Consider the following 56477-nt stretch of genomic DNA (forward strand, 5'->3'; position numbering starts at 1 on the left):
CCCACGTAGCGTCATCAACTATCTGACGTTGTAAGTGGGCACGTCCTTGTGCTCCCAGTCCCTGGTTAGGGAAGCGACAGTACTCATTTTTGACCCACCTGCCCATGCGCAAAATCATGTTGATTTTTAATCTTGCAGAAGCTGCAAGATTCACGATGTCCGTTGGCGCGTAATCGCGTAATTACAACTCTATCCTGCTATTAATCGCTGATATTTTTTCCCTGAGGCAATTTTGTGCTTACAATCGGATCGAGATTATTCTCATCGGGTTGCACGGATTGTGTCCTGCTTCCGGTATTCCTGGTTCTACTTCCCCGACCAACGGGGCAGACTCCTGACACACTTCTTACAGCGCACAACCATGAATATTTCAAATTTTAAAATTGGTACCCGACTGGCCGCCGGCTTCGGCATCGTACTAGTCCTGCTGTTGGTAGTGGCGGCGGTTACGGTCATTCGGATCCAGAACATCAACATCGCTACCAGCAAAATGCTCGACGACCGCTACGTCAAGGTGATGCTGGCCAAGTCGATACAGGATGAGGTCAACGTCCAGGCGCGGTTCATTCGCAACGCCACCATCGGCGCCAATGATGCGGCAGAGCTCAACGCGTCGCTGGGCAAGGTCGATGCGTCAGTTCAAAAGAACACTGAGATGATGGAACGATTGAAGGGTCTGATCAATACCGAAGAAGGCACGCGCATGTTTGCTGCCATGACCGAGGCGCGCAGCGGCTATGGTCAAGCGCGGGACGCCGCCATTAAGCTGTTGCGCGATGGTCAGGCCGAAGCGGCTGGCCAATACGTACTGAAAGACCTGCGCCCGCCGCAAACCAGATTCTTCGATTCTCTGAAAGCGATGGTTGCACTGCAGGAGCGGTTGATGCAGGAATCGGGCGAAGAAGTACGCGCCAACACGAGCGCCGCTTTCATGTCGACGGTCGTGTTATCAAGCATCGCTACGCTGACCGCCATCATCATCGCGGTGGTCATCACGCGCTCGATTACCATCCCCGTCAACCGTGCCGTGGAAGTGGCACGCACGGTGGCAGCGGGGGACTTGACCAGTCGCATCGTGGTCACCACCAAGGACGAAATCGGCATGCTGCTCGCGTCGCTGGGCGAGATGAACGACAACCTCAAGAAAATCGTTGGTGAAGTGCGTAACGGCACCGAGGAAATCGCATCCGCTACAACTGAAGTCGCGACCGGCAACATGGACCTTTCTTCACGTACCGAACAGCAGGCCAGTGCGCTGGAAGAAACCGCATCATCAATGGAAGAATTGACGTCGACCGTCAGGCAAAACAGTGAGAATGCCCGCGTTGCCAACCAGCTGGCGCAATCGGCCACAGCCGTAGCCGTACGGGGCGGTGATGTCGTGTCTCAGGTCGTCTCGACGATGGAATCGATCAATACGTCCGCCAGCAAGATTGTGGACATCATTGCGGTGATTGATGGTATCGCTTTTCAGACAAACATCTTGGCGCTGAATGCTGCAGTAGAAGCGGCGCGCGCCGGTGAGCAGGGCCGGGGCTTTGCAGTGGTGGCATCGGAAGTGCGCAACCTGGCGCAACGGTCAGCCAGTGCTGCAAAGGAGATCAAAGTACTGATTGGTGCCTCGGTCGACCGAGTCCAGGACGGAAACAAGCTGGTAAGCACCGCCGGCGAGACCATGAGCGAAGTAGTGGAGAGCGTGCGGAAGCTGACTGCCATTGTTGGCGAAATTACGACTGCCGGCCGCGAGCAGGAAACGGGCATCGAGCAAATCAACGAAGCGATCACATCGATGGACTCGGTAACCCAGCAAAACGCGGCACTGGTGGAAGAGGCCGCGGCCGCCACATCTGCCCTGCAGCAGCAGGCGAGCAAACTCGCACAGGCTGTGAGCATATTCAAGCTGGATGAGCCGGTTTCAGCCATGGCCGCACCGGTACGCAAAATCACGCGGCAGGTAGCGACAGCAAAACCGGCAGACAAGTCGCTGGTACTGGCGGCCAGCGCGCCCAAAGCCGCACCGGCTGCCAGGGCGACTGGTACGACCCCTGCAACCAGCGTTACCAAGGCGCACAAGGACCTTGAGTGGGAAGAGTTCTGATGAAACTTGCTGGGATTCTCATCCCGGCAAGAATGCCGCGCGCCAGACACTGTCGCAGCAATTCTCTCTCCAGGAGCGTGTCGGCGTAGCTGGTTTCCGGAACTGGCAGGGTGACAAACTAGCAGGGTCAAACAAAAGTCAAACTAGCAGGGTCACAAACTAGCAGGGTCACAAACTAGCAGGGTCAGGTCTGACATTCAGACACAAGCTTAACAAGAAGTCTGTTTATGAACGCCCTGTGAATGGGTTAAGGAAGAGTCCGTGTCCAAATGTCAGACCTGACCCCGGCTTTAGACAAACTAGCAGGGTCAGGTCTGACATTCAGACACAGGCTCAACAAGACAAACTAGCAGGGTCAGGTCTGACATTCAGACACAGGCTCAACAAGAAGTCTGTTTATGAACGCCCCGTGAATGGGTTAAGGAAGAGTTCGTGTCCAAATGTCAGACCTGACCCCGGCTTTCGGTTTTTGACATGAAAAAAGCGGGCCGGGCCTTGGGCCTGGCCCGCTTTCGCGGGTCCATCGACAACAGCAGGCTTACTTTTGCTGCTGCAGCAGCACCAGCCAGTACTTGGCCAGGTCGCCGGCACCGCCGCCGCCCTTGACGGTCTGGAAGGTCGAGATCGCGTCGGCTTTCTTGCCAGCGCGAACTTGTGCCATGCCGAGGCGCAGCTTGGCTTCTTCAGCGTTCTTCAGGCCGCCCTTGGCGATACCTTGCTGGATGAAGCCGACGCCCTTGTCGCCCTGGTCCATGGTCGCGTACGCCCAACCCAGGTTGACCAGGCCGGCGCCGGTCTTGGCCTTGGCCGCGCCCGCTTCGCCGGCAGCGATGTTCTTGGCATCGTCCGCCGCACCCTTGTTGGCCTTGTCGCGCAGCGCGTTGTGGTTCTTGGCATTGCTGCCTTTGCCCAGCACGCCTGCGGCGAAACCGGCGTCCATGGTCTTCTTCGCTTCGGTCGGGAAACCGTCACGCAGCGACAGTTCGGCCAGATCGACGTATTCCTCTGGCGCCATCTGCTTGACGGCAGCAGCTTCCAGGCGATACACGTTGATCATGTTGGTCTGCGCATCGAAGCCTGACTTGCGTGCGACGCCGCGGTTGAGCAGGTCGGTCCAGAAGTCGTCGCTCGGGTAGTGGGCGACCAGCTTTTCCAGTGCGACCAGGTAACCGGCATCGTCCTTGACCTTGTTGGCCGACGAGGCCAGGAGGCGCAGGTCTTCTTCGCTTGGCTTCTGGCCGGCTTTTTCGGTTGCCTCGATGGCTGGCAGCAGCGCTGCCCTGGCGCTGGCGTAATCGCCGCCCAGGTAATAAGCGCGGGTCAGTGGCGCGGCGACTTTTTCAGGCGTCGGGCTTTCTTTCTGGTAGCGCTTGAACCACTCGATCGCCTTCGGATAATCCTTGGCGTTGTAGTGCATGTTCGCCAGGGCCTGGATAAAGTCGGCCTGCTCGTTTGCCGACAGGCGGCCCGATGCGATGACGGCTTCGAGGGCCGGGATCGAAATGGCGTTGTCGTTCGTTGCCGAACCCAGCGACAGCTTCATGCGGTTGACGACGTAGTCTTCATACGGCGTGCGGTTCGGGAACGCTTCGGCCTGCGTCACGCGGCTCTGGATTTCGGCGTAATTCTTTGCATCCATCAGCGGCTTGATCTGCGCCGGGTCGAGCAGCTTGAACAGCTCTGGGCGGACGGTGTCCTTCGGCGCTGCAGCGGCGGCAGCAGCAGGCTTGTCCTGTGCATGGACGGCAGGAATCACGGCAGCGGAGCTCAGGCCGACGGCGGCCAGCATCAGGCAGAGGCGGGCGAGACGGAATTGGGACATTGGTTATCCTTCTATCTAGACAAAAAATATACGAAATGTGCGTTTTGCAATATAGCAAAAATGCCAAGCTCGGACAAAAAAGTATTGTCCCATATATCCAGCTTTTTCTGGATTGGCAATTGTGCCGCAGCATGCGCCGCGGTGCCCGTGTCGTTACATCGCGTTACTTTGCCGCTGTCACGGCCCGTCAAAACCCGGTACCGGGCAGACCCCTGGCGCGTCGATCTCGCCGGCCAGCCAGGCCACGGCGGCGGCCAGCGCGGGCGGCGCGAAGCCATAGGTGAGCAGTGCAGGACCGGGAAAGTCGAGCGCCTGGTACGGATTCCACAAGGCCAGATGCAGGTCGGGCCGCCAGGTCGCGCAAGCGTGCGGTCCGTAGCGGCGGCGTGCGGTCGAGGCCAGGATCGTGAAGCGGCCGTCGGCCGGCAGCGCGGTCCAGTCGAAGGTCTCGCTGTCGGCGAAGGTCACCAGATCGACGTCATACAGCTGCGACAGTGCGGCCGCGATGCGGGCGGCCGGCACGCCGGCTTCGGACACGCCATCGCTGATCACGTCGGCGCGCGCAATCAGGCGCACAGGTGCGCCACGCGGCGGGCGCTGGGGCGAGCGCAATGCCGTCAGACCCGCGCGCCACGCACGTTCCATCAGTACGCGGTCATCCGGTTCGGCCGCATAAGCGAGCGCGCCGGCCGGGTGCGCATCGGCCAGTTTGCCAAGGCGCGCCAGGCGTGCCTGCACGGCGGCCAGCGGCAGCACGTCGTCGCGGATCGCGGCGGCGATCGCGTGCACGGTTTCGATCTGCGTATCGCGCGTGCCGATGGCCATGACCATGTCGGCGCCAGCGACCAGCGCATTGACGGCCGCCTGGCCGACACCATAGCGGTGCGCGATCGCATGCATGTCCATGCCGTCGGTGATGATCACGCCTTCGTAGCCGAATTGCTCGCGCAGCACGCCGGTGAGGATCGCATGCGACATGGTGGCCGGGTTGACGGGGTCCAGTGCCGGGTAGACGATGTGGGCCGTCATCATGGCCGGTGCGTGGGGCGCAGCGATGCGAAATGGCGCGAACTCGAAGCGTTCGAGGTCGGCGCGCGATTTGTCGACGTACGGCAGGTCGCGGTGCGAATCGACGTGCGTGTCGCCGTGGCCAGGGAAGTGCTTGACGCAGCAGGCCACGCCTTCGCGTTCGCTGCCTTCCATCCACGCCAGCGCAATGCGCGTCGCCTGCCCGGGATCGGCGCCGAACGAACGCTCGGCAATCACCGGATTGTGCGGGTTGTTGTTGAGGTCCAGGACCGGCGCGAAGTTCCAGTTGAAGCCCAGCGCACGCACCGCGCGCGCCACGGCTGCGCCGACCTCGCGCGCCAGGTCCGGATCGCCCGCCGCGCCGAGCGCCATCGCGCTTGGCGGCGCCGGCACCCAGGTCGAGCGCACGACGGCGCCGCCTTCCTGGTCGAGGGCGATCAGGGCTTGCGGGCCGATCGCGTCACGCAGCGCGCCCGTGAAGCGGGTCAGCTGCGCCGCGTCGACCATATTCTGGCGGAACAGGCAGGCGCCGCGAATGCGGTAGGTGCGCAGGAAGGCGTCGGTGTCGGCATCGAGTTCGGTGCCGAACAGGCGCACCATCACCAGTTGGCCGGCCAGGTCGAGGTAGTCGTTCATGGGGGAGAGTCGGGCGGGGTTCGGTCGGGATTCGGTCGGTTAGTTCGTCTTGGTGACTTTGCTCAGGTGGCGTGGCTGGTCGGCATTCATGCCGCGCGCCGCCGACAGCCGGGCCGCCATTGTATAAAACGCCTGCGCCGCGACGATCGGATCGAGGTCGGGGATGGCGGCGGTGGGCAGCGTCAGGTCGCGGCTGGCGATGTCGGCCGGCGCCGCGAGCAGGACGCGCGCGCCCCGTGCGCGCATGTCGTCGGCCAGCGCCACCAGGCTGGCCTGGGTCGGGCCGCGCGTCGCGAAGATCAGCAGCGGATAGCCGTCCTCGATCAGCGCCATCGGGCCATGCTTGATCTCGGCGCCCGAAAACGCTTCGGCCTGCAGCGCCGAGGTTTCCTTGAATTTAAGGGCCGCTTCGAGCGCCAGCGGGAAGCTGATACCGCGGCCCACCACCATGATGTTGCGCGCCGGCGCCAGCACGTCGATGGCGGCCGACCAGTCGCCGTCCTGGCCGAAACTGCGGGCCGCGCGCAGCGCGTCGGGCAGGGCGGCGATGCCGTCCTTCAGTTCGGGGTCGTTCTGCCAGTCGGCGACCAGGCGCGCGCCGGCCACCAGGCTGGCGATGAAGCTCTTGGTCGCGGCCACGCTCTGCTCTTTGCCGGCATGCAGTGGCATCGTCCACTCGGCGGCATCGGCCAGCGGCGAAGCGGCGTCGTTCACCAGCGCCACCGTAACAGCGCCGCCGGCGCGGAAATACCGCATCGGCTCGACCACGTCGGGACTCTGGCCCGACTGCGAAATGGCGATGGCCAGCGTGTCGCGCGCAATGATCGGCGACTTGTACAACGTAATGAGCGACATTGGCAGCGACGTGACCAGGCGGCCCATGCGCGACATGATCAGGTAGGCCAGGTAGCCCGATGCATGATCGGAGCTGCCGCGCGCCACCGTCACGGCGCTGTGCAGCTGGGTCGCGCGCAGCTGTTCGCCCAGCGCGGCGTAGCGGTCGGCGTCCTGCGTCAGGGCGTGGGCGATGCAGTCGCCCGACGACAGCGCCTCTTGCAGCATCAGCGATTCGGTACCGTCAGTGGTGGCGGGGGTGGCATTCACAGGCATTCTCCTTCGATATGGACAGCTTTGATGTTCAGGGCGCGGTCCAGGACCACGAAGTCGGCGTGACAGCCAGGCGCCAGGCGGCCGCGCCGGGTTTCGCCCAGATAGTCGGCGGCGTGGGTCGAGACGCGCTTGCTGGCGTCTTCGATCGACAGCCCCATGCCCACCAGATTGCGCAGTGCCTGGTCCATCGTCAGTGTGCTGCCGGCCAGCGTGCCATCGGCCAGGCGTACGCCGCCCATGCATTTGTGGACCACCTGGCGGCCCAGCATGTACTCGCCATCGGGCATGCCGGCTGCCGCCGTCGAATCGGTCACGCAGAACAATTTGGGGATGCAGCGCAGGGCAGTGCGGATCGCGCCCGGGTGCACGTGCAGCAGGTCGGGAATGATCTCGGCGTATTCGGCGTGCGCGAGCGCGGCGCCGACCATGCCGGGATCGCGGTGGTGCAGGCCGGGCATGGCGTTGAACAGGTGCGTGAAGCCGGCCGCGCCGTGTTCCAGAGCTGTCACGCCGACGTCGTAATCGCCGTTGGTGTGGCCGATCTGGACCCGGATGCCGGCCTTCGTCAACTGCCGCACGAGGGCCATGTGGCCGTCGATTTCGGGCGCCACGGTGATGAGCTTCATCGGCGCCATGGCTTGAAAGCGCCGTACTTCGTCGAGGTGTGCCTCGCGCGCGAACGGCGGCTGGGCGCCGAGTTTGCCGGCGTTGATGTACGGGCCTTCCAGGTGCACGCCAAGAATGCGCGCCTCGCCCTTGCCGCGCGCCGCGCAGGCCGCGCCGATGGCGCTCAAAGCCCGGTCGATGTCTTCCACCGGCGCGGTCATCGTCGTGGCGAGCAGGCTGGTGGTGCCGTGCTTCGCATGCAGTGCAGCGATCACGTGCGGGGCGTCGCCGCCTTCCATCATGTCGCGGCCCGCGCCGCCGTGCACGTGCACGTCGATAAAGCCCGGCACGATATACACGTCGTCATTGTTGGCCGGGTCGACCCGACGGCCGTCGATGCCAACGATGCGCGCACCGAAGCGCAGTGCGCCGTGCACCCAGCCGGCCGGGGTGAGGATGTTGCCTTTGACGATATGGCGCGGTTCGTCGGTTGTATGTTCGTCTGTCGTGCGGTCGTCTGTCATGCGTTGTCCTTCAGATGCAGTTCGATCATGAGCAGTGCGCCGGTGGCGGAGTCGCCATGCGGCGCCGTGCAGCGCGCCAGCGTTTCGGCCGGCAGGTAAGCGCGCAGCGTGTCACCCAGGCCGCCGCACAGCGACAGCGGCAGGCTGCCCGACGGGTCGAGTGCGCGCGCGATGCGGGCTGCTTCCGTGCCGGCCTGTGTCAGGATTCCGGTGGCCACGGGGTCGCTGTCACCGTGCGCCACGACGAAGCGCGCCAGGCCCGCGTAGTCGGTCTGCGTGGCGTGGCCGAGCCAGACCTGGATCGGATCGCGCGCGCCGCCACAGGCAGCAATCACGGCGTCGGCGAAAGCGCCGCCTTCAGTGCGACCGTCCAGCACCTGCTGGACGTGGCCGATCGCGCGCAGGCCCATCCAGGCGCCGCCCGCTTCGTCGCCGGCGGGAAAGCCCCAGCCCCCCACTTCGACACGCGTGCCATCCTGCCGCAGGGCTTCGCCGACGCTGCCGGTGCCAATGGCAACGATCGCGCCGGGCCGCCCGCCATGGGCGCCCATCAGCGTTGTGAAGCCGTCGGTGTCGAGCACGAGGGCGCCGAAGCCCGGATCGGCGGCGCGCAAGGCCGCTGCCCACTCTTTATTGTGGACGCCGGCCATGCCCAGGCCGATCGCGCAGGCCTTCAGGGGAATGGTCTCGATGCCGATCGCGGCGAAGGCCTGGCCGGAGGCGGCAAGCACTGCGCGCCAGGCTTTATCGATGCCGTGGCGCAGGCCGGATGCGCCGCTGCTGCCGGTGGCCAGTGCGGCGCCGTCGCGGCTGGCCAGGCGCACGCGGGTGTTGGTGCCGCCGCCGTCAACGCCGATGAGATAGTCGATCATGGTGTGCAATCCATACCGGAAAAAGGGTCACCGCACTATAGGCAGGGCACTCTTTGCTGTCAACAGGTATTTAACTGGTATGGTTTGGGCGGTACGATGGCGGGACCCCAATTCTGGATAAATTACCCTGACGAGCACACATTTCTCTGAAATTGGTATGTGAATTGGTATCGCACCTGGCGGCAAAGGGCGGGCCAGTTCGCGCGCGGCAGACGTCGACCGTCATCAGCTCGAGCCCGCGTGCGGGACGACGTCGGCGCGATGCTGGGCGCAGCCGTCGTGACGGCAACAGCGGCCGTGCGTGCAGCGGCATCGACCGGCACTTGGCTGCCGGGACGCCGCGCAGTGTCATAATGGGCGCCGCTGAAGGAGAGTATCGCCATGATCCGCCCGGTTGTTGCCCGCCGTACCACCACGCTGCTGCCGCGCGGCCGGTCGCTGCTCGCGGGTCTCGTGCTGGCCTGCACCGCCACGGGGCTGGGGGCGGCGCCATCGACCTTCGGGCCGGTGATCGGCAGCGCGCTGCTGTGCCGCAGCCAGCTCGATAACGCCTACTTCCACGCGTATCTCACCGAATTCTTCGGCCCGGCCTACAAGCGCGAGGGCGGGGCGTACTGGTTCCGCACCGAGGCGTCGCTGTGGGGCGCGAAGGTGCAAGAAGTCATGGTCAGCGACGACACGAGCGCCGTCGTGTTCGTGGCCGCCATCCTCGAGGCCAAGCCCGACGAACTGGAAAAGTCGGTGCGCGCCGCAGCGGGTACGCCGTTTCGGGCGGTCGACGGCTCGCGCTACCCGTTGCGCAAGTCGATCCCCGGCAGCACGATCGCTTACGCGAACGACAAAAGCAAAATATACTGCGCCAAGTTCAAGCCGCAGAGCAGCCCGCAGGGCATTCGTTAGTCATTCATGTATAACCACTATTTCCAGCTCTCGCATTCGCCATTTTCGATCGCCCCCGATCCGCGCTACCTGTTCATGAGTGAACGGCACCGCGAAGCGCTGGCGCACCTGTTGTACGGGATCGGCAGCGGCGGCGGCTTCGTGCTGCTCACCGGCGAGATCGGCGCCGGCAAGACCACCGTCTGTCGCTGCTTCATCGAGCAGGTGCCCGCGAACTGCCGCCTGGCGTATATCTTCAATCCGCGCCTGACCGCGCAGGAGCTGCTGCAGACCGTGTGCGACGAGCTGCATATCGAGGTAGCGCCGGCGGCGGCTGGCGCGGGCGTGAAGGGCTATGTCGATGCGATCAACCGCTATCTGCTGGCCTCGCACGCGCAGGGCCTGAACAACGTGCTGGTGATCGACGAGGCGCAGAACCTGTCGAGCGACGTGCTCGAGCAACTGCGCCTGCTGACCAATCTCGAGACCAGCGAGCGCAAGCTCCTGCAGATCATCCTGATCGGCCAACCCGAACTGCGCACGATGCTCGCGCGTCCCGAACTCGAACAACTGGCCCAGCGCGTGATCGCGCGCTACCACCTGGGGCCACTGGGCGAAGCCGAGACGGGCGCGTATATCGCGCACCGGCTGGCCGTGGCCGGCGCGGTCGGTACGCCGTTCCCGCCCGCGCTGACGCCGCTGGTGCATCGTTTGGCGCATGGCGTGCCGCGCCGGATCAACCTGCTGTGCGATCGCGCGCTGCTGGGCGCCTATGTGGAAAACAGTCCGCAGGTCACGCGCGCCATTTTGCGCCGGGCGGCCGCCGAAGTCTTTGCCGACGATCCGGCCGCGCGCCGCGCGCCGCGCCGCTGGCCGCTGCTGGCCGGCGGCGCGCTGGCCTGCGTGGCGCTGGGCGCGGCGGCGTGGCAGATGCTGCCGCAGCATGTGGCGCCGACGGTGGTCGCCCGCGCCGCAGCAGTCAAGCCGGCGTCGGCCCCGTCGACCGTGCCAAAGCCTGCCGCCATCCAGGTCGCTGAACCCGTAGCCGCAACCGCAACCGCAGCTGCAGCTGCAGCGGACACGCCGCTGCCGACGCTCGAGAGCGAGACCGCGGCGCTGGGCGCTCTGGCGGCGCTGTGGGGACCGTCGTTCGCCAACCTGGCGGGCACCGATCCGAAGGCCACGTGCGAGGCCGCGCTGCGCGCCAATCTGCGTTGCCATGCGGGGCGGGGCGGCCTGTACGAACTGCGCCTGCTCGACCGGCCTGCCGTGGTCACGCTGCACGACGGCCCGCGCACCGGCCACGCAGTGCTGGTCGCGATGGACGATCGCAGCGTCACGCTGGCCCACGGCGAGCGGCGCGAGCAGGTTGATATCGCTGCCTTCGTCGCGCGTTTCGGCGGCGAATTCACCACCTTCTGGCGCATGCCGGCGGCGTTTCGCGATGTTGTCGCCCAGGGTGATCGCGGGCCGGACGTCGACTGGATCGCGCAACGACTTGCAGGCCTGCACAGCGCCACGGCGCCGGCGCTCGACGCACCGCTCGACGCGCGCACCAAGGAATGGCTGCGCGCGTTCCAGGCCGCGCAAGACCTGAAGGCCGATGGCGTGGCCGGGCCGCGCACGTATATGCGTCTGAACCAGTTGTCGAACGTGGTCGAACCCCGTTTGCTGACCGCCGGCGGGACGGGAACCTGATATGTCGTACATCCTCGAAGCACTCAAGAAGGCGCAAGCCGAACGCCAGCTGGGCAACGCCCCGACCATCCACGCACCGGCGCCGTCGTATGCAGCGCCACGGGCAGGGCAGGGCGTGCAGCGGCGCTACCTGGCGCTTGGCGCTGGTCTCGTCGTGGTCGCGGCGGTCGTGGCGCTGCTGTGGCCACGCCTTGCGGGCGAACCGCCCGTGCGGCTGGCTGCCGCGACGTCGCCCGTGATTGCGCCCGAGATTCCGCCCGTAATTGCGCCCGAGATCGCGCCCGTGATTGCGCCGGTGACAGCCCCGGCCACTGCAGCGGCAGCTGCCCCGGTCACTGCACCCGTCACCGCGCCGGTGACGGCGCCGGCAACCGCGCCAGTGGCTGTCCCTGCGCCCACGCCGGCGGTCCAGCCGGTGCCCGCGCCGGTTGTCCAAGCTGCACCTGCGCCGATAGCCGACCCCCGCCCGGTGCGCGCGAAGCCTGCGCCGGCGCCGGTCGTGCCGACAGCGCCCGTGTCCACACCGCCGCGCGAGGCCACGCCAGCGACCGCCATCGTGACCGCGCAGCCAGGCGGCGACGAACCGCTGCGCACCTTGCAGCAATTGCCGGATGCGCTCCAGCGTGAAATCCCGAAGCTGGCGTTTGGGGGCTACATCTATTCGCCGACACCCGGCGAGAGCCTGCTGCTGGTCGACAAGATGCTGCGCCGCGAAGGCGAGGAAGTCGCGCCTGGCCTTGTGCTCGAACGCCTGACGCCCAAGGCCGCCGTGATGAACTACCGTGGAACCCGCTACCGTGCGCCGTACTGAGTTGCCTGACCATCGCGCGACAGGGCCGGTCCTGGCGGTGGTCGGCTGGTCCGGCAGCGGCAAGACGACGCTGCTCGAACAGCTCGTTTCCGGCCTGTCCAGTGCCGGCCTGCGCATCAATATCGTCAAGCACAGCCACCACGATATCGAGCTCGAGCCGCCGCGCAAGGACAGTGCGCGCCTGCGCCTTGCCGGCGCGGCCGAGGTGATGATTGCGTCGCCGTACCGCATCGCGATCATGCATGAACTGCGCGCCGCGCCCGAGCCGCCGCTGGCCGAGCTGCTGGCGCGCCTATCGCCGGCCGACCTGACGCTGGTGGAAGGCTACAAGTGGGAGACCCTGCCAAAGCTGGAAGTGCATCGTCCGGCGCTGGGCAAACCGGCCTTGTACCTCGATGACGCGGCGATCGTGGCGGTGGTCTCGGACGTGGTGCGCCCGGCCGGAGTGCGCCCAGGCGTGGACTGGCTCGACCTGAACGACATTGCTGCGGTGCTGGACTGGGTCGGTAAATGGTCGGGCGCCGACCCTCAAGTTCCGGCTGGCGGCGTCGTTAAAGACTGACGAGTCTTTTTCTGGGAGAAGTATATGGACGTCACGAGTATTGCCAAGCTGTCGACCAGCATGGCTGAAACCGGTATCCGTCAGGAAGTGGGCATGACGATGCTCAAGCGCGCCATGGACATCGAAGCCTCGTCGGCCGCCCAGATGATTGCATCGCTTCCGCAGGCGCAAAACCTGCCGGCACACCTGGGCAATTCGATCAACACGAAAGCATGAATCACCCGGCGCGATGCCGGGTTACGGACGTTGCGGCTTAGTGAAACGCGCGCAGGATGCGCGATTCGCCCGAGCGGTCAGCAAATTGTTCGTTGGCCATGCGGGTCGCGGCCATCATGCGTTCGAGCTGGGCGTCTTCGAAACGGGACAGTTCTTCATTGGCCGCTTCGAGGGCCAGTGACAGCTTCGTGCGCGCATCCTGATACAGCGCGCTCGAGTATTGATCCGTATTCTTGAGCAGTTCTTCTGCGTTCTCAATCACGAGGCGCAAATCACCGATCAGTTGCTCCTGCGACTGTGCGCGGGTTTCAGGGGTTTCCATCGCTTTCACCTATAAGCCGTTGATTAACGTCTTAAAATATAAACAATGAAGACCACTTCTGTTTGTTAAGCCGCAAACATAAGAAGCTGTCTTTCTGTCTATTTTTAGCGAACCGTGATTTCGACGTCGCCCAATGTCACGATCTGGCCGGTGCGGATCTTGGCGGTTTTGCGCAGCTCCTGCTTGCCATCGACCTTCACCACACCGCTGGCGACCAGGTTCTTGCCGGCGCCGCCGCTGTCGACCAGGCCGGCCAGCTTGAGCAACTGGTTGACTTCGACAAATTCCGCTGTCAACTCAAATTCGATTTTTTGCATTCTTTCCTCGGGGATGAAAAGGCGGCCTGATGATCACGAGGCCGCCCGGGTACTGGGTGTTTACTCGACCGGATCGGGCCGCGTCATATCGATCGGCACGATCCACTGGTCAAACTGCTGATCGTCGACAAAACCGCTTTGCAGGGCAGCCTGGCGCAGGGTCAGGCCTTCCTTCGATGCGGTCTTGGCAATCTGCGCGGCGCGATCATACCCGATGTGCGGCGCCAGTGCGGTCACCAGCATCAGCGATTTTTCCATCAGCTCGCCAATCCGGACCAGGTTCGGCTCGATCCCCTGGGCGCAATGCGTATCGAACGAGCGCATGCCGTCGGCCAGCAGGCGCGCGCTTTGCAGGAAGTTATGGGCGATCATCGGCTTGAACACATTGAGCTCGAAATTGCCCTGCGAGCCGCCAATCGTGATCGCGACATCGTTGCCGAACACCTGGCAGCAGAGCATTGTCAAGGCTTCGCACTGGGTCGGATTGACCTTGCCCGGCATGATCGAGCTGCCCGGTTCGTTTTCGGGGATCGTGATTTCGCCCAGGCCCGAGCGCGGGCCGGACGCCATCCAGCGGATGTCGTTGGCGATTTTCATCAGTGCCGTGGCCAGCAGCTTGAACGCGCCATGGGCCGAGACCATCGCGTCATGTCCGGCCAGCGCCATGAATTTGTTGGGCGCCGATTTGAATGACAGGCCGGTACGCGAACCCAGTTCGGCCGCGATGCGCGGTGCGAAATCGGGATGGGCATTCAGGCCCGTGCCCACGGCGGTGCCGCCGGCCGCCAGTTGCAGCAGGCCCGACAAGGTGGACTTGAGCGCGCTTTCGGCAAATTCGAGCTGGGCCACGTAGCCGGAGAATTCCTGGCCGAGCGTCAGCGGCGTCGCATCCTGCAGGTGGGTGCGGCCGATTTTGACGATCGGCTCGAAATCGCGCGATTTGCGCACCAGTGTGCCGCGCAATTGCGCCAGTGCAGGCAGGACTTCCTTGGCCAGTGCCCAGGCAGCAGCCACGTGCATTGCGGTGGGGAAGATGTCGTTGGACGACTGGCCCATATTGACGTGGTCGTTCGGATGCAGCAGGCGCGCTTCGCCACGCTCGCCGCCGAGGAGCTCGGAGCCGCGGTTGGCCAGCACCTCGTTCATGTTCATATTGCTTTGCGTGCCTGAACCGGTCTGCCACACGGCCAGCGGGAATTCGCCCGGATGGCGCCCGTCGAGCACTTCGTCGGCCGCGCGGATGATGGCGTCGGCCTTGTCGGCTGGCAGCTTGCCCAGCGAGCGGTTGACGGCGGCCGCGGCGCGCTTGACCTGGGCAAGGGCGGCGACCAGTTCGGGCGCCATGCGTTCGGTCGAGATGTGGAAGTGGTGAAGCGAGCGCTGCGTCTGCGCGCCCCACAAATTGTTTTGTGGCACTTCGATGGGACCAAAGCTGTCTTTCTCAATCCTGTTTTCCATGGACATGTCCTGATATGCAAGAGGCTGGGATTAAAGAGTTTATCCCAATGTCCGTTAATGACGCTTGGGCTTCACTCTTTCTTGTTAGTTGCTATGGCCAGCCGCCTCCCTGTATTCATCACGTGTGCTTTGCTCTCCTGCGGCGTCGGCGCGGCCGAGCTTGGCGAGCCGCGCATCAGTTCGTATATCGGCCAGCCGCTGGCGCTGGAACTCGAGCTGACTGCGCTGGCAGCGCCCGCGACCCCGGTCGGGGCACGCCTGGCGCGCCCCGACGTGTACCGGGGCGCGAATATCGGCATGCCACCGGTGCTGTCGACGCTGGCCATGCGTGTGATCCAGCGCGATGGCCGACAGTTCCTGCGCGTGACGTCGTCGGCGCCGGTTGAATCAAGCCGCCTGCATCTGTATCTGGAACTGGCCGATGGCAGCGAACACGACGTGCGTCTCGTGACGCTGTTCATTGCGCCGAATCCGAATCCGCCGGCGCCTGCGGTGCCATTACCGGTTCCGGCGCCGGCGCCGATGCCTGTTCCCGTACCCGCGAAGGCGCCGGCGCCGGTCGTGGCGGACCTTTCTGCTGCGCTTGCGGCGCCCAAGCCGATGGCGGGCAAGCCAAGGCCATTGAAGCCGCCGAAGGTGCCGAAGCCGCCACATCCAGTCACATCGGCAACGCCGGTCGTCGCCGAGAAAGTGGTGCCGCCGCCAGAACCGGCCGCGACCACGCCGACGTCGACGCCAGTACCCAAGCCGCTGCCTGTGCCTATTGCTTTGCCTGCATCTGCATCTGCCGCGACCTGCGCGCCGTCTTCCTCCGACAGTGCGCCCGTGTGCGCCGCGCTCGATGTCAAGAATGCCCAGTTGCGTGAGCAGATCGGCACGCTGGAAGACAAGGTACGGGTGCTGCAGGTGGCGCTGGGGGCCAATCCGTCCGCCGTTGTCCAGGACAAGGTTGCGAAGCCGGCGACGCCACGGCCATCCCGCAAGCGGCCTGCGCCGGAGCCCGAAGCTTCTACGCCCTGGGGCTGGATCAGCGGCGCGGTGGTCGCCATACTGGTACTCGTGGGTGGCGTGCTGGTCATTCTGCGCCGCCGCAAGCGGGCAGGGCCGATGATCCAGCCCATGCCGCGCACGTCGCTGATGGTGCGCCTGCGTCAGCGTTTCGCCCGCAAGAAGAAGGTGCCCGCACCGGTCGAACCACAGCTGGACGAGCCGCACAATGAAATGTCTACACAACTTTGATTCTGCGCTATAATGGCCTTGTGATCGACAAGATCACAGACAGCACAGGGTCTGGCGCAGTCACCAACGATAGGTGGCGCGGCAAGCAGACGACCGTTGAGGAAACGCCTGTGTCTGGAAGCAGTCTGCTTGCCTACAGTGGCAACGGACGCCGGCAGCAACCGGCACGAGGCGACGCCAGCAGATAGCTGGGGTTCGTCCTCTCACAGAATTCGCCATCCAGCGCCGAGCTTGATGGCCAGCAAAGCGCCCGATGGGCGCTTTTTTGTTGCCCTGGCATTTGCACGGTGGCGTGTCAGGGCGTAAAAAAAGCACCCTCAGGTGCTTTGGTCAACGATTTGATGGCAGATCAGTGTGCCTGCAGAGCGCGATCGACCTGGTCGTCCCATGGCTCGGTCACGTCGCGGATGGCGCGATCGTTGGCCATCAACTGCTTCAACAGATCAATCTTCGTCAGGCGCTTGGCGCCGGTCAGTGCCGGCAAGCCGGCGGCTGCCGGGGCTGCCTGAGCCCGGACTTCCATATTCAATTGTGCAAACTCGTGCCAGTCCCCTGCCTTGGCGGCATGCGTCATCTGACCGGTCAGGTCAGCGAGGTTTTCGTATATCGCAAGGACATCGTTTGCGTTCATATGGGCACCAAAACGGGGTTTGTCAGGCCGGATTCCCGGTTGTCTGAATCGTTTACGGCTGAGCTTTCGGAAACTTTAGGGCCATCGATAAAATATTTTCTGATTATTTTGCGCAGGCGCGCGTCCCGCAACGGGCGGCCCCGCTGGCATACTATGCGCATGAACCATGACGACATCACCCGCAGTACGCTGCAACACTACAACGAGCATGCCGAGGATTTCTTTAACGGCACGATCGACCATGACGTAAGTCAAAACATTGATGCGTTGCTGGGCGCGATCGCAACGCCAGCGCCGCACACGATCCTTGACCTGGGTTGCGGGCCCGGGCGCGACCTCAAGACCTTCAGCGGTCTGGGCCATCGCGCGATCGGCGTGGATGGCAGCGAACGGTTTGTCGCGATGGCGCGGCAGTACAGTGGTTGCGACGTGTGGCAGCAGGATTTCCTGCACCTCGATTTGCCACCGGCGCTGTTCGATGGCGTGTTTGCCAACGCGGTGCTGTTCCATGTCCCCAGTGCGGCCTTGCCACACACGCTAGATCAATTGTTCGGCACGCTCAAGCCGGGCGGGGTGCTGTTCACGTCGAATCCGCGTGGCCAGAATCAGGAAGGCTGGAACGGCGACCGCTATGGCAGCTACCATGATTACGAGAGTTGGGAGCGTTTCTTGCTGGCAGCTGGCTTTGTCGCGCTGCACCACTATTACCGGCCGCCCGGTTTGCCACGTGACCAGCAACCGTGGCTGGCGAGCGTGTGGCGCAAGCCTGTTTGTTAAACGCCGTACAGAACTGGCCCGAACATGCTCCTACTGTGAAGGCTCATCCACGTCACAGGCAAGGAGATTGCAATGAACAAGGATCAAGTCAAGGGCAAGACCAAGGAAGTTGCTGGCAAGGTGCAGGAGAAAGTCGGCGAAGCCGTCGGCAGCCGCCAGCAGCAGAGCGAGGGCCTGTCAAACCAGGCTGAAGGCAAAGCTCAGAAGAAAGTTGGCGACGTCAAGGAAATTGCAAAAGGCAATCGCTGATGCACGTTTGCTGATTCACTTCAGCAGCATGATCGACAAAGCCGCGCATTGCGCGGCTTTGTTGTTATCAGGACGCTTTCATGGGACGGTCCGCGGGTCTGTTTTCGGGTCTGTTTTCGGGCCTATCTCCCAGTATGTCTTCGATATACAGCATCTTGACCAGCACCGACAGCACGGCCGCCAGGGGCGTGGCCAGCGCCACGCCGGCAAAGCCGAACAGCGTGCCGAAGATCAGTTGCATTACGATCACGAGGGCCGGCGGCAATTCGATGGCTTTGGCCTCGATCATAGGCTGCAACACATAACCTTCGAGCATATTGATCGCTGCAAACAGCAGCAGCGCATACAGCGCCAGGTCAGGGCTGATCGACAGCGCCAGCAAGACCGCCGGAATGCCCGCCATGATCGGGCCCAGGTACGGAATGAAGTCGAGCAGGCCCGCAATCACGCCCAGAATCAACGCGAGCGGCACGCCGAGCAGGCTGAGGCCAATGGCCGTCGTGACACCGACGATCAGCATCGACACGGCCTTGCCCAGCAGCCAGCTCGACAGGTTGTCGCCCATCTCCTGCATGACCTCCCGTGCGCGGCCACGTTTCTGTTGCGGCACGAGGCGGATGAAGCCACCGGTGTACACGCCCGGCGACGCAGCAAAATAAATGCCCACGAAAATGATGATGACGATATTGCCCAGCGCGCCAATAATGCCACTGAAGAACAGGCCGGCATTCGGCACCAGCGAACCCATCTGCTTGACGATGTCTTCCGGCGGCGGCAGCTCGGCCACCACACGCTTGAGCAGAGGATGTTGCGCAACTTCCGCTTGCAGGCGCTCGACTGCGGCAGGGATCTCCTTGGCCAGCTGACCTGACTGCTCGGAAATCTGCGGCGCCATCGCCCAGCCACCCAGCCCGAAGATGGCGGTGAGCAGCAGCACGACGATGACGAGGGCAATATTGCGCTTGATGCCGGTGCGCTGATGCAGCAGCGCGCTCAGTTTATAGAGCAGGATCGAAAACAGGATGCAGGCAAAGATCAGCAGCAGGGCGTCGGCGGCGAGTACGACGGCTGCCAAGCCAAGGATGAACAGGACGCCGATACCGTTGACAAGCGTGACGCGGCGCGCGAGTTTGCGCTGGGTGAGGGGTGTCTCTGGCACTTGGGCGTCAGAGGAAGGCGGCGTATGGGGATTCATGGTGATGTCTTGATCGTACGTTAAAGGTGTTGTTAAAACAATAGCATTCCCAATGGCAAGACGGCGCGCAATTCGACATGCCGGTTATGTGCGTGTGCTAACAGAAGAGCTGGAAACATTTCGTTAATCTGTATTCATCGCATCGCCAACCGGCCATGCCAACCAAAGGAGATCACCATGAATAAAGACCAAGTCGAAGGCAAACTGAAAGAAGTTGGCGGCAAAATCCAAGAAGGCGCCGGCAAACTGGTGGACAGCAAGGAACAGCAGGCCAAAGGTCTGGCAAACCAGGTTGAAGGCAAAGTCCAGAACGCAGCTGGCGACGTTCGCGAAGCAGCCGAAGACGCAGCTGACCGCGCAAACCGTCCACGTCCATAATACGGACTCCCTCACCAGCCGCAGATTGCGGCAGGTGAATGGACGAAGAAAAAGCCGCATCGTTTCCGATGCGGCTTTTTTACGTCTGGCGCAGCGGGCTTAGTTTGCCGGCTTCTCGGCCAGATGGCGCTTGAAGTACGCTTCGATCAGGCCATACACGTGGCGCTGGCTGGTGCGGCCCGAGATGCCATGCTTGGCGCCCGGGTACGTCATCAGGTCAAACTGCACGTTGCGCTTGACCAGCTCGTCGATCAGCAGCGTCGTGTTCGAGAACAGTACATTGTCGTCGGCCATGCCGTGCACCAGCAGCAGTGGCGACTTCATGCCATCCAGGTGGGCGAACACACCGCTGCGCTTGTACGCTTCCGGATCGCCCTTCGGCGTCGCGCCCACGAACTGTTCGGTGTAATGGGTGTCATACAGCGACCAGTCGGTTACCGGCGCCACCGACACGCCCATCGCGATCTTGTCCGATGCGGCCGACAGCAGGCGCAGCGTCATGAAACCGCCATAGCTCCAGCCGAACACGCCAATGCGCTTCGGATCGACAAAGCTCTGCTTGGCCAGCCAGTCGATGCCGGTCACCTGGTCTTCGACTTCGTGCTTGCCCAGATTGTTGTACAGCACGTCGGTGAAGGCGCGCTCGCGGCGACCCGAGCCGCGGTTATCGAGGCGGAACACCACGAAACCCTGCTGCGCCATGTACTGGTCAAAGTAATTGCCCCAGGCGCGGGTTACGCGCTGCGAGTGCGGGCCGCCATAGGTGAACAGGAACACCGGATAGCGCTTGGTCGCATCGAAATTGGCCGGCTTGATGATCGAATAGTGCAGCGTCTGGCCATCGTTGGCCTTCATCGTGCCGTATTCGGTCGCCAGGTGATCGGCCAGGTGGCGCGTGTACGGGTGGTTGGCATTGAGCTCGTTCTTTTCGATCCACTCGACCATCGCACCATCGGCGCGGCGGATCGACACCTGCGGCGGCGTGCGCGGATTCGAATAGGTATCGACGAACAATTTGCCATTGCCGGCAAAGGCCGCGTCGTGCCAGCCGTCGCCCTGCGTGATGCGGGCCGGCTTGTCGGCGCTGCTGCCGTCCAGCGCCAGTGCATAGGTCTGCTTGTCGATCACGGCGTCGCGGTTCGACGACACATACACCTTGCCGGCGCCTTCATCGACCGCCAGCACATCGTCCACACCCCACGCACCGCGCGAAATCGGGTGCAGCAGCTTGCCGTCCAGATCGTACAGATACAGGTGGTTGTAGCCGCTGCGCTCCGAGGCCCAGATGAAGGCCTTGCGATTTTTCAGGAAGCGCAGGTCGTTGTGGATGCTGACCCAGGTCTTGGAGTTTTCCGAGAACAATGGTCGCTGCGCCAGTGAGCCGACATCGACGGCCACCAGGTCCAGGCGCTTCTGGTCGCGCGTCTGACGCTGGTACACGAGCGTTTTCGCATCGGCGCTGAAATCGGCGCGCACCAGATAGATGTCCTTGTCCGCACCCAGGTCGACCTTGCGCTGCACGCCCGTGGCCGGGTCGACCAGCATCAGGTCGATCAGCACGTTCGGATCGCCTGCGGCCGGGTAGTGCTGGTCGATCACCTCGGTGCGATCGGCAAAGATTTCGAAGCGGCGCACGACCGGCACCGGCGCTTCATCGTAGCGGCGGTAGGCAATGGCCGAATCGTCCGGCGCCCAGTAGTAGCCGGTGGTCTGGCTCATTTCTTCCTGCGCGATGAACTCGGCCGCGCCATTGTGCACGGTGCCCTTGCCATCGGTGGTCAGCTGGCGCTCGGCGCCGCTTTTCAGGTCGATCACGACCAGATTCTGGTTGCGCACGAACGAGACATAGCGGCCGCGCGGCGAGATCTTCGGATCGGTCACGCTGCCCGAGGCGACCTTGCGGGCGTTCTCTGGCTTGGCGGCATCGACGAGGTACAGGTCACCACCGACTGGCACCAGCAACTGCTTGCCGTCCGGCGACCAGAAATAATTCAGGATGCCGGACAGGCCGGCAGTGCGGGCGCGCTCGCGGCGTGCTTTTTCTTCGAGCGACAAGGTCTCGGTCGGCACCAGTTGCTTCGAATCCACCAGGCGCTGCGTGGCCTTGCTCTTGGTGTTGTATTCCCACAGGTCGAGACGGTACTGGTCGTCGGCGCGCGGGCGCAGGAAGGTCACGCGTTCACCGTCGGGCGAGACGCGCAGGTTGCGCACGCTGGCGCCGGCCAGCGAGGCATCGCCATAAATACGATCGAGGGTCAGACGTTCAGCCATGGCAGGAACGGCCGTGAGAGCAGCCAGAAGGACGAGGAGAGGGCGCATAGTTTCTCTGGTGGATGTTTAATTGACAGCAACCGCGAGACGATACCAGAGTCAGACAGCCAGCGCTGTAATGACATGTCATAAAAACTAGGACACCAACGCTTTCGCCACACCCTCACGGATACGCTGGCGCGCCAGCTTCTCGAATTGCCAGGTCAGCAGCACCGCCGCAACCGTCAACGCAAACACGAGGCCGATCCAGAAACCGGTGGCCTCCATCGGCGCGGCGGGCGTCCACGGGAACCATTGCGGCGCCAGGCCCAGCACGCAACCGAGTGGCAGCGACAAGCCCCAGAACGAGACCAGCTGGATCACCATCGGCGGGCGCGTCACCTGGTAGCCGCGGATGGCTGACGCGGTGGCCACCTGGGTCGCATCCGACAACTGGAACAGCGCCGCGAACAGCAGCAAATGCGCGGTCACCTGTTGCACGGCCGGATCCGACGTATAAGCTGCCGCGATTTCCCAGCGGAAGATGGCGATGAACAGCGCTGCCAGCGCGCCGAACGTCAGCGACACGCCCACGCCGACCCAGCCGACGAAGCGGGCCCGCACCGGGTCGCCTTCGCCCATCGCCTGGCCGACGCGGGTGAGCATGCCGATCGCAAAACTGAGCGGCAGCATGAACACGAGCGACGCAAAATTGAGCGCAATCTGGTGCGCCGAGACTTGCACGACGCCATAACGGGCCACCAGCAGGCTGATCAGGCCAAAAGCGCTGACCTCGGCAAAATAGGTCACGCCGATCGGCAGGCCCAGGCGCAGCATGCTGCCGATGGCCTTTGCATCCGGGCCTTCGAAGCGGTCAAACGGGTAGGTCATGCGATAGGCGGGCGAGCGCCGCACCCACCACAGCATCACGCCCAGCATCAGCCACATGCCGCTGGCAGTGGCAATCGCGCAGCCGACCGCGCCCAGGCGCGGAAAGCCCAGCTCGCCAAACACGAGCAACCAGCTCACCAGGGTGTTGTATAGCAGGCCCGCGATCGCGATCCACATGATCGGCTTGGTCTGGTTGATGCTGGTCGTGTATCCGTACAGCGCGCGGTAGACGCCAAACGCGGGCAAGCCGACGCTGATCACGTGCACGACCAGCGACGCGCGTTCAGCCACGTGCGCATCGAGCCCGACATGGTCGAACAGCAGCGTGCACAGGTTGGCAAACAGCATTGCGATGGTGCCGACCAACAGGCCTTTCCACATGGCCTGGCGTACCGAGTGGGGCACCTGGTCGTGCCGCGCGGCGCCTATTTCGTGCGCGACGACGGTATTAATCGCCATCATCGTGCCCATCACGGTCACCAGCACGATCGACCACACGGCCGTGCCGAGCGATACCGCCGCCAGCTCTTCGGCGCTGACGTGCCCGGTCATGGCGACATCGACCACGCCCATGCCGACGGTGGCCAACTGGCCCACCAGCACCGGCCACGACAGGCGCCACAGGGTAAGAATTTCGGTACGGATCGGTGTGGCGGAGGTGGTCATGATGCGGGCTCGGCTTGGGGAACCCATGATTTTACTGACTTATTGTCAAGACCGGGGAACGCGGCACTGCCCACGCACCACCGCCTGTCGTTAATCGGTGCGTAGTTACTGCGCCTGCGCAACGACCGGGTGCGCGATCTGATCGACCGTAGCGTGTCAGTCTGAGGAGAGCGCGATGAAAGAGCTGCTGCCGTATTACGAACGTGAGCTGGTGTACCTGAACACGGTCGGCCGCGAGTTCGCCCACCAGTATCCGCGCCTGGCCGCCGAGCTTGGCCTGGGGCCGGAAGGCAGCGAGGATCCGCACATCCGGCGCCTGATCCAGGCATCTGCGCTGCTCAATGCGCGCACCGCGAAAAAGCTCGACGACGATTATCCGGAGCTGACCGGAGCGCTGCTGGCCAGTCTGTATCCGCACTTCCTGCACGGCATCCCGAGCTGTTCGATCGTACATGTCGATGACCGTGACCGCCACGCGCACCCGGCTGCGCTCGGCCATGTGCACGTGGTGCCGCGCGGCACCGAGATGACATCGCTGGCTGCGCACGGCGCGCCGTGCCGGTTCCGCACCACGGCCAGCCTGGCGTTGGCGCCCGTGACGGTGGCCCGTGCCTGGTTCTTGCCGGTGGCGCATGTGCCGCCACGGCTCCGGCTGCCGGCCGGCGCCGGCGCGCGCATCAGCATCACGTTCGATAGCGCGATGCCGTGCCGGCGCTTGCCCGGTCTGGGCCTGACGCGCCTGCGGCTGCACGTCGCTGGCGATGCGCTGCTGACATCCGCCCTCATCGACAGCCTGTGCATGCACACGCTCGAGACCTGGGTCGAGACGGAAGGGCAGGACCGCTGGCGCCGCCTGGACCGCCCCGCCTTGTCGCTCGGCGGCCTCGAGGCTGACGAAGCCCTGGTGCCGGAGCCGGCGCATGCCCATCCCGCCTACCGTTTGCTGACCGAATACTTTGCTTTCCCCGACAAATTCCACTTCCTGGATGTCGACCTGGCCGCGCTGACGCCGATGTTTCCCGCCGGCGCGCGCCGCTTCACGCTGCACATGCTGCTGGCCGGCGTGCACGTCGATTCAGGCCTGGCCCGCGTCCTGCGCGCACTGTCGAACGAGCACTTGATCGCAGGCTGTGCGCCAGTCGTCAATCTGTTCCGGCAAGCCGCCGCGCCGGTGCGCATCACCCACCGTTCGGCGATGTACGACGTGTTGCCGAGCCGGCACCAAGACCATGTCGAGGTTGTCAGCATCGACGCGGTGCAGATGCTGACGACGCGCGACGGCAAGACGAGCATTGTTGCCTGTCGTCCCTGTTACGGCCTGCGCCATGGCGACGGCAGCGACAGCCAGCGCTACTGGTTTGCCGGTAGCGACGATGGCGGCGAGCGCCGGCAACGCATGAAGATCGGCTTCACCGACGATGACCGGGCGCTGGCCGGGTCCGACACAAGTATTGCCTCGCTCGACCTGACCTGCAGCAATGGCCCGGCGGCCTGCGCCGTGGGCATCGGCGCGCCGGGAGGCGATCTGGCCAGCGAAACAGCGACGGGCGGCGTGCCCATCCGCCTGTTGCGCAAGCCGTCGGCACCGCTGCAGTTCGGCAACCGCGATGGCACGGGCTGGCGCCTCGTGGCCCAGCTGGCACTGAATCACCGCTCGCTGGCCGAGCTGGACACGTTCCGCGACACGCTGGCGCTGTACGACCTGGCGCACTCGGGCAGTTCGCAGCGCCAGATCGCCGGCTTGCTTGCGTTGACCAGCTTGCCGGCCACGGCCTGGCTGCGCAACCGGCACGGCGCCACGCTCGTGCACGGCACCGAGGTGCGGCTGACGCTGGACGAAGAGGCGTTTGCCGGCAGCAGCCTGTTCGTCTTCGCGCAGGTGGTCAGCCGCTTTCTGGGGCTGTATGTTCACCTGAACAGTTTCACGCGGCTCGTGCTGCTCTCTGGCCAGAGCAGCAAGGAATTACTGCGCTGTGAACCGCGCAGTGGCAGCCTGACGCTGGTGTAGCCGGTGATTGCCGACCTGCTGGCGCAGCCGCAGCGCTACGAATTCTTCCAGGCGGTGCGGCTGCTGCTGCGCTGGCTGGGCCGGCAGGGAATCGGCCCCGAGCAGGCGCTTGGGAGTGTGATCCGCTTTCGCAACAGCGTCGGGTTGGGCTTTCCACCCAGCGAGATCGAGGCCATCGACCCCGTCACCGCGGGCATGCCGACGGTCGCTGTCACGCCCGCGATGATGGGGTTGCTTGGCATGATGGGCGCCTTGCCGCTGCACTACACGGAGCGGTTCGCTGCCTGGGAACTGACCCATCGCGACAGCGGTCCACGCACCTTTCTCGATCTGTTTTCCAGCCGTCAGGTAGCGTTGTTCTACCGCGCCTGGTGCAAGTACCGCGTGCGCGAACCGCTTGCGGCGGGCAGTGACCGTTTTCGGCCGCTGCTGCTGGCGCTGGCCGGCGTGGCGCCGGGGCGCCAGTGTGCGGGTAATGACGATCCCGTTGCACTGGCCCGATTCGCCGCGCCCTTGCGCAGCCGGGTGGTCAGCGCCGAGCTGATTGCGCGTGTGCTCAGGCACTATTTCGGTGTCGCAGTGAGCGTCGAGCAATTTACCGGGCGCTGGGACGTGCTCGCGCCGGGCCAGCGCACCAGGCTGGCGCACGGCAATTGCGAGCTGGGCGCTGGCGCCACGGCGGGGGCGCGGCTGCTACGGCCTGAGCTCGGCGTCCGCATCCGTCTGGGGCCGCTGAGTGCCGCAGAGTTCGCACACTTTTTGCCGGGGCGGGACGGCAGCCGTGCACTGGCGGCCTTGCTGGCGCGTTTTGCGATTGACATCCCGTATCGCGAACTGCAGGTCGTGCTGCGGCGCGAGGCGATTCACGGTGTCCGTCTCGGTGGTGTCACGCGGGTGGGGCTGGATGGCTTCCTGTGCACGCAGAGCGCATCACGCGATCGTGACGATATGTGCTACCTGCTCGAGTGACACGTACAATTCCTGATGGCATACGCGCGCCACACATGTGCCGGGCACCTTACAATCGATGTCAACGAATTAACAAACCATCGACCAGGAGGCACCATGCAACAAGCAGAAAACATGCAGCCGGCAGATCATCTTGAACCAGCCGCAACGCAATCCCTCGACGGGCGCCGTGTCGCCGTCCTGATGACCGACGGCGTCGAGCAAGTCGAATACACGAAACCACGCCAGTTTCTCGAAGCGCAGGGCGTGACGGTCGTGCTGGTCTCGCCAAAGAAAGTGGGGGAGCAGATCCAGGGCTTCAATCACTTGGAACCAGGCGACAAGTATGCGGTCGAACTGAACGTGGACGACGCCAACGCGGACGACTTCGATCTGCTGCTGCTGCCGGGCGGCGTGGCCAATCCCGACAATCTGCGTTCCAGCCCGGAATCGATTGCCTTCATCAAGGCATTTGGCGATGGCGACAAGCCAATCGCCGCCATCTGCCACGGGCCGTGGCCGCTGATCGACGCCGGTATCGCCGAGTCGAAGCACATGACCAGCTGGCCAACGCTGCAGATCGACCTGGTCAACGCCGGCGCCGAATGGACCGATGACGAAGTGGTCGTCGACGGCAAGCTGATCACGAGCCGCAAACCGGATGATATTCCGGCATTCAACGAAGCCATCATGAAGCAATTGATGGTGCTGCAAGAAGCCGGCACCGATCCGGGGCCGACCTCGTAATCAGTCAGTCTTTGCGGCAAGGGCGCGTCACTGCAGGTGTTCCCACAGCGTGACGCAACCGACCGCAATCAGTACCAGGCCGCCAAAGATCTCGGCGCGCTTGCCGGCCAGGGCGCCAATGCGGCGGCCTACCAGCATCCCCAGCGTCACCATCGTCAATGTCGCCAGGCCAATGGCCAGCGCCGGCCAGACGATATGGGTGGCTGTGAAGGCCAGGCTCACGCCCACGACCATGGCGTCGATGCTGGTGGCGAAGCCCGTCAATGCCAGCAGCCACAGCGGCCGGTTTGAATCTTCGGCATCTTCGGGCGGGGATAAGCCTTCGTGAATCATGCGCACGCCGAGTCCACACAGCAGGACGAAGGCCACCCAGTGATCCCAGCTCTCGACGTAGGAGGCGGCAATGCTGCCCAGCGCCCAGCCGACCAGCGGCGTCACACCCTCGATCACACCGAACAGCAGGCCCACCTTCAATGCATCCTTGAACCGTACATGATGGCGGCGCGCGCCCATGGCAATGGCGACGGCAAAGGCGTCGGTAGACATGGCGAAGGCGAGGATGAGGATGGCGACGAGAGACATGACAGCTTTCCGATCGGGCACGACAAAAGGCATGTCGCGTGGCCCGAACGTCACGTAAACATGCCAATGGTCTTGCCAACCGAAAGGCTTTCGCACCATGACGTTGAGCGTCAAGTATGTTGATGCGAGAACTTCTGAAGCGAAGCAGGCTACTCCCCAAGGGCGGCGCTATGGTAACTCAGCAGTAGCTAATCGGCAAGGCGTGTGGCGGGCACCCCGTCGGTACATCCGGGCGTCAGGCAAGGGCGGCGCGGCGCCTTGGCGCCAGTGTGAGCGCACGTCCGAGCGGCAATTCGACGCCGTGATGGAACAGTGCGCCGGCGATCATGCTGGCAATCCAGGCCAAGATCACGCCGGCAGTTTGCACGAGCACGTCCTGAGGCGCAAAGCGAGTGAATGCCGCATTGATGACGAGGCACACAGGGAAATGCACCAGGAATATGGAGAACGAGATGTTCCCGGCGCTGCTGACGACGCGCCATTGCCCGGGTGCAGTCGACGCGGCCTGCATGCGGCCGAACGCGACCAGGACACACGCGACGAGCAGCGCAAGTGCAATGCGGCTGCGAAAGTCGACCGTCAGCGCGAGCAGCGCCGGCACGGTCATCATCAGCAGCAGAATCGCGACCGAGCGCGGCCGGCGCGCAGGATCGCTCGCCCACCAGGCCAGCGCGCCTAGGCCATAACTGCCGAGAAAGTAGGGCGCCCAGACGTCCCAGTCGGTATCCAGGTTGAAGTACAGCAGCGAGGCGCCGGTGGCAATGGCCGTCATGGCCGGGATTACATATGCCGGCATGGGGCGTGCCGATGCGCGGCTGCAAGCCCACAGCAGGATGCTGAACATGGCATACAGCTGCAAATCGATGGCGACGTACCAGGCGCCGGCCGAGAGTGCGTCGTAGGCGAGTACGTCGTGCAGCAGGAATGCGTGTGCGAGCAATTGTCCTGCACTGGGCGGTGCGGAGATGGCGTCGTGTGTCATCCACAAGCCTGCGAGCCACGAGGCAGCGACGGCTAGCAGGATCGCCACGAAGAATGGTGGGGCTAGCTTGGTGTAGCGGCGCAGGATGGTTTTCCATGGATTTGCCGGGCCGGAGAGCGCATGGGGTGACAATGACTTTGCGGCGAGGAAGCCGCCGATGACGAGGAAGACCTGGACGGCGATGCGGGCGTCCTGGGCGAGCCAGTCGATCAGGTCAGGGAGTGCCTCGCGGGTGTAGTCGGCCATGGGGCCGTAGAAGGCCAGATGGTGCAGGACGATCAGCTGGGCGGAGATGGCTTTGAGCAGGTTGATCGTGGCGTATTCTGCGGGGCGATGTGGCAGGGTTATCGGGGCGGACTTCATGTGCATTCTGGATGATGGTGCTTGGTGCGTCTGCATTGCTGGTGATTTCGACGCGCCTGTGGGGGCGCTATCATAGCTGAACTTGCTAGAAAAACATCGGGAGGTGGCTGGCGTGCGCGGGGTGGTGCCTGGTTTTTTGGTGGTTTGCTTTGGGTGACATCGCACTCCGATCGAAGTCGGGTGCGTTTTAGCAGAGGCGAAGGGCAAGAAATCGCGGAGCGATTTCCCTCTGGTCAGGCGAATCGGAGAGCCTTGCGCTTGCAAGCGCAAGGCAGATTTCCGGCGGGGAGCGGTGCTCCCCGAATTCCCGGAAATCCCCCGCGTCCGCAAGCACTCTACAGACAGTTCTACATACTTAGCACTATCATTTAATTTAGCCCGTACAGCGCGGATGTGCACGCTTTGGACAGGCGAGTTACCTTAAATTTCGGAAACAACCAAGTAACCCGGCTGAGTCCTAGCCTCTGTAAATGACTCTACTAGTCTTGCGACTCACCCCAGAGGCGAGGTGTTGTAGAGCTAGCAGCAATTAAGCTGCTTGTGCGTACGAGTTATCGTTTGCAGTTATTGATTTCTGGATGTATTTACGAGGTAACCAGTCCTCGGTATGCCCTGCGCTGCTTTGCAACCCACGTCGAAACCAGGTCGCCCCCAGTGTCGAGAAGTTTCATTGTACTCCATGAGCTACTGAAGTACAGTCGTTTTCACGAATTGTGCCTGAAAGTCACTTATGGTGAAATACCTTCAATGCATGGAAGAATTGCAATACCCTGTTAGTGTCGATAGTGCAACTACCAGGATCTGTAAATGACATGCATCGTTTGTGGCGGTTCTCAGATGGCGGGACTAACGGGCTGGCACGCAACGTGTCGCGCATGCAAGTATGAAAGCGCCGCGTTGACGCTGGCGATCAACGTGCCCAGTACGGTGGCCATGGATGAAGCACAGCGCGAGGTGGCCCTGAAGGCGTTGCGCGTCCAGAATTTCAACACCATTGTAGGTTATGCCAGGCAGCATGTTTCAGCCAGCAAGCCCCGCCTGCTCGATGTGGGCAGCGCGCACGGCTGGTTTCTCGAAGCGGCGCGCAGTCAGTTCGATGTGCTGGGTGTCGAGCCTGATGCCGAGGTGGGTGGGCGGGCAGCGGCGCGTGGTTTGCCGGTGCGCTCGGGTTATTTCCCGGATGTCGTGGGCCACGATGAGCGCTTCGATGCGATCGTCTTCAACGATGTGATCGAGCATATCCCCGATATCCACAGCGCGCTGGCCGCGTGCCACACGCATCTGAATGATGGCGGCATTCTGATCCTGAACCTGCCCAGTAGCCGCGGCTTTTTCTACCGGGTGTCCAAGGTACTGGCGCGGGTCGGTTGGCGCGGACCGTTCGAGCGCATGTGGCAGAAGGATATGCCGTCACCGCATGTCCATTATTTTGACCCGCGCAATCTGCGCGAACTGGTGCTCAAACAAGGGTTCACGATGGTGAAAACGGCCGAGTTGCCCGCACTGCGGGCGGAGGGTCTGATGGAACGGCTGCGCTACGTGGGCAAGGCCGCACCGGTGTCGCTGTATCTGCAATACGCCGTGATTCGCTGCGCTATTCCGGTTTTGAGCATTTTCCCGAGCGACATCATCGTCAGTATCTTCAAGAAAAAAGCCGCAAGCTGATCAGCTTGCGGCCAGGGGGAGGCGTGCGGTTGTTGCGTGCTTAACGGTTGCGGTTGGCAATCTCGTTGCCCAGCATGCCGCCGCCGATCACACCGGCCACGGTGGCCAGTTTCTTGCCATTGCCGCCGCCAATCTGGTTACCGATCAGGCCACCGATGACGGCGCCGGTGCCGATGCCGACATAGTTCGGTTGTGCTGGCGCTGGTTCTGCGTAGCGCCGCTGTTCATAATGCACCTGCTTCGGCGCTGCATGCACCACACGGGTTTTCTCGACCACGCGCACCACCGGCTTTTCCTTGATGATCACGGTTGGCTGCTGCTGCTGTGCCACCGGCTGGGCATAGGCCAGCTGGTTGGCGGGCACCATTGCCGGGACCATGGCTGGGACCAGTTGCTGCTGGTTCGCCGCGACCGGCACCAGCTGGCCGTTCTGGACCATGTAGCCGTTTGGCACCTGGAGGCCAGGCTGCTGCATGCCGGGTTGCTGCAGATTGTATGGCGACGTTGCGGCGAGCGGCATTGGCTCAGGCGCGCTCTTGGACGATGGCAGCAGACCCGTGATCGCTGCGGCACCGGTCAGGCTGACGATGATGACCGACGCTGCTGCGGCTGCCATCATCGGGTGAATGCGGTTGGTCGTGTTTTCCATGATCTGCTCCAGTAAGTTATTGCTTGTTCGTATGGATGTAGATTACTGGCGAGGCCGCTTCCAAGCTAGACGGATCCCTGTATCAATCGTAAAGAGATGTAAGCCGTCATCCCTGACAGGCACAAACAAAAATGGCGCCCGGAAGAGGGCGCCATTAAGGCAAGAGATCGGCGCGAACCGGTCGAGCGGCGCGATCAGGCCGCCCGATCCGCGTGCGATGTGCTGTCGGCAGCATCCTGCAATGCAGCCAGCAATTGATCCGGCGTGTCGAACAGATAGTCGGCGCCCCAGGTCGACGGCGCAATCGCGCCGCAATATCCCCATGCGCACGCCACCGTGATCATGCCTGCGGCCTTGCCGGCCTCGATATCGCGCAGGTCGTCACCAACATACCAGCACTGTTCTGGTGCAACGCCGAGGCGGCGAGCCCCTTCGAGCACGGGCGCCGGGTGCGGCTTGGCGAACGCCGTCGTGTCACCGGAAACGATGCAGCCGGCGTGCGCCAGCGCGATCTGCGGGACCAGCGGGTCGGTAAAGCGTGACGGTTTGTTGGTGACGATGCCCCATGCCATGCCGGCTTGTTCGATGCCGGTGAGCAGTTCGTTGATGCCGTCGAACAGCGTCGTATGGGTCGACATCGCCGTCTGGTAGCGGTCGAACCAGGCCAGGCGCAGCTCTTCGTAGCCGTCGTCGCCGGGCGCCAGACCAAAAGCGGCGCCAATCATGCCGCGCGCACCGGCCGAGGCCGTGGGGCGCAGCACTTCATAGGGCGTTTCGGCCAGGCCGCGCTCGGTACGCAGCCAGTTGACGGCCGCAGCCAGGTCGGGCGCGGTGTCGGCCAGCGTGCCATCGAGGTCGAACAGGACGGCGCGCGGCGCCGGAATCGAAGCAGGGAAGGTCATCGGATCACAGGGGTTTGGTGCACGCCACCATGTAGTTCACACTGGTGTCGCTGTTGAGCGAATAGATCTTGGTCAGCGGGTTGTAGGTCAGGCCTTTGAGGCCATCGACCTGCAGGCCGGCCTGGCGCACGAATTGCGACAGCTCGGCCGGCGTGATGAACTTGCCGTAGTCGTGCGTGCCGCGCGGCAGCATGCGCAGGATGTATTCAGCGCCGATCACGGCAAACAGGTACGACTTCGGATTGCGGTTAAGCGTCGAGAAGAACAGGTGGCCGCCCGGTTTCACCAGGGCTGCTGCGGCGCGCACGATCGAGGCCGGGTCGGGCACGTGCTCCAGCATTTCCATGCAGGTGACCACGTCGAACTGGCTCGGTTCGGCCAGGGCCATGTCTTCGGCAGCGATGTGCTTGTAACGCACCTCGACGCCCGATTCCAGGCTGTGCAGGTCAGCGACCTTCAGCGCTTTTTCGGACAGGTCGATGCCGGTCACTTTGGCGCCTTTTTTCGCCATCGACTCGGACAGCACGCCGCCGCCGCAACCGATGTCGATCACGTTCTTGCCGGCGAGCGGCACGCGCGCGTTGATCCATTCCAGGCGCAGGGGATTGATTTCGTGCAGCGGACGGAATTCCGAGGTCGGATCCCACCAGCGGTGGGCCAGTTCGCTGAACTTCTGAATTTCTGATGGGTCTGAATTTGTCGTCGTCATAGCTCGGAATAATAACGGAAATGGTGCAACAGAATAGCGCGCATGAAAAAACCCCGCCGTGGCGGGGTTTTTGAGGGGCCGCTGAGGGCCCGGTGCAGCTGGATTACTTGGCGGCGCCGCGGGTGCCGACCACTTCGATTTCCACGCGGCGATTCTGTGCGCGGCCTTCGGCAGTGGCGTTGTCGGCCTTAGGCTGGCTCTCGCCTTTGCCTTCGGTGTAGATGCGGGTTTCTTCGATGCCCTTGCCCTTCAGGTAAGCCTTGACAGCTTCTGCGCGGCGGATCGACAGTTTCTGGTTGTAGGCATCGGTACCGACCGAGTCAGTGTGACCGACAGCGATGATGACTTCCAGGTTCATGTCGCCCAGCTTGCCGCTCAACTCGTCCAACGATGCCTTGCCGGCTGGCTTCAGGATGGCCTTGTCGAAATCGAAGAACGCGTCGGCCGAGTAGCTGACTTTTTCCGAGGTTGGCACTGGTGCTGCTTCTGGCACCGGGGCAGGCGCAGGTGGTGGTGCGACTGGCTCTGGTGGCGCGACGCACTTGCCGTTTTCAAGCTTTTCTGGCTCGACGCACAGTGGCGCGTCGCAACCCGGGACTGCATCAGCCGGGGTCCAGTAGCCGGTACGCCAGCACAGACCGAAAGGATTGCGTGCGATCACGCCGCGGCTGTCCTGCACATACGCGCTGTAAGGAGTGCGCGCTTGCAGGTCAGTGGTCAGCGGCGCGTAAGGTGGAGCGCTTTGGGCAGAAGCGACGCCCGCGATAGCGGCCGTTGCTGCGAACAGAACAGTGATCATTTTTTTCATATTCTTTTCCTTTCGGTAAATTCCGTGTCGATTCAGACAGTCTCCATGTGGTGATAATAAAATAACATGTTAGCTGCTCTGTCCGTTTCGTATTGTGAAACAAGCAATTGACTTCCTGGCCATTCTGCCACACGCACCAAAATCGTACGACTGCACCCAAATCAAACAGCGAGCATTTGTTGCTTGACGTTGTTTAAGCGCAACATTTATGCAAGCATGCGTCCCTGGTGACGACAATACTGGAACTTTTGGGAATGCCCGGCGCGATTTTCCTTGAGAAAAAGGCATGGCCCGGAATTGAGCAACTGGCATGTCGCGCGTGGTAGAATCGCCCGCTGTAACTTATAACTTTCGCCTGAAAGCAGTCGACACGCCAATGGATCAATTCGCAAAAGAAACAGTCCCGATTTCCCTCGAAGAAGAGATGCGCAAGAGCTACCTCGATTACGCGATGAGCGTGATCGTGGGCCGCGCACTGCCGGACGTCCGGGACGGCCTGAAGCCGGTGCACCGCCGCGTCCTGTACGCGATGCACGAAATGAACAACGTGTGGAACCGGCCTTACCTGAAGTGCGCGCGCGTCGTCGGCGACACGATGGGCAAGTTCCACCCGCACGGCGACTCGTCGATCTACGACACGCTCGTGCGCATGGCGCAAGACTTCTCGCTGCGCTACACGCTGGTCGATGGCCAGGGCAACTTCGGTTCCATCGACGGCGACAGCGCCGCGGCGATGCGTTACACCGAGTGCCGCCTGGACAAGATTGCCGGCGAAATCCTGGCCGACATCGACAAGGACACGGTCGACTTCCAGCCGAACTACGACGGCAAAGAGAAAGAGCCGACCGTCCTGCCAACCCGCATCCCGAACCTGTTGATCAATGGTTCGTCGGGCATTGCGGTCGGCATGGCCACCAATATTCCGCCGCATAACCTGTCCGAAGTGATTGCCGGCGCGATGCACGTGCTGCACAACCCGGACTGCACCATTGACGAGCTGATCGAGCTGATCCCGGCGCCGGACTTCCCGACCGCCGGCATCATCTATGGCGTCTCGGGCGTGCGCGACGGTTATCGCACCGGCCGTGGCCGCGTCGTGATGCGCGCCAAGACCCACTTCGAAGAAGTCGGCCGCGACGGCACCCGCACGGCAATCATCATCGATGAGCTGCCGTACCAGGTGAACAAGAAATCGCTGCTCGAGCGCATCGCCGAAAACGTGCGCGACAAGAAGCTTGAGGGCATTTCCGACATCCGCGACGAGTCCGACAAGTCGGGCATGCGCGTCGTGATCGAGCTCAAGCGCGGCGAAGTTCCCGAAGTCGTGCTGAACAACCTGTACAAGCAGACTCAGCTGCAAGACACGTTCGGCATGAATATGGTGGCGCTGGTCAATGGCCAGCCGAAACTGCTGAATCTCAAGCAGATGCTCGAGTGCTTCCTGTCGCACCGCCGCGAAGTCGTCACGCGCCGTACCGTGTTCGAACTGCGCAAGGCGCGCGACCGCGGCCACATGCTCGAAGGCCTGGCTGTCGCGCTGGCCAATATCGATGATTTCATCGCGATCATCAAGGCGGCGCCATCACCACCGGTCGCCAAGGTCGAGCTGATGCAGCAAGCCTGGGATTCGTCCCTCGTGCGCGAAATGCTCAACCGCACCGAAACCGGCGCGGCCGGCGGCATCGAAGCCTTCCGTCCCGAGCACCTGCCAAAGCATTACGGCATGCAGCCAGACGGCCTGTACAAGCTGTCGGACGAGCAGGCGCAAGAGATTCTGCAGATGCGTCTGCAGCGCCTGACGGGCCTGGAGCAGGACAAGATCGTCAATGAGTACAAGGAAGTGATGACCCACATCGCCGACCTGCTCGACATCCTGTCCAAGCCCGAGCGCGTCACCACGATCATCGTCGACGAAATGACGGCGATCAAATCCGAGTACGCCGACAACGGCAAGGATGCACGCCGTTCGGCCATCGAGCACAATGCCAGCGACCTCGAAACCGAAGACCTGATCACGCCGCAGGACATGGTCGTGACGCTGTCGCACTCGGGCTACATGAAGTCGCAGCCGGTGTCCGAATACCGCGCGCAAAAGCGCGGTGGCCGTGGCAAGCAGGCGATGGCAACGAAAGAAGACGACTGGATCGACCAGCTCTTCATCGCCAACACGCACGACTACATCCTGTGCTTCAGCAATCGTGGCCGCATGTACTGGCTCAAGGTCTGGGAAGTGCCGCAAGGCTCGCGCAACTCGCGCGGCAAGCCGATCGTCAACATGTTCCCGCTGCAGGACAACGAAAAGATCACCGTCGTGCTGCCGCTGCAGGGCGAGAACCGCACCTTCCCTGAAGACCATTACGTCTTCATGTCCACCTCGCTGGGCACGGTCAAGAAGACGCCGCTGCGCGACTTCTCCAATCCACGCAAGGCCGGCATCATCGCGGTCGACCTGGATGAGGGCGATGTGCTGGTTGGCGCGGCGCTCACCGACGGCAAGCACGACGTGATGCTGTTCTCCGACGCCGGCAAGGCCGTGCGCTTCGACGAGAACGACGTGCGCCCGATGGGCCGTACGGCGCGCGGCGTGCGCGGCATGAACCTCGAAGAAGGCCAGGAAGTCATCGCGCTCCTGGTGGCCGAGAACGAGCAGCAAACCGTCTTGACCGCCACCGAGAACGGCTTCGGCAAGCGTACCCCGATCACGGAGTACACCCGCCATGGCCGCGGCACGAAGGGCATGATCGCGATCCAGACGTCCGAGCGTAACGGCAAGGTGGTGGCCGCGACCCTGGTCGAGCCAAGCGACGAGATCATGCTGATCACGACGGGCGGTGTGCTGATCCGCACCCGCGTGGCTGAAATCCGCGAGATGGGCCGCGCAACGCAAGGCGTGACCCTCATCGCCGTGGAAGACGGCACCAAGCTGTCGGGCCTGCAGCGCATCGTCGAAACCGATCTCGAAGAAGTCGAGTTCGAGCCGGCGCCGGAGTAATATCGTACCAGGCAGGGGCGTGCTGTCGTCCCTGTCGCTGCTACCTCGAATGGCCGGCCCGGCAGGCCGGCCATTGTCCCAAGTCGCCGGGCTCTGCCACCCGCATGGACTCCTGATGAAACACCTTCTTCGTTCCCTGACCATTGTTGCCGCTGTCGCTGCTGCGCCGTCGTTTGCCGTGGCGCAGACTGCGCCGGCCCCGGTGGCCACGGGCACTGCCGTCAGCCCGCAAGCCAACGCCGCCGTCAAGGAACTGCTCGACGCGATGGACGTGCGCAAGATGATGGCCGCGTCGTTCGCCGAAATGGAAAAGGCGCTGCCGCAGATGATGCGCGCGCAGATGACAGCCGTGATCAACGCCGATCCGGGCGCCGATGCCGAGAAAAAGAAGGCCGCACTGGCCAAGGTCGAGCAGGTCTTGCCCGTAGCGTCGCAAGCCATCAACCGCCTGTTCAAGGATCCGGCGCTGATCGATGAAATGCTGGTCGAAATCGCGCCGCTGTACACCAGGAACTACACGGTCGCCGAACTGAAGGAACTCACCGCGTTCTACCGCACGCCGCTAGGCCGCAAGATGATGGCCCTGAGCCCGCGCCTGTCCGCCGAAAGCATGGCGATCGGCCAGCGCATCGTCGCGCCGCGCCTGAATGGCGTGATGCAGGAAGTCATGCAGAGCGCGCAAGGCAAATAACCCTCCACGAAAGGACCGCATGACCCAGATCTTCAATTTCTCGGCCGGCCCCGCCGTACTGCCGAAAGCCGTGCTCCAACAGGCCGCGCACGACATGCTCGACTGGCATGGCAGCGGCATGTCGGTGATGGAGATGAGCCATCGTGGTCCCGAATTTTCCAGTATCCACCGCCAGGCGATGATTGATCTGCGCGAGCTGCTGAACGTGCCGGCCAATTACAGGATCCTGTTCCAGCAGGGCGGGGGGCTTGGGCAGAACGCCATCGTGCCGCTCAACCTGGCCGGGCGCCGGCCCGATCCGGTGATCGACTTCGTTCACACCGGTACCTGGTCGGGCAAGTCCAGCAAGGAAGCAGCGCGCTTTGCGCGCGTGAACATCGCGGCATCGAGCGAACCAGAGCACTTCACCCGCGTGCCGGCGCGCGACACCTGGCGCCTGAGCGACAACGCATCGTATCTGCACATCTGCACCAACGAAACGATCGACGGCGTCGAATACCCTGATGCGCCCGACGTGCCGGCCGATCTGCCGATCGTGGCCGACATGTCGTCGCACATCCTGTCGCGCCAGATCGACATTTCTAAATATGGCGTGATCTTCGCCGGCGCGCAAAAGAACATCGGCCCGGCGGGCCTGACGCTCGTGATCGTGCGGGATGACCTGCTCGACTTTGCCTCGCCCCAGTGCCCGTCGGCCTTCCACTGGAAGACCTGCGCCGAGCACGATTCGCTGTACAACACGCCGCCCACCTATGCGATCTATATCGCGGGCCTGGTGTTCGCATGGCTCAAGCAGCGCGGCGGCGTGGCGGCGATGGAAGCAATCAATATCGAAAAAGCGCGCCTGCTGTATGCCGCGCTCGACGCCGATGATTTCTACGCCAACCGCGTGGATCCGGCCTACCGTTCGCGCATGAACATTCCGTTCTATCTGCGCGACGAATCACTGAACGAGCAATTCCTGGCCGGCGCGAAAGCGCGCGGGCTGTTGCAACTGAAGGGCCACAAGTCCGTCGGCGGCATGCGGGCATCCATCTACAACGCGATGCCAATCGAGGGCGTACAGGCCCTCGTCGATTATTTGAACACGTTTGCAGGACGGTAAGCCGTCGCGGTTGAGCACGACGTAGGGTGGGCGGGTATCCCGTCCACGCGTCCAATGCGCCGCTGATGCGTCCGAACGCAAACAACATCGACCAACCAGCATAACGATGACAGACAAACTCACCCCCCTGCGCGAACGCATCGATGCGATCGACGCACAAATCCTCCAGCTGTTGAGCGAGCGCGGCCAGGTCGCACAGGCCGTCGGCCACGTGAAGGCCGAAACCAACGCCCCGGTGTTTCGCCCGGAACGCGAAGCACAGGTGCTGCGCGGCGTGGCCGAGCGCAATCCCGGCCCGCTCAAAAACAGCGACGTCCAGACCATCTTCCGCGAGATCATGTCGTCCTGCCGCGCCCTTGAAAAGCGCGTCACGGTCGCGTTTCTCGGCCCCACCGGCACCTTCAGCGAGCAGGCGGTGTTCCAGCAGTTCGGCACGGCCATCGATGCGCTGCCGTGCGTGTCGATCGATGAGGTGTTTCGCGCGACCGAGGCCGGTACCGCCGACTTTGGCGTGGTCCCGGTCGAGAATTCGTCCGAGGGCGCCATCAACCGCACCCTGGACCTGCTGCTGGCAACGACCACGATCATCAGCGGCGAAGTCTCGATCGCGGTCCACCACAGCCTGATGACCAAGACCGGCACGATGGATGGCGTAACCGTCGTCTGCGCGCATTCGCAGGCGCTGGCACAATGCCAGGTGTGGCTGAACCAGCATTACCCGAACATCGAGCGCCGCGCGGTCGCGTCGAACGCCGAGGCGGCCGTGCTGGCCAGCAAGGATCCGACGGTCGCCGCGATCGCCAGCGAGATGGCGGGCGAGCAGTATCGCCTGGGCGTCGTGCAGGCCCACATCCAGGACGACCCGCACAACCGCACGCGCTTCGTCGTGATCGGCCAGTTGCAGACCGGCCCGTCGGGCAAGGACCGCACCGGCATCGTGCTGGCCGTGCCGAACAAGGCCGGCGCCGTCTACAACCTGCTCGCGCCTCTTGAAAAGCACGGCGTGTCGATGACGCGTTTCGAATCGCGCCCGGCGCGCATCGGCACTTGGGAGTATTACTTCTATGTCGACATCGAGGGCCATGTGCACGACGCCGCCGTTGCGCGCGCGCTCGAAGAACTCAAGGACAACGCCGCCTTCTTCAAGGTGCTGGGGTCGTACCCGCAAAGCCTTTAAACGATTACAAGAGAGATTTTCATGTCGACATTTGGTCCAGAATACGTCCGCGCCATCGCCCCTTACCAGGCCGGCAAACCGATCGCCGAAGTGGCCCGCGAATATGGTCTCGACGAAGCGAACATCGTCAAGCTGGCCTCGAACGAAAACCCGTTCGGCATCCCGGCGTCGAGCCGCGCCGCGATGCTCGAAGCAGCAGCAGACCTGGGTCGCTACCCGGACGCCAACGGCTTCGAGCTGAAAACCGCGCTGGCCAAACGCTACGACGTGCCGCTCGACTGGATCACGCTCGGCAACGGCAGCAACGACATCCTCGAGATCGCAGCCCACGCCTTCGTGCAAAAAGGCGAAGCGGTCGTGTATTCGCAGTATTCGTTCGCCGTGTATGCGCTGGCCACGCAAGGCGTCGGTGGCCGCGCGATCGTGGTGCCGGCCGTCGACTACGGTCACGACCTCGATGCGATGGCGGCTGCCATCGATGCCGATACGCGCCTCGTGTATGTCGCCAACCCGAACAACCCGACCGGTACCTTCATTCCGGCTGCGCAGATCGAAGCGTTCCTGCAAAAAGTGCCGGCGCACGTGATCGTCGTGCTGGACGAAGCGTACAACGAGTACCTGGCGCCGGAAGACCAGTTCGAGTCGAGCGCCTGGGTGCGCACCTACCCGAACCTGATCGTGTCGCGCACGTTCTCGAAGGCCTATGGCCTGGCCGGCCTGCGCGTGGGCTTTGCCATCGCGCAGCCCGCCGTCACGGACCTGATGAACCGCATCCGCCAGCCGTTCAACGTCAACTCGCTGGCGCAGGCCGCTGCAGTGGCGGCGCTGAACGACACGCCGTTCCTGGAGCAGGGCGCGCGCAACAACGCCGATGGCTATCGCCAGATGATCGCTGCCTTTGAGGAGCTGGGGCTCGAGTACGTGCCGTCGTTCGGCAACTTCGTGCTGGTACGGGTCGGCGACGACGATGGCGCCGGTGCGCGCGTGAACGTGGCGCTGCTCAAGCAGGGCGTGATCGTGCGCCCGGTGGGCAACTACGGTCTGCCGCAGTGGCTGCGCATCTCGATCGGCCTGCCGCAGGAGAACGCGGCCTTCATCGAGGCATTGAAGAAGGCGCTCGGCTGAATGCTGGACAAGATCGTTATCGTCGGCGTCGGCCTGATTGGCGGTTCGTTCGCGCTGGCGCTCAAACGCGCCGGGCAGGTGAGGGAAGTGGTCGGCATCGGCCGCCATCCCGAGGCACTGGCCCGGGCGCTGGCCCTTGGCATCATCGACCGGGTCTGTGACGACTACGCCGATGCGTTGAACGACGCCGATCTGGTCATGCTGGCCGCGCCGGTGGCGCAGACGGGGCCGATCCTGGCCGCGCTGTTGCCGCACCTGGCGCCCGGCACGGTCGTCACCGACGCTGGCAGCACCAAGTGCGACGTGGTTGCGGCAGCCCGCGCGGTACTCGGCGAGCGCGTGCACCAGTTCGTGCCCGGCCACCCGATCGCGGGCAGCGAAGCGAACGGCCCCGATGCCGCACTGGCCGGCCTGTACCAGGGCAAGAAGGCCGTGCTCACGCCGCTGCCCGAGAACGCACCAGGCGACGTTGAACGAGTCGCTGCCACCTGGCGCGCCTGTGGCGCCGTGATCCACCAACTGACGCCCGAGGACCATGACCGCGTGTTTGCCGCCGTCAGCCATCTGCCGCATCTGCTGGCTTACGCGCTGGTGGACGATCTCGCCGGCAAGCCGCACGCCGACATGCTGTTCCAGTACGCCGCCAGCGGCTTTCGCGACTTCACGCGCATCGCCGGTTCGTCGCCCGAAATGTGGCGCGACATCAGCCTGGCCAACCAGGCTGCGCTGCTGACCGAGCTGGATGCCTATCTGGCACAATTGACGGCGATGCGGGCCTTGCTCGCCGCCGGCGACGGGGCCGGATTGCACGATATTTATGCGAACGCGCAGCGCGCCCGCCACGAGTGGCAGATCGCCATCGAAGCTGGCTCGGGTCGCGCGCCAATTCAGGAAAACACATGACGCAGCAAAAACACTATCCGCAGCATATCGACCTCGAACCCGTGCTGCACGCGGCGGGTACGGTGCGGCTGCCGGGCTCCAAGAGCATCTCGAACCGCACGCTGCTGCTGGCCGCGCTGGCCGAGGGCACGACCACCATTCACGACATGCTCGCGTCGGACGACACGATGGTCATGCTGGGCGCGCTGCGCTCGCTGGGCATCCGCTGGGATGAAGTCGACGAGCGCACGGTCATCGTGCATGGCAACGGCGGCGTGCTGCCCGAGTCTGCGGCCGATCTGTTCATGGGCAATGCCGGCACCGCGATCCGGCCGCTGACGGCGGCGCTGGCCGTGATCGGCGGCGACTACACGCTGCATGGCGTCTCGCGCATGCACGAGCGCCCGATCGGCGACCTGGTCGATGCACTGAACGCCGTCGGCGCGCAGATCGAGTACACGGGGGAGCAGGGCTTTCCGCCGCTGCGCATCCGCCGCGGCCATATCACGGCCAACCGCATGGCGGTGCGCGGCAATGTGTCGAGCCAGTTCCTGACCGCGCTCTTGATGGCTGCGCCGCTGATGGCAACCACGCATCCGGTCTCGATCGATGTCGTGGGCGAGCTGATTTCCAAGCCGTACATCGAGATCACGCTGAACCTGATGCGCCGCTTCGGCGTCGAGGTCGAGCAGAATGGCTGGGCCTCGTTCACCGTGCAGCCGGGCCAGCGCTATCAAAGCCCGGGCACGATCCACGTCGAAGGCGATGCGTCGTCGGCGTCGTACTTCCTGGCCGCCGGCGCGATCGCGGGCGGGCCGGTGCGCGTTGAAGGCGTCGGTGAACACAGCATCCAGGGCGACGTGCGCTTTGCCGATGCGCTTGAACGCATGGGCGCCATCGTCACGCGCGGCGAGAACTGGATCGAGGTGCAATCGAATGGCGTGCTGAAAGCCATCGACGCGGACTTCAACCACATCCCGGATGCAGCGATGACGATCGCGGTGGCCGCGCTGTACGCCGACGGCCCGAGCACGCTGCGCAATATCGCCAGCTGGCGCGTGAAGGAAACCGATCGCCTGAGCGCGATGGCGACCGAACTGCGCAAGGTGGGCGCCGAGGTGGAGGAGGGGCCGGACTACATCCGCATCACGCCGCCAGACGAACTCAAGCCCGCCACGATCGATACCTACGACGACCACCGGATGGCGATGTGCTTCTCGCTCGCGTCGCTGGACGGCAAGGTGCGGCGCGGCAACGCCATGCGGATCAACGATCCGAAGTGCGTCGCCAAGACCTTCCCTGACTACTTCGAAGCGTTTGCGGGCATTGCGCGCAACGAGCTGTTTTAACTGACCCGCCCCGAGCCCATGCCCAATTCCAACGTACCAGTCATCACCATCGACGGCCCGACCGCTTCCGGCAAGGGCACCGTGGCCAGCCGCATCGCCGACCGCCTGGGCTTTCACCTGCTTGATTCAGGCGCGCTGTATCGCCTGACGGCGCTGCAGGCGCTGCGCGGCGCGCTGCCGCTGTCGGACGAAGCTGGCATTGCCCGACTCGCCCAGCAGCTGCCGGCGCGCTTCCGGGATGACGTGATCTACCTGGCGGATGAGGATGTAAGCCACGCGATCCGCGCAGAAGAGGTGGGCAACATGGCGTCGAAGATCGCCGCCTTGCCGGGCGTGCGCCAGGCGCTGTTTGACCTGCAACTGGGCTTTCGCCAGGCGCCGGGACTGGTGGCCGACGGGCGCGATATGGGCACGGTGATCTTTCCCACCGCCAAGCTCAAGGTGTTCCTCACCGCAAGTGCTGAGGCGCGCGCGCAACGCCGGTATAAGCAATTGATTGACAAAGGCTTTTCTGCTAATATGAACGACCTGCTGGCGGATTTACGGGCTAGAGACGAACGCGACACCGGTCGCGCAGTCGCTCCCCTGGTCGCAGCAGCTGATGCGCATATCCTGGATACCTCTGCGATGGGGGTCGACCAGGCGGTCGAGCAAGTCCTGACCTGGTATGCGCAGAAATAAGACTTTGAATGACGTGGTGGCGGTGGTGTCAACCGGTTGCAGTCCGAACCGTTAGGCAGCAGCGCCTGAACGTCATTCCCGCGCAGGCGGGAATCCCGGTTCGATGCGTCACCATTGGCTTGAGTCATCGCCATGGTGGTTTGCAAGTAAATCTGGATCCCCACCTGGGTGGGGACGGTGGTCTTCTGGTTGGCATCTTCGTTGTTGAGGGTGGCAGTCGTAGACCTTGTCCTTTGGTGCCTGCGACAGCATATTGGCCATCGCAAGCGTGTTTTAACCTAACCCAGTTCAGTCCGCATTATCGTCGGCCTGCTGGCTCACATGAAATAACCAACTTTTTTATGTCTACTGCAACTACCCAAGATACTGGTATGGAAAGCTTTGCCGCCCTCTTCGAGGAATCGCTGTCGCGTCAAGACATGCGTTCGGGCGAAGTCATTTCGGCTGAAGTCGTGCGTCTGGATCACAACTTCGTGATCGTCAACGCAGGCCTGAAGTCGGAAGCGTTCATTCCAATCGAAGAATTCAAGAATGACCAGGGCGAACTGGAAGTCGCAGTAGGCGACTTCGTTTCCGTGGCCATCGAGTCGCTGGAAAACGGCTTTGGCGATACCATCCTGTCGCGCGACAAGGCCAAGCGTCTGGCTTCGTGGCTGGCGCTGGAAAAAGCCATGGAATCGGGCGAGATCGTCACCGGTACCGTCAATGGCAAAGTCAAGGGCGGCCTGACCGTTCTGACCAACGGCATTCGCGCGTTCCTGCCGGGTTCGCTGGTTGACACCCGTCCAGTCAAGGACACGACCCCATTCGAAGGCAAGACCCTCGAATTCAAGGTCATCAAGCTGGACCGCAAGCGTAACAACGTCGTGCTGTCGCGCCGCGCTGTCATCGAAGCATCGATGGGCGAAGAGCGTCAGAAGCTGATGGAAACGCTGAAAGAAGGTACCGTGGTTACCGGTATCGTCAAGAACATCACCGACTATGGCGCATTCGTCGACCTGGGCGGCATCGATGGTCTGCTGCACATCACCGATCTGGCATGGCGTCGTGTGCGTCACCCATCCGAAGTCCTGTCGGTTGGCCAAGAGATCACCGCCAAGGTCCTCAAGTACGATCAAGAGAAGAACCGCGTCTCGCTGGGCGTCAAGCAGCTGGGCGACGATCCATGGACCGGTCTGTCGCGTCGTTACCCACAAAGCACCCGCCTGTTCGGTAAAGTCACGAACCTCACCGACTACGGCGCGTTCGTCGAAGTCGAGCAGGGTATCGAAGGTCTGGTCCACGTGTCCGAAATGGACTGGACCAACAAGAACGTGGCACCAAACAAAGTTGTCCAGCTGGGCGACGAAGTGGAAGTCATGGTTCTGGAGATCGACGAAGAGCGCCGCCGTATTTCGCTGGGCATGAAGCAGTGCAAAGCAAATCCATGGGACGACTTCGGCATGACCCACAAGAAGGGCGATAAGGTCAAGGGTTCGATCAAGTCGATCACCGACTTCGGCGTGTTCATCGGCCTGCCAGGCAACATCGATGGTCTGGTGCACCTGTCGGACCTGTCGTGGACCGAAGCCGGCGAAGAAGCTGTGCGTCGCTTCAAGAAAGGCGACGAACTGGAAGCCGTGGTTCTGGCCATCGACGTCGAGCGCGAGCGTGTTTCGCTGGGCGTGAAGCAACTCGAAGGCGACCCGTTCAACACCTACTCGTCGATGAACGACAAGGGTTCGCTGGTCACCGGCACCGTGAAATCGGTTGAGCCAAAAGGCGCCGTGATCTCGCTGAGCGAAGAAGTCGAAGGCTACCTGCGCGCTTCGGAAATCTCGCGTGACCGCGTTGAAGATGCTGGCACCCACCTGAAAGTCGGCGACAGCGTCGAAGCTCTGGTGATCAACATCGATCGCAAAGCTCGCAGCATTCAGCTGTCGATCAAGGCGAAAGACAATGTCGATACGCAAGAAGCCATGAGCAAGCTGTCGAACGACAACAGCGCTGCTTCGGGCACGACCAGCCTGGGCGCACTGCTCAAGGCCAAGTTCGATAACAAGAACTAATCAGGTAAGCCCTGAGGAGCTTGCAGATGACCAAATCCGAGCTGATCAACCGACTGGCTGAGCGTTATTCTCAGCTGGTGGCAAAGGATGCGGAATTTGCTGTCAAGACCATCCTCGATGCGATGACCAACGCCCTGGCGACTGGCCAACGCATCGAGATCCGTGGTTTCGGCAGTTTCTCGCTGAACAGCCGTCCACCGCGCATCGGTCGCAATCCGAAGTCCGGCGACAAGGTGATGGTGCCTGAAAAACGGGTGCCCCACTTCAAGCCGGGCAAGCAGTTGCGCGAGCAGGTGGACGCGATGGTCGGGCAACCGATCATCAACGATTGAGTCAGTGCTTGCACCAAAAAACGGCATCCGTGAGGATGCCGTTTTTTTTCGGCTTGATCTTCAGTGGTGGACGTTACTGCCCACGATTCCCGCGTATGTTCCATTTCTATCTGACTATGCGACCGGGTATCCAAGAACATGATCGTATAGATAATTAACAGTTTCCAGGAAACAACGTATCGGCGATTTATACTTATTTTAAAGATATTTAAAACCAGAATTGCTCCATCCAAACCGTAAGATGAATAGAATTCTTATGGGCAACTGACCATGCGTGGTAGCCATAGGCAAGGCGCTACGCGCTGATCCGCCAGGCAAGGTTGTGAGTCAGCAGGCTCCACCGCCATCCCTTTGCTCCCAAGTTCATCCTCTTACTTACGATAGACAATCATGAATTTTTCGACAATGAAGGTCGGCACCAGGCTGGCACTGGGCTTCGCGCTGCTTCTGTTGATGCTGGCGCTGATCATCGCTTTAAACAGTGTCAATATGGCCAGGATGAACGACAGCGTGTCGTCGATCGTCAATGTCAACAATCCAGAAATTGCATTGGCCAGCGAAATGACCGAGTCGGTGTATGCGCGGGCAGTGGCAGTGCGTAATCTGGGATTGATGAACGATCCGGTGCAAATGCGTCCTGAAATGCAACTCATCACAAAAGAGAACGAGGACTTCGCCAAGGCGTCAGCGGAGCTCGAACGCATGTTCAACGAGATCGCAGAAACCAAGCCGGAAGAAAAAGCGATGCTGGCCAATATCAAGACCTTGGCGGCAGCGGCAGCGGCGCCGATGAAAAAAGCAGCTGAACTAGGTTTTGCAAATCAGCAGGCTGAAACGACCAAGATGTTGCTGGAAGAAGTGGTCCCGACACAATCGAAGTTAATCGCTGCGCTGCAAGAGTTCAACGCATACGAACAGGCACTGAATGAGCAGTCGGCTGCAGATACAGCGCAAAGTTACCAGAACGCGAATCGATTGAACCTGGCACTCGGCGTACTCGCTGCGCTCATCGGTGTTGCCGCGGCGGCCCTCATCACCGTGAGTCTCGTGCGCAAGCTTGGCGGTGAACCCGATTATGCGGCCCAGGTTGCGCAGCGGATTGCCGACGGTGACCTGGCCACGCCGGTGATCGTGCCTGCGGGCGACACCACCAGCATGATGGCGTCGATGCGCAGCATGCAGGAGCGACTGGCAACGATCGTCAGCGAGGTACGCAGCGGCACCGAAACCATCGCTGCCGCCTCGGCGCAAGTGGCAGCAGGCAGCCAGGACTTGTCAGCGCGCACTGAACAACAGGCCAGTTCGCTGGAAGAGACGGCGTCCTCCATGGAAGAGTTGACGTCCACCGTCAAGCAGAATGCCGACAATGCACGACAAGCCAATGGCCTCGCAGCGAACGCATCGGAGGTAGCCTCGAAGGGCGGTGCGGTGATCGGCCAGGTCGTGGACACGATGAGTGAAATCAATGCTTCGGCGACCAAGATTGTTGACATCATCAGCGTGATTGACAGCATCGCGTTCCAGACCAATATCCTGGCCCTCAATGCGGCGGTCGAGGCGGCGCGGGCGGGTGAACAGGGCAGGGGATTTGCGGTTGTCGCTTCCGAGGTGCGTATCCTGGCCCAGCGTTCCGCGAGCGCTGCCAAGGACATCAAGAGCCTGATTGGCGACTCGGTGAGCAAGGTCGATGCCGGTAGCCGGCTGGTCAATGAAGCCGGGCTGACGATGAGCAGCATTGTCGACAGCGTCAAACGCGTCACCGACATCATGCAAGAGATTTCCTCTGCCAGTCAGGAACAGACATCCGGCATTGAGCAGATCAATCAAGCAATCACGCAAATGGACCAGGTCACCCAGCAAAATGCCGCGCTGGTCGAGGAGGCCGCAGCCGCTTCAGAGTCGATGCAGGGGCAAGCTGCCAAGCTGGCCAACATCGTCAGTGTGTTCAAGGTGAATCCGGCGAATGGCCCGGGTTCCTCCGCATCCGCATCCGCATCCGCATCGGCACCGGCCCATGCGCGTGAGCGCGTGATTGCAGCGCCCAAGGCAAAGCAGCCCAACCGGCAGATTTCTGCTCCGGTGAAACCAGCGGTGGCAAAGAAGACCCCTGCGCCCGTCGGCGACGGTGGCTGGGAAAGTTTCTAAACCGCTGTTCTGGATGGCACCGCAGGATAGCGACGCCCGGGGCAGCCAACCCTGACGTCGCACGCTGTTTTGAAATATGATGGTGGATGTGCGACACTTCGCCCTTACACCATTGTCCAGCGGAACCTGTTGATGAAATTCGTCTCGACCATTGTCGGATTTGTCCTGTTCATCCTGTTCTTCGGCTTCGCGCTGAAGAACACGAAAGAGGTCGACCTGCATTTTTTCCTCGACTATGAACTGCGCGGGCCTCTCGTGCTGATGCTGCTGGCATTTTTTGTCGCCGGCGCCGCCTTCGGCATCCTGGCACTGGCACCGACCGTGTTCCGCCAGCGCCGCGAAAAATGGCAGCACAAGTACACCATCCAGGCCCTGCAAAGCGCCGCCGGCACCGGTGTGGTCGCCACCACGCCACCACCGCCGGATGCCGTTCCACCAGTAGCACCCCGCCACTAACAACAAGAACACCATGGATTTCGAACTCTGGATGCTGCTTGGCATCCCCTTCTTCTTTGGCCTGGGCTGGCTCGCTGCCCGGGTCGACATCAACGAGGTGGTCTCCGAGTCGCGCACGCTGCCACGCGGCTATTTCAAGGGCCTGAACCACCTGCTCAACGACCAGCCCGACAAGGCCATCGACTCGTTCATCGAGATCGTCAAACTCGACCCTGAATCGAGCGATATGCACTTCGCGCTGGGCAATCTGTTTCGCCGCCGCGGCGAGACCGAGCGCGCCATCCGCGTGCACCAGAACCTGCTGGCGCGTCCCGACTTGCCGAGTGATGAGAAAGCGCACGCGCAGTACGAACTGGGCATCGACTACCTGAAGGCGGGCCTCTTGGACCGTGCCGAGGAATCGTTCAATGGCCTGGCCGGCACGCCGTATGCGGTGCAGGCGCGGCGCTCGCTGCTGGAAATTTATCAGCGCGAAAAAGAATGGAAGCGCGCCATCGAGGCGGCCGAAGACTTGCAGGCATCCGGCGCCGGCGCGCGTCAGATCGAGATTGCCCAGTTCTACTGTGAACTGGCGGCCGACGCGCTGGTGCACATGGCGCCAAGCGACGCCATGCTTCTGCTGGACAAGGCGCTCGAAGCGAACCGTCACAGCGTGCGCGCGACCATTCTGCGCGGCGACGCGCTGCTGGCCCAGGGCGACGTGGAAGAAGCCCTCAAGACCTGGCGCCGCGTGGAGCAGCAAAGCGTGCCGCACGTGGCCCTGGTGGCTGCGCGCCTGATGGATGGCTACCGCAAGGTGGGCCGCCCGCAAGAGGGCGTGAATCTGCTGCGCTCGTACCTGGCCGAGGCCTCGTCCATCGACCTGATCGAAGTGGTGTTCAAGGCCGTCATCGAACTCGATGGCGTCGAAGCGGCCAAGGGCCTGGTGGTGGAAGAGCTGCGCCGCAACCCGACACTGCTTGGCCTGGACAAATTGCTTGAAGCGCGTCTCATGGATGCGCCGGCCCATGTATGGGAAGAGCTGTCAATGGTCAAGAACCTGGTGCAGCGCTACACGCAGAAGCTGGCGCGCTATCAGTGCAGCCACTGCGGTTTCAAGGCGCGCCAGTTCTACTGGCAATGTCCGGGTTGCAACCGCTGGGATTCGTACCCGCCACGCCGCACCGAAGAACTCAATGTGATGAACTAACGGTTCATCGAACGATCTCAATGAAAAGCACCATGCCCATGACCCCGAGCCGCCTGCTGGTGGCCGACGACTACCGCCAGCAAGCGGCCCCCGAACTGTCCGCCGTGCGCCTGCTGGTGGTGGGCGATGTGATGCTCGACCGCTACTGGTTTGGCGAGGTCTCGCGCATCTCGCCAGAGGCGCCGGTGCCCGTCGTGCGCATCGAGCGGCGCGAAGAGCGCCTGGGCGGCGCCGCCAACGTGGCGCGCAATGCCGCCGCGCTGGGCGCCTACACGGGCCTGCTGGGCGTGGCAGGCGCCGACGAGGCGGGCGATGAAGTCGAGCGCCTGCTGCAGGGTGCGGGCATTCACAGCTACCTCAAGCGCGACGAAGCGATCTCGACCATCATTAAGCTGCGCGTCATTGGTCGCCAGCAGCAGATGGTGCGCATCGACTTCGAAGATGCCCCCACCGAGACCGTGCTGCGCGATAAGCTCAGCCAGTTCAAGGCGCTGCTGCCCGAGTACGACGTGATCATCCTGTCCGATTACAACAAGGGTGCGCTGGTCAATGTCGCCGAGATGATTGCGCTGGCGCGCGCCGCCGGCAAGATCGTGCTGGTCGACCCGAAAGGCGACGATTTCACGCCGTACAAGGGCGCCAGCATCCTGACGCCCAACCGCGCCGAACTGCAGCGCGTCGTCGGCGGCTGGAAAAGCGAGACGCAATTGCTCGAAAAAGCGCAGGCGCTGCGCGTTGAGCTCGGCCTGGATGCGCTGCTGCTGACGCGCTCCGAAGAAGGCATGAGCCTGTTCACGGCCAGCGAGGTGCTGCACGTGAACGCCGATGCGCGTGAAGTGTTCGATGTGTCCGGCGCCGGTGATACGGTGATCGCGACGCTGGCCACGATGCTCGGCACCGGCGCGCCACTGGGCGAAGCGCTGGTGACGGCCAACCGCGCCGGCGGCATCGTCGTTGGCAAGCTGGGCACGGCCACCGTGACCCGCGACGAGCTGTTCCCCGGTTGAGTAGCGCTTGATCTGCCTCAAGCCCGGCCCGTCAACGACGCGCCGGGTGATCCGTTGAAAGACCGATGGGCGGCGTCGCCGTCCAGCGTCTTCAACCAACGGAGAAATTTCGATGATCAAGAAACTGATGCTTGCCTTCGCCGCGCTGGCCGTCTCGAGCGGTATCGCGTTTGCCCAGGTCGACGTGAACAAGGCCGACGTTGCTGCGCTCGATGGCGTCAAGGGCGTGGGGCCGAGCATGTCCAAGGCCATCCTCGACGAGCGCGCCAAGGGCGAGTTCAAGGACTGGGCCGATCTGCAAACGCGCGTCAAGGGCATGGGCGATAAAAAGGCCGCCAAGCTGAGTCAGTCCGGGCTGGTGGTCAACGGCAAGGGCAAGGAAGGCGCCGCCGCCAAACCTGCCGCCGCCAAAGGCGACAAGTCGGCGGCCAAACCGGCCGACGCCAAAACCGCAACATGACATGTATTGACTGACAGCGTCACGGGCGCGTGGCAAGATGTTCCAGCTCTTCAAGATCGTGCTTGAACATCAATATCAGAAAGGTCGTCATGCCTCACGCCCGTGTTTCAACCGCCCTGTTGACAGCCCTGCTGGCTGCTGCAGGCGTCGCATCTGCTGCTGCGCCAGTGACTACTGCCGCCACACCCGCCACACCGAAACAACCCGACATCACCGCCCAGCAAGCCCAGATCAGCAAGATTCTCGGTGAAGTCTCGCAACAGCGCATCGAAGGCCATATCCGCAAGCTGGTCAGCTTCGGCACGCGTCACACGATGTCCGAGACCGAGTCGCCAACGCGCGGCATCGGCGCTGCCCGCCGCTGGATCAAGGCCGAGCTCGAGCGCTGCGGCGCCGGCACGCCATTGCAGGTGACGTACGACAGCCACGTGGCGCCCGTCTCGGCGCGCATCACCAAGCCGACCGAGATCGTCAACGTCGTCGCGACGCTGCCCGGCACGCAGGCGGCTTCCAAAGAGCGCATGTACGTGGTCAGCGGTCACTATGATTCGCGCGCCTCGGACGTGATGGACGCCACCTCGGACGCGCCAGGCGCGAACGACGATGCATCGGGCACCGCCGCGATCATGGAACTGGCGTGCGTGATGGCCAAGTACAAGTTCGACGCGACGCTGGTGTTCATGGCCGTGGCCGCCGAAGAGCAGGGCCTGATCGGCGCCCGCCACTGGGCCGTTGGTGCGCGTGAAAAGAACTGGAACGTGGCCGGCATGTTCACCAACGACATCATCGGCAGCTCCAAGGGCGACGATGGCAAGGTCGACAACAAGCAGGTGCGCCTGTTTGCCCAGAGTATCCCGGCGACCAAGGAAATGAGCGAGACCGTGCGCCAGCTGGTGGCCACGGGCGGCGAGAACGATTCGCTCTCGCGCCAACTTGCGCGCCACACGAAAGAGCAGGGCGAGCGCTACGTGAAAGGCTTCAAGGTCAGCGTGATCCAGCGGCATGACCGCTACCTGCGCGGGGGCGACCACATGCCGTTCCTCGAGCAGGGCTACGCTGCGCTACGCTTTACCGAACCGGCCGAAGATTTCGCGCACCAGCACCAGGACCTGCGCACCGAGAACGGCAAAGTGTATGGCGACACGATCGACCACGTCGACTTCGACTACATCGCCAAGGTCACGCGCGTGAACGGCGCCGCGATGGCCTCGCTCGCAATGGCGCCTGCCGCACCGCAAGAGGTCAAGCTGCGCACCGCCGGTCTGACCAACGATTCGACACTGGTCTGGAAAGCGAACAGCGAGCCCGATCTGGCCGGCTACCGCATCGTCTGGCGCGATACTACCAGCGCCAACTGGGAGGGTTCCAAGTGGGTTGGCAACGTGACGGAAGCCACGCTCGACCTGTCGAAGGACAATGTCTTCTTTGGCGTGCAGGCGGTCGACAAGGACGGCAACGTCAGCGTCGCGACGTATCCACTGCCGCTGCGCTGAGCCGGTATCGCTAGCGTGAAACCGTCCATCGTCATGTGCATCATTGCGGTGGGCGGGTACGCATTCGCGTTGCCGACTGCGGCGCAGGTCTACAAATGCGTCGATCCGAAGACCGGGGCCAAGACCTATTCCGACTCGGGCTGCGCCCGCAGCGCGCAGCGCACGACGATGGAGGCACTTGCGCCAGTCGTCACGCGTGCGCCGCAGCCAACGCGGCCTGCACCGGTGCAGGACTGGCGTGCAGAAGACGCGCGTGGGGGCCTGCAGCCAGCCGCGGCCGAGCCGGTCGGCTCAATCGCGCCGCCGCAGGGTGACCCCAACTCGTACGAATGCGAGCAGGCGAAAAGAAAGCTGGCGGTGCGCCGAAGCCGCGTCACCAACTTCGCTTCGGATGCCAAAGAACCTGCCATCGATGTCAACCGCATCTGCGGTTACTTCATGAGTCCGAATCCCGTGCCGGGACAGCTGACGCGCCAGGGTACGCGCTGAACACCACTCTCTGCAGCCGTTCGCAGTCGCGACCGGCTGCTCCGCCGACGTCCGCGTGCGTCTCGGATTAAAATGGTGTTTTGGTATCGCAAGGAATAGAGAACGCAATGGCATACAAGACCATCGAATCCACGATCGGCAACACGCCGCTCGTGCAACTGCAGCGCCTGCCGGGTGCGGAGTGCGCGGCCCGCAACAACATCATCCTGGGCAAGCTCGAGGGCAATAACCCGGCCGGCTCGGTGAAAGACCGGGCTGCCATGTCGATGCTGCGCGGCGCTGAACTGCGTGGCCAGATCAAGCCGGGCGATACGCTGATCGAAGCGACCAGCGGCAACACGGGCATTGCACTGGCGATGGCTGCGGCAATCCTCGGCTACAAGATGATCCTGTTAATGCCGGACAACCTGTCGATCGAACGCCGCCAGAGCATGGCTGCCTACGGTGCGCAGATCATCCTCACGCCAAAGACGGGCGGCATGGAATACGCGCGCGACATGGCCGAGCAAATGCAGAAGGACGGCCAGGGCATCATCCTCGACCAGTTCGCCAATGACGATAATCCACGCGCGCATTACGAGAGCACCGGTCCGGAAATCTGGCGCGACACTGAAGGGCGCGTCACGCACTTCGTGAGCGCCATGGGCACCACCGGCACCATCATGGGCGTGTCGCGCTATCTGAAGGAGCAGAACGAGGCGGTGCGCATCATTGGCGCGCAGCCCGAGGAAGGCTCGTCGATCCCGGGTATTCGCAAGTGGCCTGAAGCCTACCTGCCCAAGATCTACGACAAGGCGCGCGTCGACCAGGTCGAGAGCGTGAGCCAGGCCGCGGCCGAGCAGATGGCGCGCCGCATGGCGGCCGAAGAAGGCATCTTCTGCGGCATCTCGGCCGCCGGCGCCTGTGAAGTGGCGCTGCGCATCGCGCAGACTGTCGAGAATGCGACCATCGTGTTCATCGTCTGCGACCGGGGCGATCGCTACTTGTCCACGGGTGTCTTTCCTGCCTGAAGCAAGGGCGCGGTCAATGCTGATACAAGGTTGACGGCGCCATAAAAAAGGCCGCCTGGTTCACAGGCGGCCTTGTCAAATCAGTCCTTGGACTGCCTAGACCTTTCCATCGGCATTGCGCCAATTTCCTTCGGTCGTCCGCCAATGCGGCGGCTCATACGCCCGCGCGGGCGTATGCACTACGGGTGCAGGCCGTGCCACATGGGGACGGCCCGTTCAATCCTGGCCCGACGAACAACGCAGGCGCCCTCAAGCGCCCGACGCTGCTCAGTCCTTCATTGCCGGGACGGCGCCTTCTTTTGGCTTGAACTGCTTGTCGCTGATGCGGAACTTCGCACGGCGATCGCCCATCAGGTAGCGCAGGTCGCGGATCGACAGGTCGCTCACTTCGTGCATGCGGATCAGCAGCGAGGCGCCGACCGGCAGGCGGTGGTGACGGATCTTCGAGATCACCGGCGGCGCCACTTCCAGCGCGCGCGACAGCGCTGCGTCGTTTTTCAGACGCAGGTTTTCGATCAGCGTATCGAGCAGGCGGTTCGGGTTGTACTGAAGCAGCTCGTCGCCTTCCGAATCGCTGTTCATATCAATGCCGACTTGGTTAGTCATGATTCATATTCCTTAGGGGTTAGTGCGGAGTCATCAACATCTACAACGTCGAGTCCGGTTTTTACTTTCGTAAATTTCTATTCAATTGTACAACTATTTCGATACCGATACTCATGAGCAAGCCGGAATCGTTTCTTTCGATTCGGTTATCGTTGTCTACTTGCAACAATAGCCTCAATGCAATTCTCTCATATAGTCACGTGAAAGAACTATTGTTTTTTGATTAATCATTAGTGTACGGGCATCCAGCATTTGATGCCGCACAGTATGGAAATTGCTGATTAAATGGAAAGAAAATGGGGAGTATGACCACATTCGTAATATATTTAGTACGAATAATGTCAAGATGCGCTCGCATACCCCTGGGGGGTATGCTAGCGGGTGCTGATCAGCAATAATGAAAGTTGGCAGGAAACTTGTTACAAAGGATTACAAATTTTCCCATTCGGAAATGGAGTGTGTCTTGCTTCACTCCGGCCGGGCAGCGCGTACGGCGCGACCCAGATCCACGACAGACATCGCATAGAAATAACTGCGGTTGTATTTGGTGATCGCGTAGAAATTGTCGTTCCCGACCCAGTATTCGGTCGGCTCGGCGCCGTTCTGCAGGTCGATCAGGCCGTACCGGGTCTCCGCCGGCAGCGCCGTGCCGGTCACGACGCCGGCCGCGCGCAGCGCTTCCGGGCGCAGCGTCGCTTCCAGGCCGAGTTCGAGCAGCGGCTCCCAGGCGCGCGTCGGCGACACATCGGCGGCATACGCCACCGGTCCGCGATGTTCGGCGTTCCAGCCATGCTGGACCAGGAAGTTCGCCACACTGCCAATCGCATCCACGCTGGAATCGCGCAGATCGACCCGGCCGTCGTTGTCGAAGTCCACGCCATACTTGAGGATATTGCTTGGCATGAACTGCGGCATGCCGACGGCGCCGGCAAACGAGCCAAGCAACGAGAACGGATCGTAGCCGCGCTCGCGCGCCAGTATCAGCGTGCTGGACAGTTCGTCGCGGAAGAACGCCTGGCGCGCGGCCTGCTTTGGTGAATCCGGGTAGGCGAACGCCAGCGTGGTCAGCGCGTCGAGCACACGGAAGCGGCCAGTGTCGCGGCCATAGATGGTTTCGATGCCGATGATGCCGACGATGATCTCGGCCGGGACGCCGTAGGCCGCTTCGGCACGCTTGAGCGCCTCGGCGTTCTGTTCCCAGAAGCGCACGCCGGCCCGGATCCGGATCGGCTCGATGAAGCGTGCGCTGTAGGCTTGCCAGTTCTTCGGCTTGCCCGGCGGCGCCGGCTTGACCAGCTGCACGGCCGTATCGATGAAGCGCACCTGGCCAAACAGCGTCTCGAGCGCCGTGCGTTCAAAGCCGTGCTGCGCGACCATCCCGTCGATGAATTCGCGCACCGGTTGCCATTCGAGAAAGTTGACGTGCTCGTTGTCGGTATCGACGACGCTGGCCACGGCGGCGCCGGCTGCAGCCATCGGCGCGGCCTTGGCGGCCTTGCTGCGTGCCTTGGACGATGTGGCGTTCGCTGATTTGGCTTTCGTTGCGGCCCTGGCTTTGGCGGCCTTGGTCTTGGCTTGCGTGCTGCGCGCCTTGCTGTCGGAAGCAGGGGCGGCGAGCGCATCGCCATGCGCGCTGGTGGC

At 62.8% G+C, this 56477-nt stretch carries 52 protein-coding genes, 1 other RNA gene and 1 riboswitch (1 of these 54 cut by a window edge); of the genes, 32 read left to right on the forward strand and 21 right to left on the reverse strand.

The window, feature by feature from the left end; genetic code table 11:
* Positions 1-361: 361 nt before the first annotated feature.
* Positions 362-2098, forward strand: a complete 1737-nt coding sequence (locus tag AC56LH_RS03280) for a methyl-accepting chemotaxis protein (RefSeq protein ID WP_499644016.1) — start codon at positions 362-364, stop codon at positions 2096-2098.
* Between the two features lie 538 nt (positions 2099-2636).
* On the opposite strand, the gene AC56LH_RS03285 is transcribed toward AC56LH_RS03280, so the two are convergent.
* From AC56LH_RS03285 to AC56LH_RS03305, 5 genes are all read right to left on the reverse strand, one after another.
* Complete coding sequence (locus AC56LH_RS03285; RefSeq protein ID WP_499644018.1) at positions 2637-3920, reverse strand: tetratricopeptide repeat protein; 1284 nt, start codon at positions 3918-3920, stop codon at positions 2637-2639.
* A gap of 177 nt (positions 3921-4097) precedes the next feature.
* Positions 4098-5585 (reverse strand): glycoside hydrolase family 3 protein, encoded by a 1488-nt coding sequence (locus AC56LH_RS03290; protein ID WP_499644020.1) that lies wholly within the window; start codon positions 5583-5585, stop codon positions 4098-4100.
* A 39-nt stretch (positions 5586-5624) separates the two neighbouring features.
* On the reverse strand, positions 5625-6647 hold the full coding sequence (locus AC56LH_RS03295; RefSeq protein WP_499648374.1) for an SIS domain-containing protein: 1023 nt from the start codon (positions 6645-6647) through the stop codon (positions 5625-5627).
* Between the two features lie 38 nt (positions 6648-6685).
* The gene (gene nagA / locus AC56LH_RS03300) at positions 6686-7825 is read right to left on the reverse strand and encodes an N-acetylglucosamine-6-phosphate deacetylase (RefSeq protein ID WP_499644022.1); all 1140 of its coding nucleotides are present in this window, start codon (positions 7823-7825) and stop codon (positions 6686-6688) included.
* Positions 7822-8697: a glucosamine kinase nucleotide-binding domain-containing protein gene (locus tag AC56LH_RS03305; protein WP_499644024.1), complete on the reverse strand. Its 876-nt coding sequence runs from the start codon at positions 8695-8697 to the stop codon at positions 7822-7824. Before AC56LH_RS03305 ends, nagA begins: the two co-directional genes overlap by 4 nt.
* A gap of 381 nt (positions 8698-9078) precedes the next feature.
* Here AC56LH_RS03305 and AC56LH_RS03310 point away from each other — a divergent pair, with 381 nt between their 5' ends.
* From AC56LH_RS03310 to AC56LH_RS03330, 5 genes are read left to right on the forward strand one after another with little or no spacing between them, the layout of a single operon-like run.
* Positions 9079-9597: a hypothetical protein gene (locus tag AC56LH_RS03310; RefSeq protein WP_499644026.1), complete on the forward strand. Its 519-nt coding sequence runs from the start codon at positions 9079-9081 to the stop codon at positions 9595-9597.
* Between the two features lie 6 nt (positions 9598-9603).
* Positions 9604-11274, forward strand: a complete 1671-nt coding sequence (locus AC56LH_RS03315; protein ID WP_499644028.1) for an AAA family ATPase — start codon at positions 9604-9606, stop codon at positions 11272-11274.
* Between the two features lies 1 nt (position 11275).
* Positions 11276-12085 (forward strand): general secretion pathway protein GspB, encoded by an 810-nt coding sequence (locus AC56LH_RS03320; RefSeq protein ID WP_499644030.1) that lies wholly within the window; start codon positions 11276-11278, stop codon positions 12083-12085.
* Entirely contained in the window at positions 12057-12647 is a 591-nt protein-coding gene (gene mobB / locus AC56LH_RS03325) for a molybdopterin-guanine dinucleotide biosynthesis protein B (protein WP_499644032.1), read from the forward strand. The genes AC56LH_RS03320 and mobB overlap by 29 nt, the downstream gene beginning before the upstream one ends.
* 24 nt (positions 12648-12671) lie before the next feature.
* Positions 12672-12863 (forward strand): YjfB family protein, encoded by a 192-nt coding sequence (locus AC56LH_RS03330; protein WP_499644035.1) that lies wholly within the window; start codon positions 12672-12674, stop codon positions 12861-12863.
* A 37-nt stretch (positions 12864-12900) separates the two neighbouring features.
* On the opposite strand, the gene AC56LH_RS03335 is transcribed toward AC56LH_RS03330, so the two are convergent.
* The 3 genes from AC56LH_RS03335 to fumC all read right to left on the reverse strand — a co-directional run bounded on the left by AC56LH_RS03335 (position 12901) and on the right by fumC (position 14960).
* The gene (locus AC56LH_RS03335; protein WP_499644037.1) at positions 12901-13185 is read right to left on the reverse strand and encodes a DUF883 family protein; all 285 of its coding nucleotides are present in this window, start codon (positions 13183-13185) and stop codon (positions 12901-12903) included.
* A 104-nt stretch (positions 13186-13289) separates the two neighbouring features.
* Positions 13290-13502, reverse strand: coding sequence for an RNA-binding S4 domain-containing protein (locus tag AC56LH_RS03340; RefSeq protein ID WP_499644039.1), 213 nt, complete (start codon positions 13500-13502; stop codon positions 13290-13292).
* A 60-nt stretch (positions 13503-13562) separates the two neighbouring features.
* Positions 13563-14960, reverse strand: a complete 1398-nt coding sequence (gene fumC, locus AC56LH_RS03345; protein ID WP_499576592.1) for a class II fumarate hydratase — start codon at positions 14958-14960, stop codon at positions 13563-13565.
* A 93-nt stretch (positions 14961-15053) separates the two neighbouring features.
* On the opposite strand from fumC, the gene AC56LH_RS03350 reads away from it, so the two are divergent.
* Complete coding sequence (locus AC56LH_RS03350; protein ID WP_499644041.1) at positions 15054-16199, forward strand: FimV/HubP-related protein; 1146 nt, start codon at positions 15054-15056, stop codon at positions 16197-16199.
* A gap of 349 nt (positions 16200-16548) precedes the next feature.
* Here AC56LH_RS03350 and AC56LH_RS03355 read toward each other — a convergent pair whose 3' ends face one another.
* Complete coding sequence (locus tag AC56LH_RS03355; RefSeq protein WP_499644043.1) at positions 16549-16773, reverse strand: flagellar protein FliT; 225 nt, start codon at positions 16771-16773, stop codon at positions 16549-16551.
* A gap of 216 nt (positions 16774-16989) precedes the next feature.
* Between AC56LH_RS03355 and AC56LH_RS03360 the strand changes: the two genes are divergently transcribed.
* On the forward strand, positions 16990-17607 hold the full coding sequence (locus AC56LH_RS03360) for a class I SAM-dependent methyltransferase (protein WP_499648375.1): 618 nt from the start codon (positions 16990-16992) through the stop codon (positions 17605-17607).
* A gap of 72 nt (positions 17608-17679) precedes the next feature.
* Positions 17680-17856 (forward strand): CsbD family protein, encoded by a 177-nt coding sequence (locus AC56LH_RS03365; protein WP_343024334.1) that lies wholly within the window; start codon positions 17680-17682, stop codon positions 17854-17856.
* Between the two features lie 67 nt (positions 17857-17923).
* Here the strand turns inward: AC56LH_RS03365 and AC56LH_RS03370 are convergent, their stop codons facing one another.
* Positions 17924-19051 (reverse strand): AI-2E family transporter, encoded by a 1128-nt coding sequence (locus AC56LH_RS03370; RefSeq protein WP_499644045.1) that lies wholly within the window; start codon positions 19049-19051, stop codon positions 17924-17926.
* Positions 19052-19228: 177 nt separating this feature from the next.
* On the opposite strand from AC56LH_RS03370, the gene AC56LH_RS03375 reads away from it, so the two are divergent.
* A complete protein-coding gene (locus tag AC56LH_RS03375) occupies positions 19229-19429 on the forward strand; it encodes a CsbD family protein (protein WP_183550021.1) in 201 nt (66 codons plus the stop codon).
* 99 nt (positions 19430-19528) lie between these two features.
* Here the strand turns inward: AC56LH_RS03375 and AC56LH_RS03380 are convergent, their stop codons facing one another.
* Positions 19529-21748: a S9 family peptidase gene (locus AC56LH_RS03380; protein ID WP_499644047.1), complete on the reverse strand. Its 2220-nt coding sequence runs from the start codon at positions 21746-21748 to the stop codon at positions 19529-19531.
* An 87-nt stretch (positions 21749-21835) separates the two neighbouring features.
* Complete coding sequence (locus tag AC56LH_RS03385) at positions 21836-23236, reverse strand: MATE family efflux transporter (protein ID WP_499644049.1); 1401 nt, start codon at positions 23234-23236, stop codon at positions 21836-21838.
* A gap of 175 nt (positions 23237-23411) precedes the next feature.
* Here AC56LH_RS03385 and tssF point away from each other — a divergent pair, with 175 nt between their 5' ends.
* The 3 genes from tssF to AC56LH_RS03400 all read left to right on the forward strand — a co-directional run bounded on the left by tssF (position 23412) and on the right by AC56LH_RS03400 (position 26939).
* Positions 23412-25244: a type VI secretion system baseplate subunit TssF gene (gene tssF / locus AC56LH_RS03390; protein ID WP_499644051.1), complete on the forward strand. Its 1833-nt coding sequence runs from the start codon at positions 23412-23414 to the stop codon at positions 25242-25244.
* A gap of 3 nt (positions 25245-25247) precedes the next feature.
* On the forward strand, positions 25248-26213 hold the full coding sequence (tssG, locus tag AC56LH_RS03395; protein ID WP_499644053.1) for a type VI secretion system baseplate subunit TssG: 966 nt from the start codon (positions 25248-25250) through the stop codon (positions 26211-26213).
* A gap of 96 nt (positions 26214-26309) precedes the next feature.
* The gene (locus AC56LH_RS03400; protein ID WP_499644055.1) at positions 26310-26939 is read left to right on the forward strand and encodes a type 1 glutamine amidotransferase domain-containing protein; all 630 of its coding nucleotides are present in this window, start codon (positions 26310-26312) and stop codon (positions 26937-26939) included.
* 27 nt (positions 26940-26966) lie between these two features.
* On the opposite strand, the gene AC56LH_RS03405 is transcribed toward AC56LH_RS03400, so the two are convergent.
* From AC56LH_RS03405 to ssrA, 3 genes are all read right to left on the reverse strand, one after another.
* Complete coding sequence (locus AC56LH_RS03405) at positions 26967-27521, reverse strand: manganese efflux pump MntP (protein ID WP_332530724.1); 555 nt, start codon at positions 27519-27521, stop codon at positions 26967-26969.
* Positions 27522-27695, reverse strand: a riboswitch (yybP-ykoY riboswitch).
* 61 nt (positions 27696-27756) lie between these two features.
* Positions 27757-28866: an acyltransferase family protein gene (locus tag AC56LH_RS03410; protein WP_499644057.1), complete on the reverse strand. Its 1110-nt coding sequence runs from the start codon at positions 28864-28866 to the stop codon at positions 27757-27759.
* Between the two features lie 319 nt (positions 28867-29185).
* Positions 29186-29519: a transfer-messenger RNA gene (ssrA, locus tag AC56LH_RS03415) on the reverse strand.
* A gap of 244 nt (positions 29520-29763) precedes the next feature.
* Between ssrA and AC56LH_RS03420 the strand changes: the two genes are divergently transcribed.
* Complete coding sequence (locus AC56LH_RS03420; RefSeq protein WP_499644059.1) at positions 29764-30531, forward strand: class I SAM-dependent methyltransferase; 768 nt, start codon at positions 29764-29766, stop codon at positions 30529-30531.
* A gap of 40 nt (positions 30532-30571) precedes the next feature.
* Here AC56LH_RS03420 and AC56LH_RS03425 read toward each other — a convergent pair whose 3' ends face one another.
* The 4 genes from AC56LH_RS03425 to ompA form a co-directional block, all read right to left on the reverse strand.
* A complete protein-coding gene (locus tag AC56LH_RS03425) occupies positions 30572-31180 on the reverse strand; it encodes a glycine zipper 2TM domain-containing protein (protein ID WP_499644061.1) in 609 nt (202 codons plus the stop codon).
* A gap of 194 nt (positions 31181-31374) precedes the next feature.
* A complete protein-coding gene (locus AC56LH_RS03430; protein WP_499644063.1) occupies positions 31375-32082 on the reverse strand; it encodes an HAD family hydrolase in 708 nt (235 codons plus the stop codon).
* A 4-nt stretch (positions 32083-32086) separates the two neighbouring features.
* Entirely contained in the window at positions 32087-32791 is a 705-nt protein-coding gene (gene ubiG, locus AC56LH_RS03435) for a bifunctional 2-polyprenyl-6-hydroxyphenol methylase/3-demethylubiquinol 3-O-methyltransferase UbiG (RefSeq protein ID WP_499644065.1), read from the reverse strand.
* Positions 32792-32894: 103 nt separating this feature from the next.
* A complete protein-coding gene (ompA, locus tag AC56LH_RS03440; protein WP_499644067.1) occupies positions 32895-33599 on the reverse strand; it encodes an outer membrane protein OmpA in 705 nt (234 codons plus the stop codon).
* A gap of 376 nt (positions 33600-33975) precedes the next feature.
* On the opposite strand from ompA, the gene gyrA reads away from it, so the two are divergent.
* The 18 genes from gyrA to cysM all read left to right on the forward strand — a co-directional run bounded on the left by gyrA (position 33976) and on the right by cysM (position 54230).
* Complete coding sequence (gene gyrA, locus AC56LH_RS03445) at positions 33976-36591, forward strand: DNA gyrase subunit A (protein ID WP_499644068.1); 2616 nt, start codon at positions 33976-33978, stop codon at positions 36589-36591.
* Positions 36592-36706: 115 nt separating this feature from the next.
* The gene (locus AC56LH_RS03450) at positions 36707-37282 is read left to right on the forward strand and encodes a DUF2059 domain-containing protein (RefSeq protein WP_499644069.1); all 576 of its coding nucleotides are present in this window, start codon (positions 36707-36709) and stop codon (positions 37280-37282) included.
* 19 nt (positions 37283-37301) lie between these two features.
* Positions 37302-38387, forward strand: a complete 1086-nt coding sequence (gene serC / locus AC56LH_RS03455; RefSeq protein ID WP_499644070.1) for a 3-phosphoserine/phosphohydroxythreonine transaminase — start codon at positions 37302-37304, stop codon at positions 38385-38387.
* Positions 38388-38493: 106 nt separating this feature from the next.
* Positions 38494-39564, forward strand: a complete 1071-nt coding sequence (gene pheA, locus AC56LH_RS03460; protein ID WP_499644072.1) for a prephenate dehydratase — start codon at positions 38494-38496, stop codon at positions 39562-39564.
* 21 nt (positions 39565-39585) lie between these two features.
* Positions 39586-40689: a histidinol-phosphate transaminase gene (gene hisC / locus AC56LH_RS03465; protein ID WP_499644074.1), complete on the forward strand. Its 1104-nt coding sequence runs from the start codon at positions 39586-39588 to the stop codon at positions 40687-40689.
* Positions 40690-41592, forward strand: a complete 903-nt coding sequence (locus tag AC56LH_RS03470; protein ID WP_499644076.1) for a prephenate dehydrogenase — start codon at positions 40690-40692, stop codon at positions 41590-41592.
* The gene (gene aroA / locus AC56LH_RS03475) at positions 41589-42920 is read left to right on the forward strand and encodes a 3-phosphoshikimate 1-carboxyvinyltransferase (protein WP_499644078.1); all 1332 of its coding nucleotides are present in this window, start codon (positions 41589-41591) and stop codon (positions 42918-42920) included. The genes AC56LH_RS03470 and aroA overlap by 4 nt, the downstream gene beginning before the upstream one ends.
* Before the next feature lie 18 nt (positions 42921-42938).
* A complete protein-coding gene (gene cmk / locus AC56LH_RS03480; RefSeq protein ID WP_499644080.1) occupies positions 42939-43601 on the forward strand; it encodes a (d)CMP kinase in 663 nt (220 codons plus the stop codon).
* A 341-nt stretch (positions 43602-43942) separates the two neighbouring features.
* Entirely contained in the window at positions 43943-45649 is a 1707-nt protein-coding gene (gene rpsA, locus AC56LH_RS03485; protein ID WP_343024300.1) for a 30S ribosomal protein S1, read from the forward strand.
* A gap of 26 nt (positions 45650-45675) precedes the next feature.
* Positions 45676-45981: an integration host factor subunit beta gene (locus tag AC56LH_RS03490; protein WP_183550085.1), complete on the forward strand. Its 306-nt coding sequence runs from the start codon at positions 45676-45678 to the stop codon at positions 45979-45981.
* Between the two features lie 390 nt (positions 45982-46371).
* On the forward strand, positions 46372-48126 hold the full coding sequence (locus AC56LH_RS03495; RefSeq protein ID WP_499644082.1) for a methyl-accepting chemotaxis protein: 1755 nt from the start codon (positions 46372-46374) through the stop codon (positions 48124-48126).
* Positions 48127-48258: 132 nt separating this feature from the next.
* Positions 48259-48582 carry a LapA family protein gene (locus AC56LH_RS03500; RefSeq protein ID WP_183550089.1) on the forward strand — a complete coding sequence of 108 codons (324 nt, stop codon included), beginning with the start codon at positions 48259-48261 and terminating at the stop codon, positions 48580-48582.
* Positions 48583-48595: 13 nt separating this feature from the next.
* A complete protein-coding gene (gene lapB, locus AC56LH_RS03505) occupies positions 48596-49771 on the forward strand; it encodes a lipopolysaccharide assembly protein LapB (protein WP_499644084.1) in 1176 nt (391 codons plus the stop codon).
* Between the two features lie 38 nt (positions 49772-49809).
* Complete coding sequence (gene rfaE1, locus AC56LH_RS03510; protein ID WP_499648377.1) at positions 49810-50778, forward strand: D-glycero-beta-D-manno-heptose-7-phosphate kinase; 969 nt, start codon at positions 49810-49812, stop codon at positions 50776-50778.
* A gap of 112 nt (positions 50779-50890) precedes the next feature.
* On the forward strand, positions 50891-51238 hold the full coding sequence (locus AC56LH_RS03515; RefSeq protein WP_499644086.1) for a ComEA family DNA-binding protein: 348 nt from the start codon (positions 50891-50893) through the stop codon (positions 51236-51238).
* Positions 51239-51327: 89 nt separating this feature from the next.
* Positions 51328-52731, forward strand: a complete 1404-nt coding sequence (locus tag AC56LH_RS03520; RefSeq protein WP_499644088.1) for a M20/M25/M40 family metallo-hydrolase — start codon at positions 51328-51330, stop codon at positions 52729-52731.
* 15 nt (positions 52732-52746) lie between these two features.
* On the forward strand, positions 52747-53220 hold the full coding sequence (locus tag AC56LH_RS03525; RefSeq protein WP_499644090.1) for a DUF4124 domain-containing protein: 474 nt from the start codon (positions 52747-52749) through the stop codon (positions 53218-53220).
* 107 nt (positions 53221-53327) lie between these two features.
* Positions 53328-54230: a cysteine synthase CysM gene (cysM, locus tag AC56LH_RS03530; protein WP_499501472.1), complete on the forward strand. Its 903-nt coding sequence runs from the start codon at positions 53328-53330 to the stop codon at positions 54228-54230.
* Positions 54231-54497: 267 nt separating this feature from the next.
* Here the strand turns inward: cysM and AC56LH_RS03535 are convergent, their stop codons facing one another.
* Positions 54498-54836: a hypothetical protein gene (locus AC56LH_RS03535; RefSeq protein ID WP_183550106.1), complete on the reverse strand. Its 339-nt coding sequence runs from the start codon at positions 54834-54836 to the stop codon at positions 54498-54500.
* 468 nt (positions 54837-55304) lie between these two features.
* Positions 55305-56477 carry the 3' portion of a lytic murein transglycosylase B gene (gene mltB, locus AC56LH_RS03540; RefSeq protein ID WP_499644092.1) on the reverse strand. The gene runs 39 nt beyond the window's last position, so only the last 1173 of its 1212 coding nucleotides appear in the window; its start codon lies off the right edge, out of view — the gene reads right to left on this strand; it ends in the stop codon at positions 55305-55307.

This window comes from Telluria sp. LT1R51-2 (assembly GCF_059685775.1).

Excerpts from the sequence above, each read along its gene's own strand:
- AC56LH_RS03400 (WP_499644055.1), top strand. The coding sequence starts at position 26,310 with ATGCAACAAGCAGAAAACATGCAGCCGGCAGATCATCTTGAACCAGCC.
- AC56LH_RS03470 (WP_499644076.1), top strand. The coding sequence starts at position 40,690 with ATGCTGGACAAGATCGTTATCGTCGGCGTCGGCCTGATTGGCGGTTCG.
- nagA (WP_499644022.1), bottom strand. The coding sequence starts at position 7,825 with ATGACAGACGACCGCACGACAGACGAACATACAACCGACGAACCGCGC.
- AC56LH_RS03355 (WP_499644043.1), bottom strand. The coding sequence starts at position 16,773 with ATGACGCATGCCGCCAAGGCAGGGGACTGGCACGAGTTTGCACAATTG.
- AC56LH_RS03410 (WP_499644057.1), bottom strand. The coding sequence starts at position 28,866 with ATGAAGTCCGCCCCGATAACCCTGCCACATCGCCCCGCAGAATACGCC.
- AC56LH_RS03375 (WP_183550021.1), top strand. The coding sequence starts at position 19,229 with ATGAATAAAGACCAAGTCGAAGGCAAACTGAAAGAAGTTGGCGGCAAA.
- AC56LH_RS03450 (WP_499644069.1), top strand. The coding sequence starts at position 36,707 with ATGAAACACCTTCTTCGTTCCCTGACCATTGTTGCCGCTGTCGCTGCT.
- cysM (WP_499501472.1), top strand. The coding sequence starts at position 53,328 with ATGGCATACAAGACCATCGAATCCACGATCGGCAACACGCCGCTCGTG.
- AC56LH_RS03405 (WP_332530724.1), bottom strand. The coding sequence starts at position 27,521 with ATGTCTCTCGTCGCCATCCTCATCCTCGCCTTCGCCATGTCTACCGAC.
- AC56LH_RS03290 (WP_499644020.1), bottom strand. The coding sequence starts at position 5,585 with ATGAACGACTACCTCGACCTGGCCGGCCAACTGGTGATGGTGCGCCTG.
- AC56LH_RS03500 (WP_183550089.1), top strand. The coding sequence starts at position 48,259 with ATGAAATTCGTCTCGACCATTGTCGGATTTGTCCTGTTCATCCTGTTC.
- hisC (WP_499644074.1), top strand. The coding sequence starts at position 39,586 with ATGTCGACATTTGGTCCAGAATACGTCCGCGCCATCGCCCCTTACCAG.
- aroA (WP_499644078.1), top strand. The coding sequence starts at position 41,589 with ATGACGCAGCAAAAACACTATCCGCAGCATATCGACCTCGAACCCGTG.
- AC56LH_RS03365 (WP_343024334.1), top strand. The coding sequence starts at position 17,680 with ATGAACAAGGATCAAGTCAAGGGCAAGACCAAGGAAGTTGCTGGCAAG.
- ubiG (WP_499644065.1), bottom strand. The coding sequence starts at position 32,791 with ATGACGACGACAAATTCAGACCCATCAGAAATTCAGAAGTTCAGCGAA.
- AC56LH_RS03285 (WP_499644018.1), bottom strand. The coding sequence starts at position 3,920 with ATGTCCCAATTCCGTCTCGCCCGCCTCTGCCTGATGCTGGCCGCCGTC.
- AC56LH_RS03280 (WP_499644016.1), top strand. The coding sequence starts at position 362 with ATGAATATTTCAAATTTTAAAATTGGTACCCGACTGGCCGCCGGCTTC.
- AC56LH_RS03310 (WP_499644026.1), top strand. The coding sequence starts at position 9,079 with ATGATCCGCCCGGTTGTTGCCCGCCGTACCACCACGCTGCTGCCGCGC.
- AC56LH_RS03370 (WP_499644045.1), bottom strand. The coding sequence starts at position 19,051 with ATGAATCCCCATACGCCGCCTTCCTCTGACGCCCAAGTGCCAGAGACA.
- AC56LH_RS03430 (WP_499644063.1), bottom strand. The coding sequence starts at position 32,082 with ATGACCTTCCCTGCTTCGATTCCGGCGCCGCGCGCCGTCCTGTTCGAC.
- gyrA (WP_499644068.1), top strand. The coding sequence starts at position 33,976 with ATGGATCAATTCGCAAAAGAAACAGTCCCGATTTCCCTCGAAGAAGAG.
- AC56LH_RS03490 (WP_183550085.1), top strand. The coding sequence starts at position 45,676 with ATGACCAAATCCGAGCTGATCAACCGACTGGCTGAGCGTTATTCTCAG.
- cmk (WP_499644080.1), top strand. The coding sequence starts at position 42,939 with ATGCCCAATTCCAACGTACCAGTCATCACCATCGACGGCCCGACCGCT.
- tssF (WP_499644051.1), top strand. The coding sequence starts at position 23,412 with ATGAAAGAGCTGCTGCCGTATTACGAACGTGAGCTGGTGTACCTGAAC.
- fumC (WP_499576592.1), bottom strand. The coding sequence starts at position 14,960 with ATGGAAAACAGGATTGAGAAAGACAGCTTTGGTCCCATCGAAGTGCCA.
- AC56LH_RS03380 (WP_499644047.1), bottom strand. The coding sequence starts at position 21,748 with ATGCGCCCTCTCCTCGTCCTTCTGGCTGCTCTCACGGCCGTTCCTGCC.
- AC56LH_RS03335 (WP_499644037.1), bottom strand. The coding sequence starts at position 13,185 with ATGGAAACCCCTGAAACCCGCGCACAGTCGCAGGAGCAACTGATCGGT.
- ompA (WP_499644067.1), bottom strand. The coding sequence starts at position 33,599 with ATGAAAAAAATGATCACTGTTCTGTTCGCAGCAACGGCCGCTATCGCG.
- AC56LH_RS03515 (WP_499644086.1), top strand. The coding sequence starts at position 50,891 with ATGATCAAGAAACTGATGCTTGCCTTCGCCGCGCTGGCCGTCTCGAGC.
- AC56LH_RS03305 (WP_499644024.1), bottom strand. The coding sequence starts at position 8,697 with ATGATCGACTATCTCATCGGCGTTGACGGCGGCGGCACCAACACCCGC.
- AC56LH_RS03295 (WP_499648374.1), bottom strand. The coding sequence starts at position 6,647 with ATGCTGCAAGAGGCGCTGTCGTCGGGCGACTGCATCGCCCACGCCCTG.
- AC56LH_RS03330 (WP_499644035.1), top strand. The coding sequence starts at position 12,672 with ATGGACGTCACGAGTATTGCCAAGCTGTCGACCAGCATGGCTGAAACC.
- AC56LH_RS03385 (WP_499644049.1), bottom strand. The coding sequence starts at position 23,236 with ATGACCACCTCCGCCACACCGATCCGTACCGAAATTCTTACCCTGTGG.
- rpsA (WP_343024300.1), top strand. The coding sequence starts at position 43,943 with ATGTCTACTGCAACTACCCAAGATACTGGTATGGAAAGCTTTGCCGCC.
- AC56LH_RS03495 (WP_499644082.1), top strand. The coding sequence starts at position 46,372 with ATGAATTTTTCGACAATGAAGGTCGGCACCAGGCTGGCACTGGGCTTC.
- serC (WP_499644070.1), top strand. The coding sequence starts at position 37,302 with ATGACCCAGATCTTCAATTTCTCGGCCGGCCCCGCCGTACTGCCGAAA.
- AC56LH_RS03340 (WP_499644039.1), bottom strand. The coding sequence starts at position 13,502 with ATGCAAAAAATCGAATTTGAGTTGACAGCGGAATTTGTCGAAGTCAAC.
- AC56LH_RS03535 (WP_183550106.1), bottom strand. The coding sequence starts at position 54,836 with ATGACTAACCAAGTCGGCATTGATATGAACAGCGATTCGGAAGGCGAC.
- AC56LH_RS03350 (WP_499644041.1), top strand. The coding sequence starts at position 15,054 with ATGGCCAGCCGCCTCCCTGTATTCATCACGTGTGCTTTGCTCTCCTGC.
- AC56LH_RS03360 (WP_499648375.1), top strand. The coding sequence starts at position 16,990 with ATGAACCATGACGACATCACCCGCAGTACGCTGCAACACTACAACGAG.
- AC56LH_RS03520 (WP_499644088.1), top strand. The coding sequence starts at position 51,328 with ATGCCTCACGCCCGTGTTTCAACCGCCCTGTTGACAGCCCTGCTGGCT.
- lapB (WP_499644084.1), top strand. The coding sequence starts at position 48,596 with ATGGATTTCGAACTCTGGATGCTGCTTGGCATCCCCTTCTTCTTTGGC.
- pheA (WP_499644072.1), top strand. The coding sequence starts at position 38,494 with ATGACAGACAAACTCACCCCCCTGCGCGAACGCATCGATGCGATCGAC.
- AC56LH_RS03315 (WP_499644028.1), top strand. The coding sequence starts at position 9,604 with ATGTATAACCACTATTTCCAGCTCTCGCATTCGCCATTTTCGATCGCC.
- rfaE1 (WP_499648377.1), top strand. The coding sequence starts at position 49,810 with ATGACCCCGAGCCGCCTGCTGGTGGCCGACGACTACCGCCAGCAAGCG.
- AC56LH_RS03320 (WP_499644030.1), top strand. The coding sequence starts at position 11,276 with ATGTCGTACATCCTCGAAGCACTCAAGAAGGCGCAAGCCGAACGCCAG.
- AC56LH_RS03425 (WP_499644061.1), bottom strand. The coding sequence starts at position 31,180 with ATGGAAAACACGACCAACCGCATTCACCCGATGATGGCAGCCGCAGCA.